Raw genomic sequence first — 55869 nt, 5'->3', positions numbered from 1 at the left:
ACGACGCGGACGCTGGTGGCGGGCATCGATGCCGTGGCGCGAGGCAAGCGGGCGATCAAGCGGGTGTTGGGGCGGGGATAGGTTTGGTTCTTCGCGGGGGCTGCGGTGTGGAGGCCTTGGGGGTTTGCGGGTAAATCCCCGAATCAAGTCCAGGCACGAAGACGAGGAGGAGTGGGGCAGGTGCGGCGGTAAGAGCCGAGAGTGGCGCGCATACCTTGCCCCGGGACGAGCCCGGGGTGACGCGGTGGGGGAGGAGGGCAATGAGGTGCCATGCACAAGCCCTGTCATTTCGGGATTTATTCCCGGTGCGATGAAGCTCGTGCTTTGTGCGCTGGAGTGTACTGGATCCCGGCTCAAGGCCGGGATGACGGTGGGGGTGGGGCAGGTGTGGCGGTAAGAGCGGAGGGCGGCGCGCATACCTTACCCCGGGACGAGCCCGGGGTGACACGGGAGAGAATGGGTGAGGCTGGGTTCCCCTGCCTTTACCTTCGATATTGTCGCGCTCGGCCCTGACAATCTGCAAGGCTGCGTATGGTGCGGGAGAGGCCGGGAAACACGCTTCTGCTGGGGGTGTGGGAACCTTGCGGGTCTCCGGGTCAATCCCCGGATCAAGTCCAGGCACGAAGACGAGGAGGAGTGGGGCAGGTGCTGCGGCAAGAGCGCAGGGCGGCGCGCATACCCGGCCCCGGGTCGAGCCGGGGTGACACGGTGGGGAAGGAGAGCAATGAGGTGCCATACACAAGCCCTGTCATTTCGGGATTTATTCCTGGTGCGATGAAGCTCGTACTTTGTGCGCTGAAGTGTACTGGATCCCGGCTCAAGGCCGGGATGACAGTGGGGGTGGGGCAGGTGCGGCGGTAAGAGCCGAGAGTGGCGCGCATACCTTACCCCGGGACGAGCCCGGGGTGACACGGGAGAGAATGGGTGAGGCTGGGTTCCCCTGCCTTTACCTTCGTTATTGTCGGGCTTGACCCGACTATCCGCAGCGCTGCCGTGGGTGCGGGAGGAGTGAGTGGGAAACACACTTCTGCTGAGGGCGTGGAGGTCTTGCGGGTCTCCGGGTCAAGCCCGAAGACGACGAGGGGAGGGGCGAGGCTGCTGGTGCCCCTAGGTGTTCTGCAAAGGCTGCCGCTGAATTCCGGGGACGAGCCCCGGAATGACAGGCTGGGGTAATGATGGGCGGCGGGGCTCGCTCAGCCCATGGTCAGCCCGGGTGGAGACCCGGAATCCAGTAAACGGCGGCGATGAGGCTCGTGCTTTGTGCACTGGAGTGTACTGGATCCCGGCTCAAGGCCGGGATGACGGTGGGGGGCAGGTGCGGCGGTAAGAGAGAGCGGCGCGCATACCTGGCGTCGGGCCGAGCCCGGGGTGACGCGGTGGGGAAGCGAAGGGCAGCCCAGGACATTGCAGGCTGAGGGTGGAGAGTTGGGCGGGAATAGTCCTGGCTAGATCTCCAGCAGCGTTTCCACGACGCGGTGGCCGTCGGGGGTGTCCCAGTGGGCGGGACCCTGGAGGACGGCGATTTCGCAGCCCTGGTCGTCGACAAGAACCGTGGCCGGGAGGCCAAGGGTCACCGCTTCGTTGCGCAGGCGCTCGAAAAGCTCGTAGCTGGGGTCGGCATAGAGCGCGAGGTTTTCGGCGCCGATTTCATCGAGGAATTGGGCGGCGGCGTCCGGGCCGTCCGAGCCGATATCGAGGCTGATGGCGACGACTTCGAAATCGTCCCCGCCATATCGGGCTTGAAGCGCATCGAGGAACGGCATTTCCTCGCGGCAGGGGGCGCACCAGGTGGCCCAGAAATTGATGAGCAGCTTCTTGCCGGCGAAATCGGCGAGGGTCACCGGATTGCCATCGGCATCCTGGAAGGCGATATCGGAATAGTCGCGCCATTGGGATGAGGGCAGGAGGGCGGCGAGTTCGCCGGTGGCGGCATCGTCGATGGCCTGGGCGGCATCGGCGCGGACCGGACAGGTGCTTGCGACAGCGCCGCCATTGCTAAGCCAGACCGCCCCCGCTATACCTAGCGCCGCTGCGAAAAGGCCCGTGCCCAGGATTACGGGGCGTGCCGATTTTCGCTTTTCGTCCTTGTCCATATCCACTCTCGCATAGTTTAGAGGCGCCGATGAGCAACCGCATGTGGGGAGGCCGTTTCGCGTCCGGCCCCGACGCCATCATGGAAGAGATCAACGCTTCGATCGGCTTCGACAAACGCCTCTACAAACAAGACATCGCCGGGTCCATAGCCCATGCGACGATGCTCGAGGTAGCCGGCATTCTGACGCGCGACGATAGGGACGCGATCATTGCCGGTCTAGAGACCGTGCGCGGCGAAATCGAGAGCGGTGACTTCACCTTCTCGCGAGCGCTCGAAGACATCCACATGAATGTGGAAAGCCGGCTCAGGGAACTGATCGGGGAACCGGCCGGGCGGCTGCACACGGCGCGCTCGCGCAACGACCAGGTGGCCACCGATTTCCGGCTCTATGTGCGCGACGCGCTCGACATGCTGGCGGCCCAGATCGAGACGCTGCAGCGGGTGATGGCGGAAAAGGCCGAGGCCGAGGCCGCGACCGTGATGCCGGGCTTCACCCATCTGCAAAGCGCCCAGCCGGTGACCTTCGGACACCATCTGCTCGCCTATGTGGAAATGCTCGACCGCGACAAGGGGCGGCTGCTCGATGCCCGCAAGCGCTTGAACGAAAGCCCGCTGGGGGCGGCGGCGCTGGCGGGCACCTCGTTTCCCATCGATCGGGAGATGACGGCAAAGGCGCTGGGGTTCGACCGGCCGATGGGCAATTCGCTCGATGCGGTGTCGGATCGCGATTTCATTTTGGAGACGCTTTCGGCGTGTTCGATTTCGGCCATGCACCTGTCGCGGCTTTCCGAGGAACTGGTGATCTGGTCGTCGGCGCAGTTCGCGTTTGTGCGGCTTTCCGACAAGTTCTCGACCGGCTCCTCGATCATGCCGCAAAAGCGCAATCCGGATGCGGCGGAACTGATCCGGGCCAAGGTGGGGCGGATCTTCGCGGCGTTCTCGTCGCTCCTGATGGTGATGAAGGGGCTGCCGCTGGCCTATTCGAAGGACATGCAGGAAGACAAGGAAATCGCTTTCGATGCGCTGGACAATTTCTCGCTCTCGCTGGCGGCGATGACCGGGATGATGAGCGATCTTTCCGTCAATCGCGAGACGATGGCGCAGGCGGCGGGGGCCGGGTTCTCGACCGCGACGGACCTCGCCGACTGGCTGGTGCGCGCAGCCAATGTGCCGTTCCGCGATGCACACCACATCACCGGACGCGCGGTGGCGGCGGCGGAAGCCAAGGGGTGCGGGCTCGAGGGGCTGACCATCGAGGACTTCAAGGAGATCGACGAGCGGATCACTTCCCAGGTGTTCAAGGTGCTGGGGGTGGACAATTCCGTCAAGTCGCGCACGAGTTTTGGCGGGACGGCGCCGGCGAATGTGAAGGCGCAGGCGGTGGGCTGGCGCGAGAGGCTGGGGGCGTGATGGAAATCGTTAGCGGCGGTGCACCTAGCAGGCTCAGCGCCCCCCTCATCCGTCTCGCTTCGCGAGCCTGCCATTCGAGCGTAGCTTTCATGGCCTTCTCGCCTCCAATCGTGCCACAGGCACGATTGGCCAAAGGACGGCTCGAAGTCTCCCACCAGGGGAGAAGGGTAGCGTGTGGCAGCGATGCTGCTGAACCTCAGTCCTTGCCAAAAGAGCCCTTTTCTCTCCTGGAGGGAAAGGCTGGGGGCGTGATGGGCACTCCGGCTGTGATGATCCTGGCTAGCTCAGCGCCCCCCTCACCCCCATCCCCTCTCCCACCAGGGGAGAGGGGGGCTCTCTTTGCGTGCCTTGGAATCTGCACTCAAGCGTTTGCGGTAACCCGCCCTTCTCCCCTTGGGGGAGAAGGTGCCCCGAAGGGGCGGATGATGGGGGCGCTGAGGCTGCACACCTACAGTGGTGGACGTGGGGGCGCTGAGCACCCCTCTTCCGACCGCTTCGCGGCCACCTTCTCCCTCAAGGGGAGAAGGGCAGCCCGTGGCGGCATTTCGGCAGGATCTTTGGGGTTGCAAAACAGGCTCGCCTCTCCCGCGAGGGGGGCGCTGAGGTTGCGGTCCACTTCAGTGTTGGCAAATCGAGGCGCGTTCTGATGGTTCATCATTTTCAATATCGCGACGGCGAGATGTTTGCCGAGGATGTGGCGCTGGCTGCGATTGCCGATGAGATCGGGACGCCGTTCTATTGCTATTCCGGGGCGACGTTCCGGCGGCATATCAGGGTGATGGGCGAGGCGTTTGCGGGGCTCGATACGCTGGTCGCCTATGCCATGAAGGCCAATTCCAACCAGGCGATGCTGGCGATCGCCGCGAGCGAAGGGATCGGGGTCGACGTGGTGTCGGGCGGGGAGCTCGAGCGGGCGCTGCGGGCTGGAATTTCGGCGGACAAGATCATCTTTTCGGGCGTTGCCAAGACGCGGGCCGAGATGCGGGCGGGGCTGGACGCGGGGATATTGTGCTTCAATCTCGAATCCGAGCCCGAGCTCGAGCGGCTTAATGCGGTGGCCGGGGAGATGGGGGTGGTGGCGCCGGTGTCGGTGCGGGTCAATCCCGATGTCGATGCCAGGACCCACGCCAAGATTTCGACGGGCAAGAGCGAGAACAAGTTCGGGGTGCCCTATGCGCGGGCCGAGGCGGTTTATGCCCGGATCGCCGAATGCGCCAATCTCAAGGCCGTGGGCGTCGATATGCATATCGGCAGCCAGATCGTCGATCTCGAACCCTTCGATAACGCCTTTGCGCTGATGGCCGAACTGGTGGGGCGGCTGCGGGCGGCGGGGCACGATATCCATCACGTCGATGTCGGCGGGGGGTTGGGCATTCCCTATCGCCACGACGCGCCGGCGCCGCCCGATCCGCTGGCCTATGCGGAAATCGTCAAGGCACGGGTTTCCGAACTGGGCTGCAAGCTGATCATCGAGCCGGGGCGGCTGATCGCGGGCAATGCCGGGGTGCTGGTGACGGGCGTCGAATATGTGAAGCAGACGGAAAAGAAGAGCTTCGTCATCGTCGATGCGGCGATGAACGATCTCATTCGCCCCACGCTTTACGAGGCCCATCACGACGTGCTGCCGCTCCAAGAGGCGGGCGCGGACGCCAAGACCATCCGGGCCGATATCGTGGGGCCGGTGTGCGAGAGCGGGGACTATCTGGCGCTCGATCGGCAGATCGCCAATGTCGCCGAGGGCGACCGGCTGGTGATCATGACGGCGGGGGCGTACGGGGCCGTGATGAGCGGAACCTACAACACGCGGCCGCTGATCGCCGAGGTTCTGGTGGAAGGCGGGCGCTGGCACGCTGTGCGGCCGCGCCAGAGCGTGGACGCGCTGATCGGGATGGATAGCGTGCCGGAGTGGCTGGGGGAAGAAGGTTAGGCCTGGCAGCGATCCGGCACTCGTGCTGCGCGCGGGCAGCGTTGCGGCGTATGCTCAAGCGCTGAGTGTACTGGATCCCGGCTCAAGGCCGGGATGACGGCGTTGGTGGGGTGGTGGTGGTGTAATTCCAATAGGTCGGAGTTGAAGCCAGGCTTCCCGCAGCCGGACAGCGAACGCCAGCTTGCTCCGCTCTATATCAAGACTGGTTCTGGTCGCCCCCCTCGGAGCTGCCTCTCCCATAGGACAAAAAGATCACGATCCAGACGCCGATGATCACCAGGGGGATGTCGAGGAAGGTGGTGTAGATGAGCCAGAACTGTTGGCTGGCCAGCAGCACGACGACGACGTTGAGCACGGCCAGGATGATGGAAACAACGGCCATGCCCGTGGCGAGGCGTTTCAGGTCGATGCCGGAAAAAGGGATGTAGCGGGCCATGCCACGGCCCAGCCAATTGCCGCGATTAAAGAGCGCGTCGGCGCCAAAGAGCAGCCCGGTGAAACTGCCGATGATGCTGGTGCGCAACTGCACCAGGATGCCATCGTCGAAGATGAGCGCGAAGATTGCCGAGATGGCCAGCATCACCGTGCCGAACAGGGCAAGCCCGCCCACGATATTGGCTTTGACGAAGCGCTGGACGACCAGGAGGCCGATGCCCAGGATGGCGCCGACCACGGCGGCGGTGGTGAGGTTGGCGAGGGAGCCGACGATAAAAAAGATCAGGCCGAAACCGATATCGATGAGGACCGGGAGGCGGTTGGCGCGTTGGGCGTCTTCATCGACCTGCATGGTGGCCATGCGCGCCGCCGAGGCGGGGAAGGCGATCGTTTTGCCAGGGTGGCTTTCGTGGACCGTTTCGCCATCGATGCGGGCGAGGATGCCGGCGCTGGTCCAGCCCACATAACCGGCTTCGACCTCGAGCGTACGGCCATCGGCGAGGGCGGCCTTGAGGGTGTGATTGCGGATGGCCGCCTGGCCCGAGGAGGGCGTCTCGTCGCTATCGACCTCGACGCCATCGACGAGAAGGCGGCTGACCATGCGGCGCGAGGTGATGCGGATTGTCGCTTCGGCCTGCTGGCTGCCGATCGTGAAGCGGTGGCGGTAGCTGCCGAAGGGGATTTCCATGCGGCGGTGTCCTCGATTGAACGGACCCTAGGGCATTCTCGATCGGCGCTGTTGCTGGATTCCGGGAAGACGTCCCGGAATGACAAGCTTCGACGTTGTACAAAGACTATCTACACGGCTGCGTTTGGTACGTCCAAAGCAATGGCGACACTGCCCACCGAACCGCAAAACCGTTCCATCCGCGGCCAAGCCGGGGACATGTCTCTAGAGCGCCGAGCGGGCCAGGGGGATGATTTCGGCGGGTTTGCCGGCCAGGGCGTCGGAGACTTTTTCGGTCAGTTGCGCCAGGGAAAAGGGCTTGCCCAGGACGTCGTAGATCAGGGCATCGAGCCCATGGGCGCGCTCGCGCTGGTCGGCAAAGCCGGTCATCAGAAGGATGGTGAGATCGGGAAACTGCGCGCGCACCGCCAAAGCCAGGGCGATCCCGTCCATCACCGGCATCTTGATGTCGGAGACCAGAAGATCGAAACGGCCATCCTCATCGGTCGCGATTTCCAGCGCCAGCCCGCCATCGGAGGCTTCGAGGACCTCGTGACCGGACATCTGCAGAGCGCGGACGACGAATGCGCGGACATTATCGTCATCTTCGGCCACCAATATGCGTGCCATGGCTGTTTCGCCTTCTATCGTCTCGTGCCCGTATCGGCGCCGTTGCGGCCCTCAACAAAGCTCAGTCTAATATCGGTTACGCCCTGGGGCGGCGCAGTCAATTGCGTGTCGATCGCCAGGACATCGCCGGGCAGGATGTTGCGGGCCGCCGGCGTCACCGTCCATTCGTAGATCACCCTGCCGGCCTCGTCCAAAAGGCTCACGAGGACCGACGGCACGTAAGCTAATTGATTCGTTATGTTGGAAATCTTAGCGTTGACGATGATGACGCTGGTTCCGTCGCGGGTGGTTCGCAAAGTGTTAATGTCGGTAAAGTCGAGCCCGACCACATTTGTTCCAAGTCCCACAAGACGATAGAGGCCATCGAGCTGGGGGAAGGCGGCGACGATTTCGGTGCGCGCCAGGACCGCCAGGGCGAGGATGGCAACGAGCGTTACGGCGACCGCGACGCGGAAGGCGCGGCGGAAGCGGGCGATGGGGAGCTTGGCCAACATGCCGTTGCGGCGCCGGGCCAGCGCTTCGATGCGGGCGCGGTTGCCGGCGCGATCGACAGAGGCGGGTTCGGGATGGGCGGGGGCCAAGGCTGTCGGGTTGGCGCTCAGGAGCGCCTCATCGAGCAGATCTTCCTCGTCGGAGAACCCATCCCCATCGGCGCGGAACGCCAGCTCGTCGCGCGAGGGTTCGAGATCGGGCGCCGAGGGCGTTGGAAAGCTCGCTGTGGCATACCAGAGTTCGGCGCAGGCGGCGCACTGCACCTGCCGGCCGGCCGCCGAGAGCGCGTCGGACGCCACCTTGTAGCGCGTATGGCAATTGGGGCAGGTGATGATCACGTGCTGGCCGGGCCCGCATATTGGTCTGGTCGCGCAGACCGTATGGCGGGGTGGGTTAAAACTCCTCAAACATCGATCCCGATCCCGCCATGACGCGATGGTGGCCGATCATCACCGGCAGTCATCGCCCCGTTCACACAAACGCCTCAATGATCGGGGCCCTTGCTGTCGCGTTGGGGGGCGCAAAAGTGGTATCCACTTTTGCTGGAAACGCTTTGTTGATTCGCGGAGACGAGCGGTTTGATCGCTTTCGAAAATGTGGGGCTCAGATATGGCCACGGTCCGGAAATTTTGAAGGACCTGACCTTTTCGATCTCGCCGGGCTCCTTTCACTTTCTGACCGGGCCCTCGGGATCGGGCAAGACCTCGCTTTTGCGGCTGTTGCTGCTCTCGCTCAAGCCCACGCGCGGATCGGTTTCGATGTTCGGCGAGGACGTCACCGCGCTCGACCGGGACCGGCTTTTGCAGATGCGGCGCCATATCGGCATCGTGTTCCAGGAGTTCAGGTTGCTCGATCACCTGACGACCTTCGAGAATGTGGCGCTGCCCCTGCGCGTGCGCGGGCAGACCGAGGCGAGCTATCGCGGAAATGTCGAGGAACTGCTCGACTGGGTGGGGTTGGGCGACCGGATGGATGCCCACCCGGCGGTGCTCTCGGGCGGGGAAAAACAACGCGCGGCGATCGCGCGGGCGGTGATCGGCAATCCCGACATCCTTCTGGCGGACGAGCCGACGGGCAATGTGGATCCCGAGCTTTCCGAGCGGCTGCTGCATCTGTTCGAGCAGCTCAACAAGATGGGGACGACGATCATCCTCGCCACCCACGAGGTGAACCTGCTCGACAAGTTCGACTATCCGCGCATGCTCTTGAACGACGGGGAGCTGACCATCCATGAGTGAGGGGCTCAAGCTCCGCTTTCCGCGGCCCAACCCCATCGTGCCGGCGCAATCGGTGGCCGGGCGCACGCTGATGCTTCTGATCGGCATCATGACGTTTCTATCCTGCGTCACCTTCGGGGGCGTGCTGCTGGTGCAGAAATCGGCAATGGGCTGGTCGGCCGAGGTGGGGCGCGAGCTGACCATCCAGATCCGCCCGCTCGACGGGGAAGTGATCGAATCCAACCTGCGGCTGGCCGTATCGCTGTCAGAAGCGGTGCCGGGGGTGGCGAGCGCGCGGGTGCTTTCGATCGAGGAAAGCGAAGCGCTGCTCGAACCCTGGCTGGGGCCGGGGCTGGACCTTTCCGACCTTTCGGTGCCCCGGCTGGTGATCGTGCAGCTTTCCGACCCCAATGCCGCCGATATCGCGCGGCTCGAAAGCGAGATCTCCGCAATCCCCGGCGCGACGCTGGAAACCCACGCCGCCTGGCGGGTGCAGCTCAACACCATGGCGGGAACCATCGTGGTTTCGGGCATTCTGGTGCTGGCGCTCATCCTTGTGGCGACCGCGCTCGCCATCGTGTTCGCGACGCGCGGGACGATGTCGACCAACCGGGAAATCGTCGACGTGCTCCATTTCATCGGCGCCTCGAACCGGTTCATCGCCGGAGAATTCCAGGGGCGGTTCCTGCTGTTGGGGCTCAAGGGCGGGATCGCCGGCGGGCTGGCGGCGATCGTCTTCTTCATCATCGCCGGCATGGCGATGAGCACCGTCGTGCCCGAGCAATCGAGCGCGCAACTGGGAATCCTCTTCGGCCAGTTCGCGCTCGGGATCTCGGGAATACTGGGGATCGTGGGCGTAGTTCTGGTGATCGCCGGGCTCACCGCCATCACCTCGCGGTTGACGGTGAGGCGCTTCCTCTCGCAAATATCCTAGCGCATTGATTTTCAGGTGATGGCGGGCTGCAAATGGCGATCCGCCGCGCTTCCGGTGCTCACGTACTTTTTTGTACGCTCCGCTCCGGTTCCAGCGGATCACCATTTTCGCCGCGCCCTGACCTGAAACTCAAAACGCTAGAAGATGAACCAATGATCCTCCAGGCCATCCGCTCGCTGGTGTTCTATCTGGTGTTCTTCGTCCACACGATCCCGCTGGCGATCGTTGTGGGGCTGATGGCGAAATTGACGCCCAACCTCAAGCATGCCGGCTGGGGAATCGCGCAATATTGGAACAGCGCGAACCTTTTCTTCCTGCGCTGGATCGTCGGCATCCGCACCGAAGTGTCGGGAGCGGAAAACATTCCCGAAGGCGGGGCGATCATCGGTTCGAAGCACCAGTCGGACTGGGATATCTTTGCCATCCTGCCCTATGTGGGCCATCCCGCCTTCATCGCGAAAAAGGAATTGCTCGACATTCCGCTCTTTGGCTGGGCGGCCAAGTGGATCGACACGATCCCTGTGGACCGCAAGCGGGGCAAGGACGCGCTGCCGGCCATGATGGAGCATGCGCGCGGCGCGCTGGAGCGCGGCTGCCGGGTGATCATCTTCCCCGAAGGCACGCGGCGCGCGCCGCTCGATGAGCCGGCCTATCGCAGCGGAATCGTGCGGATGTATCTGGCGCTCGGCGTGCCGGTGGTGCCCGTGGCGCTCACCTCGGGACTCTATTGGGGGCGCAACAGCCTGATCCTCTGGCCCGGCACGGCGCGGGCGAAATTTCTCGAGCCCATCATGCCGGGGCTTTCGGGGGACGAATTCCTCAAGACGCTGATCGCGCGCATCGAAACCGAGACCGACCGCATGGTGCTCCAAGACGCGCGCAAGGGGCTGGCGCGGCCGATTTCGCCCCGGCTGCGCGAGCGGCTCGACGCGCTGGAAGCCGAGATCGGCGGCGGCCTCTGATCTGCCCGGATTGGTGCGGCAGATACGATAGATAGTGCCGCGACCACCCTTGTGGCACAATATATTGACAAGCGCTGCCGGTGGTGAGACAAATATCGCATGCAGCCGGTTGACAATGGCTGCATTTTTGTTCTAATTTTGTTCTTATCCGAACCGCGGGCCGGACGGAGGATTGAACAAGCCGGGCACGGTGGGACGGGCCCTGCTTGGGACAAAGACAATTGCGGGCCGTTTTGCGAGGGTGGCCATGATTTCGATTGCGAATACTGCGGATAGGGAAAAAGCCGAGCCGGCCGTTCTGTTGTGGACGGGCCGTTCGGGGCGCCGCTACCCCATGACGCTGGTGGGCGAGGCGGGCGCGCCGATGGCGGCCGAACGGCTTTATGCGCTCGAGGATAATGGCGTGATCGGCTGGGCCGGAACCGCCGAGGACCTGATCGTCGACCATCATTCGCGCGAGAAGTTTCGCAAGCTGAGCGGGTTGGGCGCGCGGCTGTTCTCGCTCGCAGCGCCGCGCGATCCCCTGGCGATGATGACGCTGGTGTGGGACCTCGAAGGCAGCAGGCGGTTCGCCGACGCGGCGTGAGAGAGGCGGGCCTGAGGGGTCGGCGGGCGGTGAGGTTGAGGGACCGGTCCGACGGTGCTGTTTGAAAGGAGGTAGAGGCGGCTCGGCGGGTTTCGAGCACGGAAGGGATTGCGACAGGCGCTTGGGCGGCGGTTGCAGGTTCTTGTCTTTGCGGGGGAGGATGCGGTTGCCGATGGCGGTGGTTTGGGGTGCTGTGACGGCGGGGCCGAAACGGAATGCTGCGGATCGAGCTGTCATATATCCGTCTTTAAAACCCACCAGTGTTGCGGTTCCGAGGTCCGGCGGGGCCTTGAGAAAATCCGGGGAGGCGAAGACCATGATGCGATTGTTCACCTGTTCCATCCTCGCGCTCCTGGCGGGCGCCGCTCCGCTGGCTGCTCAGGAGGCGCCCGAGCAAGGATCGATCCGGATCGCAACGTTCAATGCTTCCCTCAATCGCGGCGCCGAAGGGCAGCTGGTCGCCGACCTGGGTGATCCCGAGGCGACGCAGCCGGCGCGGGTGGCCGAGATCATCCAGCGGGTCAATCCCGACGTTATCCTCATCAACGAGTTCGACTATGTCGAGGATGGGGAGGCGGTGTCGCTGTTCGTCGAAAATTTTCTGAGCCAGGGACAGAACGGGGCGGAGGCCTGGGTGCCGGTCGCGACCTTTGCGGCGCCGGTCAATACCGGTGTCGCCTCCGGGCTCGATCTCAACGCCGACGGGGAAGTCGGCGGGGCCGACGATGCCTTCGGGTTCGGCATGTTTCCCGGCCAATACGGCATGGTGATCCTTTCGAAATTCCCCATCATTGAGGACGAGGCGCGCACCTTCCAGAATTTCCTCTGGCGCGACATGCCCGAGGCGCGGCTGCCGGTCGATCCTGAGACCGGCGAGTCTTTTTATAGCGACGAGATTCTCGAGGTCTTCCGGCTCTCGTCCAAGAGCCATTGGGACGTGCCCGTGGATATCGAGGAGCAGACCATCCACCTGCTGGCAAGTCATCCCACGCCGCCCGTTTTCGACGGGCCCGAGGACCGTAACGGCACGCGCAATGCCGACGAGGTGCGGTTCTGGATCGATTATGTGAATGGCGAAGGCTACATGACCGACGATGCCGGGGCCGAGGGCGGCCTGGCCGCAGATGCGTCCTTCGTGATCGTGGGCGATCTCAACCTCGACCAAAACGATGGCGACGGCATTCGCGAGGTGGGAGCCCAACTTCTGGCAACAGAACGCGTGCAGGATCCTGAGCCTAGAAGCGAAGGCGGGCCCGAGGATTCGGAGGCCGATGGCGGCGCCAATCTCGACCATACCGGTGATCCGGCGCTCGACACCGCGGACTTTTTCGACGGCGAGGGCGGATCGGGCAATATGCGCGCCGACTATGTGCTGCCCTCGAGCGACCTGACGGTGACTGGCGCAGGCATCTTCTGGCCCACCACCGATGACGACCTGGCGGCGCTGCTGGGAGAGGGCGATGCGCAAACCTCCGACCACCGGCTGGTCTGGGTCGATATCGCGCTGCAGTAGCGATACCGGCTCCCAGCCAGACCGGCGAGGGAAATCGTAAGCACCCACTCTTTGAGGCGAGCGCGTGCTGTTTTCTTTTACGCTCCGATTTGCTAAGCGGATTGCGCGTGGTCCCGTAGCTCAGCAGGATAGAGCATCAGATTCCTAATCTGAGGGTCACAGGTTCGAATCCTGTCGGGATCACCAGTCATATCGGACATTCAAGTCGGTTTTGGACCTGCTCGCTCGCGGGGTGCGCTACCGGTGTATCCTTCAACGCGGCGAACGGATGTCGATGCTTCTCGCCGTGCTGTCATTGAAACCCGGATGTGGTAGGTCCGATCAGACCCGGTTTGAGGATGAAGCTGGCCCATCGCACCATGAATGATCTTATCGAAGCCTTTCGCTCCATAGTTGGACCCGCCCATGTCCATGTCGGCGAGCGTGCCACGCGGCGGTTCCGCAAGGGGTACCGCTATGGCGATGGGGAGGTTCTAGCGGCGGTACGGCCGGGAACGTTGCTCGAACAATGGCGGGTTCTCAAGGCGTGCGTGGCGGCCGACGTGATCGTCATCTTTCAGGCGGCCAATACGGGACTGACGGGAGGCTCGACGCCATTCGGTGAGGGGTACGACCGTCCCATCGTCATCATCAACACCATGCGGATCGACCGGATCGACCTGATCGATGGCGGGCGGCAGGTCATCGCCCTGCCGGGCGCAACCCTGGACAAGTTGGAAAAGGCATTGCGGCCGATCGGACGCGAACCCCATTCCGTGATCGGGTCGAGTTGTATCGGCGCATCGGTGACCGGCGGGGTGTGCAACAATTCGGGCGGCTCGCTGATCCGGCGCGGACCGGCCTATACCCAGTTCGCCATCTTCGCACAGATCGACGCCCGAGGAGACCTGCACCTGGTCAATCATCTCGGGATCGAGCTGGGTGGTGATCCAGAGACGATCCTGGCGCGGCTCGACGGCAGGGATTATTCGGAGGCCGATATCTCGTACGCCACCAATCAATGGGCGTCGGATCGGGAATATTGCGAACATGTGCGGGACATATCCGCGCCCACGCCAGCCCGGTTCAACGCCGATCCCAGGCGGCATTACGAGGCGTCGGGCTCGGCGGGACGGATCGGGGTGTTTGCGGTAAGGCTCGACACGTTCGAAGCCGACAAGGACGTGACGGTCTTTTATATCGGCGCCAACGATCCCGACGATCTGGCACAGATTCGCTGCGATATTCTCTCGGGTTTCGAAAACCTTCCGATCGCGGGCGAATATATTCACCGCGACGCCTATGAGACGGCACAGGTCTATGGAAAGGACCTCTACCTTTTCATCAAGGCGTTCGGAACCGACAATGTGTTCAGGGCCTTCGCGGCCAAAAGCTGGTTCGACGGCATCACCGAAAAGCTGGGCCTGGGGTCGGCGGTTTCCGACCATCTGCTGACCTTTCTGGCCCGCCTTCTGCCCGAACACCTACCCAGGCGGATGAACGAATACCGCGACCGGTTTACCCACCATCTCCTGCTCAAGATGGGGGGCGAGGGCGTCGCAGAAGCGCGCAACTATCTCCAAAACCGAACGCCGAAGGGGGAGTTCGGGTTTTTCGAATGTACCAAGGAGGAAGGGGAGGCGGCTTTCCTGCAGCGCTTTGCGGTGGGCGGATCGGTGGTCCGCTACCGCGCCACGCATAAACGAACCGTCGAGGACATCCTGGCGCTCGATGTGGCGCTGCCGCGCAACATGACCGCTTGGTTCGAAACGTTGCCCTTATCGATCGCCGGCCAAATCGAGCGCACCATTTATTGCGGGCACTTCTTCTGCCACGTGCTGCATCAGGAATACCTGGTCAAAAAGGGTGTGGACTGCCATGCGCTCGAACAGGAGATGTTGGCGGTTCTCGACCGGCGCGGGGCACAATACCCGGCCGAGCACAATGTGGGGCACCTCTATCGTGCGCAGCCCCAGCTCGAGGCCTTCTATCGCGAGCTCGATCCCACCAACAGCTTCAATCCCGGGATCGGCAAGACTTCCCGCAAGAAGATGTGGGCGTAGCTAGACCGTTACCGTGAGCCCGCCGTCGACATAGAGAGTGTGGCCGTTGACGAAGCTGGCGGCGTCGGAGGCCAGGAAGACGGCGGCGCCTTTGAGCTCGTCGAGATCGCCCCAGCGGCCGGCGGGGGTGCGGGTTTCAAGCCAGGCGGAGAAGGTTTTGTCCTCGATCAGGGCCTTGTTGAGCGGCGTCTTGAAATAGCCCGGCGCGATGGCGTTGACCTGCAGGCCCTTCTTCGCCCAGTCGGCGGCCATGCCGCGCGTCAGGTTGCGGATGGCACCCTTTGTCGCGGTGTAGGGAGTGACGCCGGGGCGAGCGAGTTCGGACATGGCCGAAGCGATGTTGATGATGCGTCCGCGGCCGCGCCCGATCATGAAGCGGGCGACCGGCTGGGTCACATAAAAGACCGAGGAGATGTTGGTCCTAAGAAGATCGTCCCATTTGTCTTGCGGAAAATCCTCCAGCGGGCCGCGATGCTGCATGCCGGCGTTGTTGATCAGAATATCGATGGGACCGATCCCGCTTTCGATTGCACTTATCGCGGCCTCGGCTGCGGACGGATCGGTGACGTCGAACGGCAGGGCGTGGGCGGTGTGCCCCGCCGGGCGCAGGCGGTCGGCGGCTGCCTCGACCTTGTCCCGGTCGCGGCCATTGAGAACCACGCTCGCGCCGTGTTCGGCCAGCCCCTGGGCGAGAGCAAAGCCGATGCCCCGCGACGAGCCGGTGACGAGAGCGAGTTTGCCGGTGAGATCGAAAAGGGTGGGCATGTTCAATGCTTTCGCGTCTGGAAGGCCTTACCCCTCGCTTCGGTCCGGACCTTCACGCCAGGGGAAGTGAGGAAGGGCGGCGTGGATTGCCGTTTCGGCCCCTCACCCCGACCCTCCCCCGCAGGGAGAGGGAGAAAAGGGGGCGGAGTGGGGACCTTAGTGATTATCGCGCGGCACGCCTTTGGACTGGGCGATGCGCTGGTAGTTGACGGCGGGTTTGAGGACGGCGCCATTGCCGAGTTGATCGACCATGGAGCGCTGGATTTCCTGCCAGGGGGTCTGATGGTCGGGATAGGGGTAGCCGCCCCTGGCTTCAAGCTCGACGCGGCGGCGGGCGAGTTCGTCCTCATCGATGAGCATGTTGGCCGTGCCGGCCCTGAGGTCGATGCGGACGCGGTCGCCGGTGCGCAGCAGGGCCAATCCCCCGCCGGCGGCGGCTTCGGGAGAGGCGTTGAGGATCGAGGGCGAGCCCGAGGTGCCCGACTGCCTTCCGTCGCCGATGCAGGGCAGGGAATGGATGCCCTCTTTCATGAGATAGGCGGGCGGGCGCATGTTGACCACTTCGGCGGCGCCCGGATAGCCGATGGGACCGGCGCCGCGCATGAAAAGCAGGGTGTGTTCATCGATCCCGAGCGCGGGGTCGTCGATGCGCTCGTGATAATCCTCGGGGCCATCGAAGACCACCGCCCGGCCCTCGAAGGCTTCGGGATCGTCGGGGTTCGAGAGATAGCGCTCCCGGAATTCGGGGGAGATCACCGAGGTCTTCATGATGGCGTTATCGAAAAGGTTGCCCTTGAGCACGATAAAGCCTGCGTCCGGCGTGAGCGGGGCGTCGAAGGGGCGGATGACGTCGGGGTCGAGGATCGGGGTGGCGCGGCAGTTCTCGCCGATGGTCTTTCCGTTGACCGTGGGGGCGTTCTCCAGGATCAGGCCGTTTTTCATCAATTCGTTGACGACCGCGGGCACGCCGCCGGCGCGGTGGAAATCCTCGCCCAGATAGGTGCCGGCGGGCTGGAGGTTGACAAGCAGGGGGATATGGTGGCCGTGGGTCTGCCAATCTTCGATGCCGAGTTCGACGCCTATATGGCGCGCGATGGCGTTGATGTGGACCGGCGCGTTGGTCGAGCCGCCGATGGCCGAGTTGACGGCGATGGCGTTCAAAAAGTTGTCTCGGGTGAGGATGTCGGAGGGCTTGAGATCCTCGTGAACCATCTCGACGATGCGCTTGCCGGTGCGCCAGGCGATTGCGGCGCGGTCCCTGTGCGGGGCGGGGATGGCCGCCGAGCCGGGGAGCTGCATGCCCAGGGCTTCGGCCAGCGAGTTCATGGTGGTGGCGGTGCCCATGGTGTTGCAATAGCCCACCGATGGGGCCGACGAGGCGACGAGCTCGATGAATTCCTCATAGCCGATCTCGCCGGCGGCCATCATCTCGCGGGCTTTCCAGACGATGGTGCCCGAGCCGGTCCGCTGGCCGTTGTGCCAGCCATTGAGCATGGGTCCCACCGAAAGGGCGATGGCGGGGATATTGACCGTCGCCGCGCCCATGAGCATGGCGGGGGTGGTCTTGTCGCAGCCGATGGTGAGGACGACGCCATCGAGCGGATAGCCATAGAGGACTTCGACCAGGCCGAGATAGGCGAGGTTCCGGTCGAGCCCGGCTGTGGGACGCTTGCCGGTTTCCTGAATGGGGTGGACGGGGAATTCAAACGCGATGCCGCCCGCCTCGCGAATGCCTTCGCGCACGCGCTGAGCCAGAACCATATGGTGGCGGTTGCAGGGGGAGAGGTCCGAGCCGGTCTGGGCGATGCCGATGATCGGCTTGCCGGATTGGAGCTCTTCGCGGGTGATGCCGTAATTCATGTAACGCTCGAGATAGAGCGCTGTCATGTCGGGGTTGTCGGGGTTGTCGAACCAGGCGCGGGAGCGCAGTTTTTTCATGAAATTTCCCCAGATCCGCTAGTGGACAGGGCTGCGGCGCGCCGTGCCCTGGTCTCGCGGAGATAGATGATGAAGCTCGAGGTGATGATGATCGCCGCGCCAATGAGGGTCAGCGGGCGCGGCAGGTCGCCGAAGAAGAGATAGCCAAGGATGATTGCCCAGGGCAGCAGCGTATATTGCAGCGGCGCCACGGCGGCGGCGTCGGCCAGCTTGACGGCCCGGTTGACGCAGATATGGGCCAGCATCGCGACCACGCCGAGCGTGCCCAGGAGCACGAAATCGGGCACGGTGGGGGTGACCCAGCTCTGGGGGGCGAGGACGATGCCGGCGACCAGCGCGCCGGCGATCTGGAAGAAGACCAGCACCGTATCGGGCGTGCCTCGCAGGGTGCGGCCGGTGACGACCATGAGCGCAAAGGCCAGCGTGCCGATGATGGAGACGAGGATGGCGAGCGGGTTGACCTCGCCCGAGGGGGTGAGGGCGACGAGGACACCCACGAACCCCAGCCCGATGGCGGCCCAGCGGATGGGGCCGACCTTTTCCTTGAGCAGGAACGGGGACATGGCGGCCACATAGATCGGGGCGGCGAGCCAATAGGTCATGACATCGGCCAGGGGCAGGAAATAGACCGCCCAGTAAAAGCAGAAGACTTCGGCGGTCGAAAACACCACGCGGGCCAGTTGCAGGCCGGGGCGTTCGACGTTGCGCAGGGCGGAAAGGCCTGCCTTCCACATGAAGGGCAGGAGGATGACAAGCGCCACGACCGAACGCAGCAGGAGAACCTGCCCGACCGAATAGGTGGCGACGAGCCATTTGCCCATGGCATCGTTGAGCGAGAACAGGAACATGGCCAGCAGCATGACCAGGACGCCCATCCGGGCCGGAGACATGGCCGCCATGGAGGGTTTGGCAGCGGTCATGTCGTCTCCCCATCTGCCGTCGAGCGGCGATGGATCGCGTCGGGGCGGTCAAAGACTTCAGGCAGAAGTTCGAGCCCGAGCCCCGGCGCGTCGGAGAGCGAAATCTCGCCGTTCTCGACGGTGGGCAGGGCGGTCACCAGCTCGGTGTACCAGCCGGTATAGAAGGCCCTCACCGATTCCTGGATCATGGCGTTGCGGGCGTGGAGCGAGAACTGGCAGGAGGCCATGAAAACGACCGGGCCGGTGCAGTCGTGCGGGGCGACGGGAATCTGGTGAGCTTCGGCGAGGGCGGCGATCTTGCGCGCTTCGGAAAGCCCACCGCACCAGGAGAGATCGAGCATGGCAACGCCCGCAACGCCGGTCGCGAGATAATCGCGGAAGGCGTGGGGGTAGGCCAGGGTTTCCGAAGCGCAGATCATGGCCTTGGAGTGCGGGGCGTAGGCCTTGAGGGTTTCAAGGCTGTCCATGCGCACCGGATCTTCGTGCCAGAAGGTGTCATAGGGCTCGAGCGCGCGGGCGATGCGCTGGGCGGCGGGCAGGCGCCAAAGCGAATGGAACTCGACCATGATGTCCATTTTGTCGCCCACCGCTTTGCGGATGCGTTCGAAGGGGGCCAGCGCGGTCTTGAGTTCGGCGGCGGAAATATCCAGCCCGTGCGTGCGCTCGGCGGCGATGTCGAAGGGCCAGATCTTCATGCCGGTGATGCCCTGTTTAAGCAGGGAATGAGCGAGGTCGTCGGCGCGGTTGAGGAAGGCGTCGAGGTCCTCGTAAGGGCCGGGCGTGCTTTCCCCGAGCCCCCAATTGGCCACGGCCTGGGCGCGCGCGTCGCGGACGTAGCGATAACCGGCGCAGGTGTTGTAAGTGCGGATCGAATCGCGGGATTTGCCGCCCAGGGCCACCGAAATGGGGACGCCCAGGGTCTTGCCGAAGATATCCCAAAGCGCGATGTCGACGGCGGAGTTGCCACGGGTTTCAACCCCGGCTCCGCGCCAGCCCAGATAGCCGATGAGGTCGCGGTTGATGGCTTCGATCTGCAACGGATCGCGCCCGACGAGTTTGGGGGCGACGGTTTCGTGAATATAGGCTTCGACAGCGGCGGCGCCCATGAAGGTCTCGCCGAGCCCGGTGATGCCCTCGTCGGTTTTGATCAGCACCCAGACGATGTTGGCGAACTCGGCCAACCTTAGCGTTTCGACTGCGGTGATCTTCATGGCGGGGACGTCCGGGGGAAAGAGGGCGGGGCCGGAAACCGGCTCCGCCCATGGGAAGAGATTATTGGGCGCGAACTTCTTCCAGGGCGGCCATCATGCGGTCGATGACCTCCTGGCCGATGGTCTCGGCGTTGCGCTCGTAGACGCCCTGCACGGCCTCGCGGATCTCGGCCATTTCCTCTTCGGGAATGTCGTTGACCTGCATCCCGGCTTCCTGGATGCGAGCCAGCGACTCATCGGAGAGGGCCCTGCTGGCCTCGCGCTGCACGTCGCGGCCGATTTCGGCGCATTCGACGAGGATCTGCTGTTCTTCGGCCGAATAGCTGTCCCAGATCGGCTTGGAGAACAGCACCATGAACGGGGTATAGGCGTGCCGGGTGTTGGAGAGATAGTCCTGCACCTCATAAAATTGCGAGGTGTCGATGGTCACATAGGGGTTTTCCTGGGCGTCGATGGCGCCGGTTTCAAGCGCCGTGAACACTTCGCCGAAGGCCATGGGGGTAGCGTTGGTGCCCAGCGTCTGGAAGGTGTCGAGGAAGATGTTGTTCTGCATGACGCGGACGCGCATGCCCTCGAAATCTTCAAGGCTCTCAACCGGCCGCACCGAATTGGTGAGGTTGCGGAAGCCGTTTTCCCAGAACGCGAGATTGATGAGGTTGGCCTCGGGCATCATGTCGGAGATGTATTGGCCGAACTCGCCGTCGAGAACGGCGTCGGCTTCCTGCTCGTTGGCAAACAGGAACGGCAGGTCGAAGACGCCGAGCGCGGGGACGATGCCGACGATGGGAGAGGTCGAGGTGACGACCATTTCCTGAGTGCCCGAGCGCAGCGCCTGGGTGGCCTGGAGGTCGTCGCCCAGCGCCGAACTCCAGAACGCGTTCAGCGTCCAGGCGCCGCCGGTCCTTTCGTCAAAGCACTGCTGCATGGCGGCTACGCCGTCTCCGACCGGGTGGTCTTCGGCGACGCCGTTGGAGACGCGGATGGTGCGCTCCGATATCTGGGCCTGGGCAGGCATGGCCATGCCGGCGATCATGGTAGCGGCGAGAGCCGCCGCGATAGTGGATTTAAGGGTCATGATGTGTCCTCCTCCTCGGGACGGTTGATTGGACATTGCCCGCCTAGCGCAGCCATTCGAGCGGAACGGTGACCAGTTCGGGAAACATGACGAGCAGAAACAAAACGGCCACCTGGGCGAGCAGGAAGGGAAGAACCCCTCCGATCACCCGGCCCATGGGAACGCGCGCGACCCCGCTCACCACATTGAGCACGACGCCGACAGGGGGGGTAATGAGCCCGATGCAGGTCGTCATGACGAAGACGACCCCGAAATAGACGGGATCGATTCCGGCCATGCGGATGATAGGCATGAGCACGGGAGACAGAATGAGAATGGTGGGCGCCAGATCGAGCACCGTGCCCACCACCAGAACGAGCGCGATGATCACCACCATCAGCAGCCTGGGATTGTCGATCAAAGGTTCGATCAACCCGCTCACCTGGGCGGGAATGTTGGCCGAGGTGATCAGCCAGGAGGTGACCAGGGCAGCGGCCACCAGGAACAGGACCACGGCGGTCATCTTGGCGGCATTGAGCAGCACGCCGTAAAGATCTTTGATCTTGAGTTCGCGATAGACGAACAGACCCACAAACAGCGCATAAACGGCAGCAACCACCGCAGCCTCGGTGGGCGTGAAGACGCCGAAGCGGATGCCCCCCAGGATAATGACGGGCATGAGCAGGGCCCAGCCGGCGTTGAGCGTTGCCTTCAGGCGCTGCTGGCCGGATTGCTTGGGCAGGGTATCGACCTTTTCGCGCCTGGCGACCACGAGCCAGGTGAGGACGAGCGAGAGGGCCATGAGCAGGCCCGGCGCAATGCCGCCGATGAACAGACCGGTGATCGAAACGTTGGCGGCCACCCCGAAGATGATGAAGGCGATGGAGGGCGGGATCACCGGGGCAATAACGCCGCCGGCGGCCATCAGCCCCGCCGCCCGTGGAACGTTATAGCCCGCCTTGGCCATCATCGGGATGAGGATGGCGGCCAGCGCAGCGGAATCGGCGGCGGCGGAACCCGACAGCGACGCCATGATCACCGCCGCGATGATGGCAACGATGCCAAGGCCGCCGCGAATATGGCCGACACAGGCGATCGCGAAGTCGACGATGCGTTTGGAAAGCCCGCCCGCGTTCATCAACTCACCGGCCAGAAGGAAGAAGGGGATGGCCAGGAGGGTGAAGGTGTTGGCTCCCGTGATCATCTGCTGGGCGACGATCTGGGTGTTGAAAATCCCCATGTAGCCCATAAGGATGATGCCCGTGAACATCAGCGCAAATGCGACGGGGACCCCGAGCGCCAGGGTACCAAAGAGCGAGGCGAGAAAGACGCCGATGACCATCAGCCGCGCTCCTGTGCCTTTTCGAGGGGTTCATACTCTCCGGCGAAGCGGGCGATTTCCTCGTCGGTCACGCGGCCGCTCAGGATGCGGAAAATGCGGGCGATGGCGATGATGGCGATGCCGCCGGCCGAAATGTAGCCGATGCCATAGACCCAGATCAGGGAGATGCCGACCACGGCCGCAGTCATCGAGGCGTTGATCGGGTGCTGAACCCAGGTGCCGTGGAAGAACACCACCGCGCAGATGAGAATGATGATGTTGGTGAGCAGCATGCAGACGAGACGTCCGCCGCGGCCAAACCTGCGCACCAGCGTCTCGACCCCCACATGGGAATTCTCGCCGAAGGTCACGACAGCGCCGATAAAGGTCAGCCAGACGAAGAAATAGCGGCTCATCTCCTCGGAAAAGGTGATGCCGGAATTGAAGCCGTAGCGCAGCACGACGTTGACGAACACCATCAGCGCCATGCCCGCGAGAAGAAACACCAGGGCAAATTCGATGATCCGAAGAATTCCGGATTTGACTGCGTTCATGGCAACGCTCTTCCGGCGCTGCCCGGCCGAACCGTGCTTGACACGTAAATTCCTCCCCATTCGGTAGCCGGGCTGACGCCTCTACTCCGATGCGCCGGACTTTGCTCCCGTGGCCCGGCTGGACAAAGGCTTAAATGATAGCGTATGTCATTGTCAACGGCCCTGCATCAAATAGCTCCGCGGGCTGGGGGAGGGAATGAGTAAAAAACGCCATACATACAAGGCGGTAACGCTGAAAGATGTAGCCGCCGCTGCTGATGTTAGCGTTATCACCGTTTCGCGTGCGCTGCGCACGCCGGAGGTCGTTTCCGAGAAGGTCCGGGAGAGGGTGGCCGAGGCGGTGCAGGCCTTGGGCTATGCTCCGAACCAGGCCGCCAGAGCTCTGGCATCGGCGACGACCTCCACGATCGGGGTCATCATTCCCTCGGTTTCCAACCAGGTGTTCGCCGACGTGCTGCGCGGGGTCTACGAGGCCGTCGAAGGCACGCCTTATCAGGTGCAGTTGGGCAATTCCCGCTATACGGCGCGCATGGAGGAGATGCTGCTCAAGGTCTTTGCGGCGCAAAGGCCGGCAGGCCTCATCGTTGCCGGTATCGACCAATCGGAGGCGGCACGCGCGATTCTTTCAAGCCTGGGCTGTCCGGTGGTTCAGATCATGGACATCGGGCCCGATCCCATCGACATGATGGTCGGCTTTGACCATCGCGAGGGCGGGCGGGCGGCGGCGCGACATCTGATCGGCAAGGGTTACCGCCGTATCGGGTTCATCGGCGCGCGCATGGACCCGCGCGCCCAGCGACGCCTGGATGGGTATATCGAGGTGATGCAGGAGGCCGGGCTCTATGACGAGGCGCTGATTCATACCTCTCCGCAGCCCTCATCGGTGACGCGCGGCAGCGAAATGTTCGCCGATTTCCTGAGTCTCGTGCCCGATGCCGATGCGGTGTTTTGCAACAATGACGATATGGCGCTCGGCGCGCTGTTCGAGTGTCAGAAGCGCCGGATCCGTGTGCCGGCACAGCTGGGTATCATGGGCTATAACGACCTCGAATATTCGGCAGCGAGCGTGCCGAGCCTTTCGACGGTCCGCTCTCCACGATACGAAATGGGGCGCCGCGCCATCGAGATGATCGCCGCCGCCAACAGAGGCGAGCGCCCCGATCCCGCCGTCATCGACGTCGGTTATGAACTCAAGGTCCGTCAGAGCACGGACCGCAAATCCAGCGAAGGCTCGGGAGGCCCTGTCCAAGCATGAATATCCTGATCATTGGCGCCGCCGGCATGGTGGGGCGCAAGCTCGCGGACGCACTGATCAAGAACCCGATCCTGTCCGGCAAACCGATATCGCGGCTCGAACTCGTCGACGTTGTGGCCCCCGAGCCGGTCGTGGCCGATGGAATCGCGGTCGTAACCCGTGCGGTCGACATTTCCGATCCGGCGGTGGCCGAAACGCTGATCGCAAGCCGGCCGGACATCATCTTCCATCTGGCGGCAATCGTTTCGGGCGAGGCCGAGCTCGATTTCGAAAAGGGCTATGCGGTCAATCTCGACGGCACGCGCCACCTTTTCGAAGCGATCCGGCAGGCGGGAAGGGTCCAACCCTATTGTCCGCGTTTCGTCTTTACGTCATCGATCGCCGTTTTCGGCGCGCCTTTTCCCGAAAAGATCGGCGATGAATTCTTCCAGACACCCCGCACCAGCTACGGTACGCAGAAGGCGATCGGGGAGCTGCTGCTGTCGGATTATTCGCGGCGGGGCTTTCTCGACGGTATCGGCATCCGTCTTCCCACCATCTGCATCAGGCCTGGCAAGCCCAACAAGGCAGCGTCGGGCTTTTTCTCCTCCATCCTGCGCGAGCCCCTTATGGGGCAAGAGGCGGTGCTGCCGGTCGATGAAAGCGCGCGACACTGGCACGCCAGTCCGCGTGCGGCCGTAGGGTTCCTGCTCCATGCGGCGCAGATCGACACCGAAACGCTGGGCACACGGCGCAATCTCAACATGCCCGGGCTTTCGGCCACGGTCGGCGAGCAGATCGAGGCCCTGCGCCGGATCGCTGGCGACAAGGCGGTCGCCCTGATCCGGCGCGAGCCCGATCCGATGATCATCGAGATGGTCGATGGCTGGGCCAAGGATTTCGATGCATCGCGGGCCAGGTCGCTGGGCTTTGCCGCCGAATCCTCGTTCGACGAGATCATCAGAATCCATATCGAGGACGAATTGGGCGGGGAGTTGCCGAAATGAAAGTGGCGATCGTGACCGGAGGCGGATCGGGGATCGGCAAGGCGATTGCCAGGCGCCTGGGCGAGGACGGTTTCCTGGTTGCCTTGTTCGGGCGGCGCAAGGAGGTGCTGGAGGCCGCGGCGGCGGAGATCGACCGGGCAGGGGACGGTATATTGCCGGTGCCGGTCGATATCGGGGACAGATCCGCAGTGCAGGCGGCGTTCGAGCGGGTCGTCCAACGATGGGGGCGCCTCGATCTGCTGGTCAATAACGCGGGCATGAACGCGCCCTCGATACCGCTGGAAGAGGTTTCGCAGGATCAGTGGGGTCAGGTGGTCGCGGCCAACCTTTCCGGCGCGTTCTTCTGCACGCAACAGGCTTTCAAACATTTCAAGAGCCAGACACCGCAGGGGGGGCGCATCATCAACAACGGCTCGATCTCGGCAACCACGCCGCGACCGCAATCGGCGCCCTATGCGGCGACCAAGCACGCTATTACCGGGCTGACCAAGGCCGCGGCCCTCGACGGACGGCCCTTCAACATTGCGGTGGGCCAGATCGATATCGGCAACGCTGGAACCGACATGACCGCGCGCATGGCGACCGGTGTCCTGCAGGCAGACGGCTCGATCGGGATCGAGCCGACGATCGATGTCAGCCACATCGCCAATGCGGTGAGCTACATGGCGAGCTTGCCGCTCGAAGCCAATACGCTCACCATGACGGTGATGGCTACGCAAATGCCGTTTGTCGGAAGAGGCTAGGGCCGAGGCACGGGGAACGGAGCGGGGATGCTCGTGTTTTGCCGATCTGCGTGCTAAGCACGCGCAAACCAAACCTGGAGTTCCGCTCATGTCCGCCCCATCGCTCGCCAAGCTCACCCGCGCCATAGAGGAGCTCGAGCGCACCGTGGCGGTCAATCGCTATTCGGACGCCGATCGGCTGGCGCTCAAATCCGAGCTGGAGGCGCAGATTCAGCGGATCGATGAGCTGCGGCAGAGGCTGTAGGACTTTGACGGGTGCTGCCGCCGAACTCCGGGAACACGTCCCGGAGTGATAGGATAGGGTGGCGGGATGCTTCAGCTCCGACGAAGGAGCGGCGGATCTCAGAAATTGTCCTTGGCTTTCCTCAGGGCGCCAAAGACCTGCCAGGCGGGGGCGCCGGAAAGATTCATGGCCTGGGCCAGTTCGGGGGTGTCGGCGCGCAGGAAGGGATTTGCGGCAAGTTCATCGGAGAGGGTTGCGGGGATGGTGGGTTCGCCCGCATCGCGCTGGCGCTGGACCTCGTTGGCGCGGGTTTTGAGGGCGGCGTTTTCGGGATCGACCGAAAGGGCGAATTTGGCGTTCGAGAGCGTGTATTCGTGGCCGCAATAGATCCTCGTTTCGCCCGGCAGCGTCTTGAGGCGCTCGAGCCCTTTCCACATCCCTTCGGCATCGCCCTCGAACATGCGGCCCACGCCCAGCGAGAACAGCGCATCGGCGGAAAACAGCACCTTGTCGGCCGGCGAGAAGAAGGCGATGTGGCCCAGCGTGTGTCCGGGAACGTCGATCACCTCGAACACGGTTTCGCCAAGCGTCACCGTATCGCCGCCGCCCACCAGGGTATCGAGGCCGGAAATCCTGCCCGATTCTTCGCGCGGGCCGATCACATGGGCGTCGAAGCGGCGCTTGAGCGGGGCGATGGCGTCGGTGTGGTCGGCGTGGTGGTGGGTGATGAGGATATCGGTCAGCGTCCAGCCGCGCTTTTCCAGTTCGGCCACGATGGGCGCTTCGTCGGGCGCGTCGATGGCGGCGACACGGCCCGAGGCGGTATCGTGGACGAGATAGCCGAAATTGTCGCTGAGGGCGGGAAAGAGAGCGATTTCGAGCGGCATGGGAAGAGCCTCCAGATGTTTTGCCCGCGAGGGTAGGGCGCGGGGCGGCGGCGCGCAAGGTTTGACGTGGGCGCTTGATGCGGCCAAATAAGGGGCGATGGCAAGGAGATCCGATGACGCCCGACGTCGATGGCCTTATCCGATTCTATAAATCCCCGCTGGGGCGGCTGACGCGGGGCTTGATCCGCCAGGAGGTGAGCGCGCTGGCCGGGGACGTCACCGGATTGCGGCTGTTGGGTCTGGGATTCGCCACGCCCTATCTGCGCGGGGCGCTCAAGGGCGCCGAGCGGGTTCTGGCCTTCATGCCGGCGCGGCAGGGGGCCTCGAGCTGGCCGCGCGAAGGGCCGTCCCATACGGTGCTCTGCGATCCGCTGGAGATGCCGCTGACCGATGCGGCGATGGATATGGTGATCATCGTCCATGGGTTCGAGCATGTGGTCGATCCCGAAGAGATGATGCGCGAGCTTTGGCGCGTCTGCGCGCCCAATGCCAAACTGGTGATTGTGGTGCCGCGCCGGCGCGGGCCGTGGGCGGGGCTCGATAACAACCCCTTCGGCTATGGCCAGCCCTATTCGCGCGGACAGCTCGACAAGCTGTTGCGCGATCATTCGTTCACGCCCGAAGCCTGGCGCGATTGCCTCTATCTGCCACCGATCCATTCGGGTGCGATTTTGCGCTGGGCGCGGGTGTTCGAGAAGAGCGGGCGGCTTTTCGGGCCTACTTTTGCCGGGGTGACCTGCGTCAAGGCAAAAAAGGAGCAGTTTCCGGCGGTGGCGCGGCGCAAGCGGGCCGAAAAGGCGCTGGCGAGCCCGGAACTGGCGCCGCAGACGGCGCGCGGTAGCCTTTAAGCGCGCGATTGCCTTGTGGTTTTGGTTTCACTATGGTCCGCGCGGCTCCCTGGGGGGCTTTTTTGTTGATTTTGCCAAGCGATGCGACCGATGACCGACAGACCTGTTCCGCAGCCGGGGATTTTGACCATTGCCCCTTATGTGCCGGGGCGGTCGAGCGCGCCGGGGAAAAAGGCGGGCGAGGACATCAAGCTTTCGGCCAATGAATCCCCGCTCGGGGCCAGCCCCAAGGCAGTCGAGGCGGTGAAGGCGGCGGCCGAAAAGCTCGAAATCTATCCCGAAGGGTCGTCGCGCATGCTGCGCGAGACGCTGGGCGAGGTGCATGGTATCGATCCCGATCGGATCGTGGTGGGCGCCGGCTCGGACGAAGTGCTGCACCTTCTGGCCCAGACCTATATCGGGGATGGGGACGAGGCGGTGATGAGCCAATATGGCTTCATGGTCTATCCGATCGTGACCCAAGCGGCGGGTGGAACCCCGGTGGTGGCGCCCGAAACCGATTTTACCGCCGATGTGGATGCGCTTCTGGCGGCGGTGACCGCCAAGACGAAAATCGTCTTCCTCGCCAATCCCAACAATCCCACCGGTACCTATCTCAGCGCCGAGGAGCTCGACAGGCTGCATGCGGGCCTGCCGGCCAATGTGCTGCTGGTGATCGATTCCGCCTACGCTGAATATGTGACGGCGGAGGATTACGGGGTGGGGATTTCGCTGGTGGAGCGATCCGAGAACGTCGTTATGGTGAGGACCTTCTCCAAGATGGGATTGGCGGCGGCGCGGGTGGGGTGGCTCTACGGGCCGGCCCATGTGGTCGATGCGATCAACCGCATTCGCGGCCCGTTCAACGTTTCGGTGCTGGGACAGGTGGCTGCGACGGCTGCTGCACGCGATCTGACGTTCACCAGGGCGCTGCGCGAGCACAACGAGAAGTGGCGGGACTGGCTGACGGCCAGGATCGCGTCGAACCGGCTGCGGGTGTTGCCCAGCCAGGGCAATTTCATCCTTGTGCTGTTTCCCGACACTCCCGGCCATACGGCGGCCGATGCTAACAAGGCGCTGCTCGAGCGCGGGCTGGTGGTGCGCGAGATGGGCGGATACGGGATTTCCAACGGGCTGCGGATTTCGATCGGCAGCGCCGAAGCGATGGAAGCAGTGGCCGACTGCCTCAAAGACTTCATGGAACGGCAATGATCGAAAAACTTGCCCTTATCGGCATCGGGCTCATCGGCTCATCGATTGCGCGCGCGGCGCGGCGGGCGGGGCTGGTTCAGACCATCGCGATTGCCACGCGGCGGCAGACGACCCTCGACGAGGCCAAGGCTTTGGGGCTGGGCGACATCTATACGCTCGATGCGGGAGAAGCGGTCGAGGGGGCGGATCTGGTGATCCTCTGTTCGCCCGTGGGGTCGTACGAGGCGGTGGCGCGGCAGATCGCGCCGCATCTCAAGCCCGGCGCGATCGTTTCGGACGTGGGGTCGGTCAAGGGCCATGTGTTGACGGCGGTGGGGCCGCATCTGCCAGAGGGGGTGGATTTCGTTCCCGCGCACCCGATGGCGGGTACAGAATATTCGGGGCCGGCGGCGGGGTTTGCCAGCCTTTTTGAAAACCGCTGGTGCATCCTCACCCCGCCCGAGGGGACGTCGGAAGCGGCGATCGACAAGGTCACCGCGTTCTGGAAGGGGCTGGGCTCGGATGTTGAGGTCATGGATGCCGAACACCATGATCTGGTCGTCGCCATCGTAAGCCATGTGCCGCACCTTATCGCCTACAATATCGTTGGGACGGCGGACGATCTCGAAACGGTGACCAAATCGGAAGTCATCAAGTTCTCGGCCGGTGGTTTCCGCGATTTCACCCGTATCGCGGCGTCCGATCCGGTGATGTGGCGCGATGTGTTCCTGACCAATCGCGATGCCGTGCTCGAAATGCTGGGACGGTTTCTGGAGGACCTTTCGGTGCTTCAGCGGGCGGTGCGTGTAGGGGACGGGGAAGCGCTCGAAACGCTCTTTACCCGCACGCGAGACATCCGGCGCTCGATCATCGAAGCGGGGCAGGAAACCGCAGCGCCCGACTTCGGGCGCCCGCATGGGGATGGGAAATAGCTGAGGCTTCCCCAGAGGCAGGTGCGATGTTGCATGTAATGCTTGATGTGGACGGCGTGGTCGTCAAGGGGCGGCCGGCGGATGGAATGCCTTGGGCGACAGACCTCGAACGCGATCTCGGTGTAGTGCCCCAAAGGCTCCAGTCCGAATTTTTCGCCCCGTATTGGGGCGAGATCATAGTAGGTAGGCGAGGTCTGCACGAGGCGCTGACGGCTTGCCTGCCGAAGCTTTCGCCCACCCTCTCCGTTGATGCCTTCATCGACTACTGGTTTTCGATGGACGCGCGGATCGATGAGGACGTGCTCGCCCAATGCGAGGAACTCAGAAGCAAGGGGATCGCAGTCTCTCTGGCCACCAATCAAGAACATCTGCGTGCGAAATATCTGATGGAGGACCTGGGCCTAGGAGAGCATGTCGACGGCATCTTCTATTCCTCGCAAGTTGGAGCAAGAAAGCCGGATCATGCGTTCTTCGAAGCAGCGGCGCTGGGCTGCGGGATGGCGCCTGAAGCGTTGATCCTAGTGGACGATACCGAGGCGAACGTCGCAGCCGCCATAGAGGCAGGATGGAAAGCCGTGCACTGGACTGAAGGTTTGCGGCTGACCGACTGTCTCTCGGAATTCTCGACCTAGAACAGCGGCGGTAGCGCGGCGACGGGGAGGATGCCGACGGTGACGGTGCCGTTGGTGACCGAGAGGTTCTGGCGCGAGGCGCCGCCTTGGTCGGGGCTGCCCAGGATGATTTCGGCCAGCGACGGGTCGCCGACGAGATTTTCGATGCGCTCGGCCACCCCTTGGGAGACCACGTCGAGATTGGCGTTGACGAGGCCCGCGTCCGAGAGGCTTGCCTGGCCCTCGGCGGTGAGCGAAAGGCCATCGGCGGTGGCCTCCAGCGCGCGCAGGGTGAGCTGCCCGCCCAGCGCCTGCCAGAAGGCGAGGGCTTGCGGGTCGGACCAAAGCGCCGGATCGGGCAGGCCGGTCAACTGCGCGTCCACGCTCATGCGGCCGTTGGCGATTTCGTAGGGCTGGCTGTCGACATCCTCGAACACCGCATAGGCGTCATAGACGCGGCCCGAGCCGGCGGGGGCGTCGGGTGAGGTGGCGTCGATCAGGTGGAGTTCGGCATGGCCGGAGGTGCCGATGAGGTTTTCCCCCATCAGCATATCGGCATAGACGAGATCGTCGGCGACGGCGGAAAGCCGTTCGATCGAGCCGTCATCGAGACGCAGGCTGGCGTGGAGGTTGGTCCAGCGCAATTCCTGGGTTGCGCCGGTGAAGGCGTCGGTCATCCGCGCCGGGCCGGTGGCCAAGATCTGGATGTGGAAGGGATTGTAGAACAGCGCCGTGCCGCGGATGTCGGCAAGATCGATCGTGATATCGCCCGAGGTGATCTGGGAGCCCTCGCAATGGGGCGAAAAGGAGAACGGGGCGCCGCCGACATCGAGACTTTCGCAGGTCAGCCGGGGCTGGACGATGCCGTCGGCCTGGGCCAGGGCGGCGATCTCGGCGCGAACCTGCCCGGCGATATAGAACCAGCCGGCCATCCAGAGGACGGAAACGGCCACGACGGCAACGATCAGAATGACAAAGCGCTTCATGGGTTTCCTCTTATCGGGTTCGTCCGTGTCCGTCATGGGGCAAAGTGCAAATCTGGCATGCGGGGCCATCCCTTGCACGGCGGGCCGGCGCGTGTCATCTCATGGCCATGGCGCAAGATTCCTCCCCCGTTCCCTGGGTTTTCGGCTATGGCTCGCTGATCTGGCGACCGGGCTTTGCTTTCGAGCGGGCCGAGCGGGCGCTGCTGCGCGGTGTGCACAGAAGGCTGTGCATCTATTCTCATCGTCACCGGGGCACGGCCGAGCGGCCGGGACTGGTGTTCGGGCTCGAGCGCGGCGGGGCGTGCGTGGGGATGGCGTTCAAGGTGGCCGAGGAGAACTGGATCGAGGTGCGCGAGTATCTGCGCGAGCGCGAGCAGGTGACGGGGGTGTATCTGGAAACCCATCGCCCGGCGCGGCTGGCGAGCGGGGAACTGGTCGAGGCGCTGACCTTTGTCGCCGATCCGCACCATGTCCAATATGCGGGGCGGCTGTCGCTGGAAGAACAGCTTGCATTGGTGGATGGCGCCGTGGGCGAGGCGGGGCCTAATGTCGATTATGTGCTCAACACCGCGCAGCATCTAAAGGAAATGGGCATCGCCGACCGGCAGGTGCAAGCGCTGGCGGGGATGATTGAGAAGAACAGGGCGGTGGCGTAGCGCACCGGCGACGCAAAGCCGCGCAAATGCAACACCTAAGCGGCCAAAGCTCGGCATCGCGGACAATATTGATGATTTTTGCCGCAATTAAGTGCACAGTGGCCGCATAATCGATTCCGAAGCATTGCGGGGGTGTGCGGCGGTTCGTCGAGAGGATGCCGGGCGGCTCCGGTACTTGGTTAGAGGCCAAAACTTGCTCAGACGGTTGCTCGTGACGACACTTCTCATGGCTGTGCCGGGTGCGGCGCCTGCGCTTTCCCAAACATGCGATAGCCTTACTCCAGGCCCCACCGGGCGCGTGGTAGCGATTTCCGATGGGGATACCATCGATCTCGATAGCGGGCTGACCGTGCGGCTGGTGGGCATTCAGGCGCCCAAGCTGCCGCTGGGACGCGAGGGGTTCGAGACCTGGCCGCTGGCTGACGAAGCCAGGGACAGGATCGAAAGCCTCGTCATGGGCAAGACCGTGACGCTCCACTATGGCGGGGAAACGCGCGACCGGCATGGGCGCGCGCTGGCCCATGTGGTTGTCGAGCAAGACGGGGAAGACCTTTGGGTGCAGGCGGAAATGCTGCGCTCGGGACTGGCGCGCGTCTATTCGTTTCCCGACAACCGCTCGTGCCTCGATCTCCTCTACGTCGCCGAGGGGCAGGGGCGGGCCGAGGGCGCCGGAATCTGGCGCGATCCCTATTACGCGATCCGCGACGCCGCTCACCCCGAGACGCTGCTCGAGCGCGAGGGCGGATATGAACTGGTCGACGGCCGGGTGCTCAATGCCGAGGCGGCGGGCAGCCGGGTCTTTCTCAATTTCGGACGCGTCTGGCGCGAGGATTTCACCGTCGTGATCGAGCGGGCGGGGTTGAGGGTTTTCGAGGCTGCGGGCATCGATCCACTGTCACTGGACAATGCGGTGATCCGGGTGCGAGGCTGGATCGAAGTGGATGACGGTCCGCGCATCGAAGTGACGCATCCCGAGCAGATCGAGGTCCTGGCAAGGCCATGAGTGAAAGACAACTGACACGCCGGGCCTTTCTTTCCGGTTCGAGCCTGGTGCTCGTTGCCGCCGTTGCGGGCTGTTCGGGGCTGATCGGGGGCTCGAACATCGCCACGCGCCAGACCAGCGGTTCGGCGCCCGCCGTGCCGGCGGGAACCGATCCCGAAGACACGGTGATCGGGCTGCGCGAGCACCCGCGTATCATCGCTTCCTATGGCGGGGTCTATGAGCATCGCTCGACCGAGGTGATGCTGGCGCGCATGGTCTCCAAGCTGCTCGCGGCGGCGGGCCAGCCTTCGACCCAGTTCACCATCACCATTCTCGATTCGAGCGAAGTGAACGCCTTCGCGCTGCCGGGCGGGTTTATCTATGTGACGCGCGGCATTCTGGCGCTGGCCAACGACATGAGCGAACTGGCGGCGGTGATCGCGCACGAAATCGCTCACGTGACCCTGCGGCACGCGCGGGCGCGGTCCAACCGGGTGCGGACATCGGAAATCGTCGACCGGGTGATCACCGGGGTTCTGGGCGGGGTGATCGATCCTAACGCCACGGCCGAACGCACGGCGCAGAACCTTGCGGCGTTTTCGCAGAACCAGGAACTCGAAGCGGACCGGGAAGGGATCAAGATCGCGGCGCGGGCCGGGTACGATCCGCATGCGGCGGCGCGGTTCCTGACCGCCATGGGGCGGTTCGCCCAGTTCGTTTCCGCTTCCAATGGCGGCGAGGATTTCCTTTCCTCGCATCCCTCGACCCCCGACCGCATCCAACGCGCCATCAACGAGGCGCGCAATTATGGCGAGCCGGGAACCGGGACAACCGACCGGCAGGGGTATCTAACGGCCATCGAAGGCATCACCTTCGGGGATTCCAGCCGCCAGGGTGCAATCGTCGGGCAACGCTATATCAGCCCGCAATACCGACTGACCTTCACCGTGCCTTCGAGCTACACGCTGCAGATGTCGAACCAGGCGGTGGTGGCGGTGGCCGGCGACGGGGCGGCGTTGCGCTTCGACAGCGCGCAGGTGGCCCCGGCGACGCCGCTGGCCGATTACCTGCGCTCGGGCTGGATCGCCGGGCTGCAGCCCGAAACGGTGACGACGCGCACTGTCAACGGCATTGAAACGGCGACGGGCCGGGCCCGGACCGAGGAATGGCATTTCGACGTGTCCGTGGCGCGGATTGACGGGAACGTCTTCCGCTTCATCTTTGCGGGGCGCGAGGATACGCAGGCCTTCCGGGCCGGCGCGCAGCAAACCATCGACAGCCTGCGGCGCACCCAGGCCTCGGACCTGGCCGCCGTCCGCACCATCAAGCTCGGGCTGGTCCGCGCCGGCGGCGGCGACGATGCCGATACGCTGTCCCAGCGCATGGGCCAGCTCAATCGCGGGCGGGAACTGTTCCTGGTGCTCAACAACCTTTTGCCGGGCGATCCGGCCGAGAACGGCATGCCCTATAAGGTGGTGCAGGTCGAATAGGTGTGGCCCCTCATGAGGGCTCGGCCCGAGCCGTTGGTATCCAATTGTGTGGAATCTGTGGCCGCGTCCGGCTTGCCGCGTAGCCAAATACCGGGGAAATGCTTGCCGCGTTAACGGCTTAGACTGTCATCAAACTAGAATTTGACACCTCCGACTTCGCGGCTAGCATCTTGATCACCGGCGCGTGATCTCAGGTTTTCGGCATCGTCACGCCGGGCTGATACTTGCTGCAAAAGAGTTCATGCAAAAGGAGGAGCTTATGCTCAACAAGCCGCTTGCCCTCACGCTTGCCCTTGCAACTTCGGCGCTGCTGTCGCTGACCTCGGCGGCCCTGGCCGGAGGCAACTACGACAGCCCCGAAGACCACTACAACAATTATGTCTATGAGAGTGCCGAAGAGCACTACGATCACTACAACTATGAGAGTGCTGAAGAGCACTACAATCATTCGACCTATAGCAGCCCCGAAGAACACTACGACAACTATGTGTGGTAGCGCTGGAGATACGACTCCCAAACTGCGTCCGCTTCACATGCCAGCCGCCTAGAGGGTGGTGCGGGGCGAATGGCCCCGACGGCGACCCCGCGCTTTGCGCGGGGTTTTTCGTGTCTTTTAACTTGATATTCTGACTCATCTTATTATCAAGGCGAGGGAGGACGCGAAAGGATAGCCATGCTCAAAATCGTTTTTGCCCTCTTTCTGGTCCTTCTGCCCACCGTGGCAATGGGTCAGGAGACCCGGACCTTTGTTGACGACCGGGGACGGGAAGTGGACATACCCGTCGACCCGCAGAGGATCGTTTCGCTCGACGATTTGCGGGTTACCGTGCCGCTGCTCGAACTCGGCGTGGTGCCGGTGGCCAGCCATGGGCGCGAGGGCGATGCCGGACCCTATATCCGGGCGGCAAAGCTGGCGACGGGCATCGACTTCGACAACAGCGACATCGAATTCGTGGGCAGCGACATCAGCGCCGAGGCGGTGCTCAACGTCGAGCCTGACCTGATCGTGGTCTATGGCGGCCGGGACGAATTGCTGGACCAACTCGAAATGATCGCCCCCACCATCGTGCTCGACCCGACCGCCGACGATTATATGGGCATCTATGAAAAGTTAGCCGAGATCACCAACACGCAGGATACGCTGGCGCGGCTCACGGCGCGTTACGAGACCCAGCTTACCCAGCTTCGGGCGCTGGTGGATACGAGCGAGATCACGGTTTCGGTGATCACGGCCTCGGAAGGGACAATGACCGTGCCCCATACCTTCGGTTCGCTTGGAATCGCGGTGCGCGATGCCGGCTTCCGGGTGCCGGCGCTCATGGACACCCTCGATGTGGGCACCGAGATCAGGCTCAGCGCCGAGCGGATCGAGGAGGTCGATGCGGATCTGATCATCGACAGCTATCGCTCCGATCGAGGCGAGGGGCCCGAGGCTGCCGACGAGCGGATGCGGGAAGTGTTCCCGCAATATTGCGATGCGCTCTGGGCCTGCCGGAACGGGCAATATGTGCGTGTGCCGCGCGAGGAATTCTACGCCATTTCCTATTACGGGCTGACGGCTTCGATCTATACGCTCACGGCGTTGATTTCGGCCCAGGAGTTTACGTTGCGCGAGGCCGAATAAAGCAAAAGGCCGGTCCTATGGACCGGCCTTCACATTTCGGTTGAGCGCCTTCGATCAGGCGGCAGCTTCTTCGGGATCGGCCGCGTCGGCCTTGCCGCGGCGCGGGCTCTTGGAGAGATTCTTGGTGATGAGCTTGACCGCTTCGGTGAGGGTCAGCTTGTTCACGGCGGCGATCTCGCGGCTCATGCGGTCCATGGCCTGCTCGAAGAGCTGGCGTTCGGAATAGGACTGCTCGGGCTGGTCCTCGGAACGGTAGAGATCGCGGACCACTTCGGAAATGGCGATCAGATCGCCCGAATTGATCTTGGCCTCGTATTCCTGGGCGCGGCGGCTCCACATGGTGCGCTTGACGCGGGCACGGCCGGTGACGGTATCGAGAGCCTTGCCCACTTCCTCGGGCTCGGCGAGCTTGCGCATGCCGACGGATTTGATCTTGGCGACAGGCACGCGAAGCGTCAGTTTGTCTTGCTCGAAGGCAATAACAAACAGTTCAAGGGTGAGGCCTGCGACCTCCTGCTCCTCGATGGACTGAATCAGGCCAACACCGTGCGAGGGATACACAATATACTCGCCGGTCTTGAAGCCCGCACGCTGCGTGGTCTTTTTGGTTGCCATATTGGCTACTCCTGTTGACGCCATGACGGACGCATTCATTTTGGGCAGACGCGTCTCGTCACCTTCTCGGATGGCCGCGAACGGCCATTTGTCAGTCATATTGCCCCACAGCCCGGCCCAATATTTCCGGTCAGTTTTGCTGGCTTGGAAGCTGTGTCACAAAAAAGTGCCCTTCGCGGGCACCGGGTTAGCGTGAGGCCGATACGACTGGTTGTGGAAACAATACCACAGTTTGATGACAAAATCAAAAGTTACGAATCAGCCGCTCCGGGGCCTATTGCGGCGCTCGCGGAGACGCAACGACGATATGGTTATAGGTTGGGCGTTTTTCAAGGTTGGGCTCTGTTGACCGCCCGAAACCTGTCACAGGTGATTTGATCACGGCCAGGGATAGGCGGCGGTTTCAATGCCCATGGCGTCGAGAACGGCAACGACTTCGCGGCGCTTGGCGACGACGTCGGGGATGTCGATGGCCCGGCGTTCGGTCACTTCGGCCTCGGTGAAGGGCTGCCAATCGGCGGGCAGGGACTCTCCGGCCCAGGTTTCGATGACGTAATTGCTGACGGCGGCGATTTCGGCGTCCGAAAGTCCCGATCCCACCACGCCAGGGACGTGCATGAGATAGGTGCGGCCCTCATCGAGACCCGCAAAGGCGCCGACCAGGCCGATGAAGTCGGGAATGCCGGCATCGGGCGCGCCCGCTCCGGTCATGCCGTGGCAGCCGGCGCAGCGCAGGATGTAATTGGCATGGGCGCTGCGCTCCTGGGCCGATCCCGGCGCCGCAAAGAGCAGCGCCGGGACCAGGATCGAAATGAGCCAAAGCCTCACTCGGCAAGCCCCACTACGACAGCGACGGTGCAGTGATAGCCCTTGGAGGCGTTGGCCATGCACCAATTGATGTCGTTATAGAGCCCCATGCGATAGCCGGGACGTTCGCCTTCGGATGTGAAGCAGAACGAGCCCTCACAGGACGCCTTGCCGCAGCAATCATTGTAGGAGACGAGATAGTCGCGGCCATCATTGGGGTTGGTGCAGGTGCCGACCCAGGCGACCGAGGAGGCTTCCGAGCCCGGCGGGCACTGGGTGATCGAGCCGCCGCAATCATTGCAGAGATTGCCGTCAAGCGCGCAGTAGCGCCAGTAATCGCACTGGGTCTGGTCGCCGTCGGGAGAGGCCCCTTCCTGGCCGAAGGCCATGCCGAAATTGCGGTCATAGGGCAGCATGGGCAGCATGGTGGCGCCCACGACGCCGCCGACGATGGACGCGCCGGCCCTGGTGAGGAAGTTGCGGCGGCCCGTGTGCTGGGCGACGGAGCGGGCCGAATTTTCGGCGCGCCGGTCCATCCAGGCCAGAAGAGAGTCGATCAAACCGTTCATTTTATTGTGCTCCCTTGCGATCAGTTGGCGGGGATGGGGGCGTCGAGATAGTTCTGGATCGAACCCACGCCCATTTCGGCGGCGTTGAACAGGCTCTCGAGCTGCTCGCGATTGTTGATGAGGCCTTTGGCCTTGATGGTGCCGTGCTCGTCATAAAGCACCGCGAAGGGCAGGCGCGAAACGCGGTAGGCAAGCCCCAGCTCGGTCGAAACCACATAGGGGAAGCCCGAGAGATTGGCGGTTTCGATAAAGCGCTTGTGTTTTTCGACCTCGCCATCGCTGGCCAGCACCACGTCGAGCCATTTGCTTTCATCGGATTTGACCGAGCGCAGGATGGGCAGGAGCTTCTTGCACACCGGGCAGGTGGGCGAGAGGAAAAAGACCAGGGTGGAGCGCGAAGGCTTGGGGCCGATCGAGACCACGCCGCCATTGAGGTTGGGCAGGGTATAGACCGGCGTTCTGTCACCGATCTTGGGGCCGGCGTCGTTGACCAGGGCGCCCATGGGCGAGACGCGCTCGAACAGGACGCCGATCTGGCGGGCCAGGGCGAAGATGACGACGATCAGGGCGAGAACCACCACCCAGAGCACGCCAACGGCAAATATCAATGCGTTCATTTCAATTCATCCAATGTGTCTTGGCCGTGCTCAGCGCTTGAGCGAGAAAAGCGCAGCGTTGGCCAGAAGCTGTTCGACGGCGACAAAGCCGAGCCAGAGCGTGAACCCGGCTCCGATGGCGGCGATGGCGCCCTCAAGATCGAGGGCGATCGGGGCGAGAAGCGCGGTGGCGGCAAAGAGGGCGAGCACCCCGTTGCGGGCGATCAGCGACCAGCTCAAGGGCTGGGCCGCGCCGCCGCAACCGCATTCGATCCTGTCGCGGCCGCGGTTGAGGTTGATCGCCATGCCGCCGGCATAGGCCAACAGCAATGCCGCCGCGACAAGGGCGCCGACCGGGGCGCCGCCGGGAACCAGAAAAGCGAGGACCACCAGGGTTTCAGCCGCAACGATAACCGCCGAAACCGGGCGGACCAGCCGTTCGGGCACCAGCTCGTAATCGGCGACAAAGCCGGTGAACTCGGTGAAGTCGGAAAGCTTGTGCCAGGCGGCGCGGGCAAAGAGCAGGGCGGTGAAGGCGCCCGCCGTGCCCGCAAGCAGTGAGGTGAGCTCGCTCATAGGGCCACCGCGATCACTGTCGCCCAGCCGCGCGAATCCACCGAGCCCTCGTGCTTGAGGACGAATTTGGCCTCCGGGTCGGTCGAGAACATCTCGATTGTGGCTTCGTGCTCGTTGACGGCATAGAGCATGGGGGCTTTGGCATCGGTTGCGGTTACCGAGATGACGCCTTCCACATGGGTGCGATAGAGCACTTCGTCCCTTTCGACATCATAGGCCCAGATCTCCTCGGACGCGTTCTTGTGGGAGCCGTCATAGGGTTCGGAGTGCATGGTGACGAACAGGACGCCAGCCGTGGGGCTGTAGGTGAAAAGATCGTATCCGCCCGGCGCCCAGGCCTCCTCGACACCGTCGGTGATCGAAACCGTGTCGAGCAGTTCGACGGCTTGGCCGCTGTCATCGAGGGTGATGAGGTCGCCATTGTAGGTGAGGAAGGCCAAGGCATCCTCGACCCGCTTGCCGGCGATGAAGATGGGGTTTTCATCGGGGTCGAAGATGTCCGCGGTCGCGGAGCGCTCCGCCTCGCTGCCGTCCTCGCCCAGATCAAAGGTCGCGATGCTGCCATCGCCGCAGACGGTGGAGAATTTATAGCCTTCAAGAGCCGGATAGATGCCGAAGCAGCCGGGGATGGGGATCTCCTGGACCACCTCGCCAGCCTCGACATCGACAACGGTGACCGAGGTGGCCGGAGTGGCGTTGAGCACATAGACCAGTGCGCCGTCGGCACTCATTTCCAGATAAGGCTCATAGGCTGCGACCATGGCGGCCTTGGCGGGCAGCGGGATTTCCTTTTCGATCGAGAGGGTTTCGACGTCATAGACCTCGAGCACCTGCTCGATTTCGCCATGGGTGTAGCGGGCCATGTAGGTGGACTGGCCGTAGGCCTTGGTGCCATCGGGCGAGATGAGCATCTGCGCCATGGCGCCGGCGGTCATATTGCCCTTGTAGGTGAGGTCTTCGGCAGACCAAACCTGAATGGAGCTGGCGCCGCCCCATTGCTGGGCGTTGGAAAAGATGTTGGGCCCGGGATCGATGGTCTCCTTGACGGTCAGCGTTTCGGACGCGACCGGCTCCGTATCGGCCTGGTCCTGGGCCAAAGTCGGCAGGGCCAGGACAGTGCCCAGCGCCAGCGCCAAAGAAAGGGGTTGCCTCACCATAGGGGTCTCCATTGCAGTCAATGGAGGCAGCTTAGGCAGCGGCGCGAGAGCGGCGCTATCCAGTTTGAGGGAGAGGCATGCCTAATATTTGCGCATAAAGGTGGGTTGACTAATTTGTAAGCCGAGCGCTAGCCTTGGTTCGGATCGAGTTTGTGGCCCACTGCCGATGATCACCTTTCACCACGCAGAATATGCCGATGCCTTCGAGCAGGAAGGGGGGCTTGTCGGCTGGGAGCAGCGCTATGCTCAGCTCGCCCCGGGGCGCTATTGCGGGGAGATTGACGCGCTGTCGATGGCGGGGATCACCATTTATCGCGAGCGCATCGGCCTGCCGGTGCTCCAGGAGGTGGTGGCGCCAAAAGACCAGGTGGTGTTCGGGGCAACGCTCAACCCTTCGGCGGACTGGCGTTATAATGCCGATCCCATGGCCGGGGGTAAGATGGTGGTGACGGGCGGCGGGCGGGAAGCCCTGGCCTGCGGGACCGGTCCATCGGACCTGCTGCTGATCTGCGTGGAGCGAGACCTGATCGAAACCCAGCTCGGCCGGCGAGTAGGGCATGATGCGGCGACGGTACCTGCTTGCCAGCAGGTGGCCGATACGACCCAATGGATGGTCAGCCTTCTTGCCGCCGGAGCACGCGATTCGACTGGAGCACTCGAAGAGGCGGTGCTGTCGGGATTGATGCTCGACAGGCTGGCCGGCCTGGCTGGCGCGGCCATTGGAACCGAACCGGCGGTGCCGCGGTCGGCTTTTTCCGTTTATCGGCGAATTCGCGACTTCGTGGACGATCAGGCGGGTGAACCGCTTTCGGTGCGCCAGATTGCCGACGCGGTCGGCATTGCCCAGTGCGATCTGCGCTCTGCCTTTTTGCAGGCGGTGGGGATCAGTCCGGGCGAATGGATCAGAAAGCGGCGGCTCAACGGGGTGCGGCGCGAACTGGCAGAAGGGGATCGGCGGACGGTTTCAGAGATCGCCATGAACTGGGGGTTCTGGCACCTGGGGCGGTTTTCGCAGTATTACGCCGCCCAGTTCGGGGAAGCGCCGTCGGAAACCGCGCAGCGCTGCCGGATGGCGTAATCAGAACGGCAAAAGCGGCCCCATTTTTGCTCGAAAGGCTCAGTCGCCTTCGCCGGGCTCTTCGGAGAAATATTTCTCGAACTTGCCTTCGACGCCATCCATTTCCTTGGCTTCGGGCAGCTCGTCGCGCTTTTCGGTGAGATTGGGCCAGACCGAAGCGTATTTCGCATTGATCTCGAGCCATTTGTCGAGACCGGACTCGGTGTCGGGCTTGATGGCTTCGGCCGGGCATTCGGGCTCGCACACCCCGCAGTCGATGCACTCATCGGGGTGAATGACCAGCATGTTCTCGCCTTCATAGAAACAGTCGACCGGGCAGACTTCGACGCAGTCGGTGTACTTGCACTTGATGCAATTGTCGGTGACGACATAGGTCATGAGGCAGTCCTGTAAGCTGGCGAGTGTGAGGAATTAGGCCAAGCGAAAGCTTGCTAAACGCTTTTGGGGCGGCTTTCAAGGCGTTCGGATGCCAAGTTTTGCCGCAGCTTGCGATCAGGATTCCGGTTTTTCGAGGGTCGGCGAAATATCCTCGTAAAGCGTCGCGGCGACGGTGGCCGAACCGCGCCTGTCGGCGATGCCGGTGATCTTGAGAACCCGCAACCGGCTATGGATTTGGATGGTGAGACCGTCGCCCGGACCGACCCGCTGGTCGGTCTCGACAATCCGCTGGCCGTTGACGCGCACCGCGCCGGACTCGATGAGCTTTTGGGCCAGGGTGCGGGTTTTGGTGACACGGGCGTGCCATAGCCATTTGTCGAGGCGCTGGCGGGTGGGGAGGTCAGCGGGCATTGCTCGCTCCACTGCCTGATGAGCCCCGGTTACCCTTCTCCCCTGGTGGGAGAGTTCGAGCCGTCCTTTGGCCATTCGTGCCAGTGGCACGAACGGAGGCGAAAAGGCGATGAGACGGCGCCTGCCCCCGCGAAGGCGGGGGCTCGAATGGCAGGCCGCGAAGCGGACGGATGAGGGGCGCGCGGAGATTACGATACCCTTCCGCCGCTGGTGCTTGTCGAAAGGCTGCGCCCCCCTCCCCCCCGCTCCCTCTCCCACCAGGGGAGAGGGGGGCTCTTGGAGCAAGCGTTGCGCCAAAAGCGGCCTTAAGGGTGGCGGAGCGCTGCATCACTTCCGTGTCTTGAGCGCGGCGAGGGCGGCGAAAGGCGAATCGGGGTCGATCGGCTTTTCGCGGCGTTCGGGGCGCGGACGGTCGTTGCGGTTGTGATCCTCGCGCGGTCCGCCCTTGCCATTGTGATGGCCGGGCTTGCCACCCTTGCCCTTGAAGCGCTGTTGGCCTTCGGGGCGCGGGCCGCGATTGGCGTCGGGCTTGTTGCGCTGCGGCCGGTTGTTGCGCTCGGGGCGACGGCCGGCGGGGAACCAGACCTCGTCATATTCCGGCTCGGCGGGCGTTGCAGCTTCCGGGTCGGCGGGTGCAGGCTCCATGGAGGCGGGTACGGGCTCGGCATCGGCCACAACCGCCGCGGCCTCGGCGAGGGCGGCGTCGGCAATGGGCTCGCTTGACGCGACCGGCTCGACAGCGGCGGCCTCGGCTACTGCCTCTGCCGGAGCCCCTTCGAGAACGGCTTCGGCTGCTGCCGTATCGGCCAAAGGCTCGGCCGGAGCGGTTTTGGCGGCCGCTGCCTTGGGCGTGCGGCGGACGCGGTAACCCAGCGACTTCAAGATCGAGGCGAAATCCTCGCCGGCACAGCCAAGCAGCGACGTCATCTCGACGGTAACGCGGAAGCCATTGGCCTCTGCGGCGCCCTCGGGCGGAGGGGTATCGACCGGACGGTTGGCGTCAAAGGCAATCAGCGGGCGGATGATGTCGGCCAGGCGCTCGAGAATATCGACGCGGACGATGCGCTCGCCGGCCACCTTGAAGCCCGCGACCTCGTAGAGGCGCTTGTCGAAGCTCTTGTCGATGGGGAACGAGGTGCGGCCCGAGAGGATGATGTGGGGCAATTCGGCAATACCGGGCTGGCGCACACCGCCATGCTTTAAACCCCAAAGGATCAACGCCAGCTCGCGCGGGGCGGGCTTGAGCGTGAGGGGCAGGTAGATGTGATGGGCGCCGAATTTGACGCCGAGCTTGCGCAATTTGCCGCGCGTGTCCTGATCGAGGCTCTTGACTTCTTCGGCGATTTCGGCGCGCGGAATGATGCCGAGATTTTCGGCCAGCCGGAAGGCGATGCCGCGCGCGGTGCCTTCGAGCTCGGCGGGCTCCAAAAGCGCGACGATCTGTTCGAGCTGGGTGTTGATGTGGTGGCGCAGCCAGAGCGAGAGGCGATCCTCGACCTTTTCGAGATCGGGGCCCGTGAGGCTCTCATCGGCCAGGATGATGATGCGGGGGGCAAAAAGCGTCGGGCCTTCGGCCAGTTCGGCAACCACCTCGCCGCGCCAGCGGATGACGCCGTCGGTGGTCAGAACGAATTCCTCATTGGGCGCGCCCGCGAGCCGGTCGGCGCGCTTGGCGATTTCCGGGGCAACGACGGAAGAGGCGGCAGAGCGCAGATTTTTTGAATCGGCTTCGCCCTCGATGCGCGAAAGGGTGAACCGGAACCCTTCGATCGTGCCAATGACATGGCCTTCGATCGTGAGTTCGCCATTTTCGGTGATTTGGGGTGATACCATCTGCTTGTCTCTTAGATGACGCATCAGCACACTGGTTCGCCTGTCGACGAAACGGGCGATCAGCTTTTCATGGAGGGCGTCGGACAGGGCGTCCTCGATCGCCCGGGTCGTCTCCTGCCAGTGTGCGGGGTCTTCCAGCCAGTCCCTACGGTTAGAAATGAATGTCCAGGTCCGGATCTGGCGGATCCGGTTGGATAGCGTATCGATGTCGCCGGTCGTATTGTCGCAGAACCTGACCTGCTCGGCAATCCAGTCGGCATCTATCCTTCCGGCTAGGGCGAGGCCGGAAAAAATGCGGGCGACGATCTCGCCATGGGCGGCGGGGGAAATGTCGCGGTAATCGGGGATTTGGCAGCAGGCCCAGGCCAGTTCCACGCGCGAGGGGGAGGTGGCGAGCGCGCCTTCTTCGCGGCGCAACAGGAATTCGAGCGCCCGCTGGTCGGTGGCGACGGGAACGCGGGTGAGGCTTTGGTGCCCGGGAATCACCTCAAGACTCGAGTGCAGCCGTTGCAGCGAGGAAAAATCGAGATTGCGGCTGCGCCATTGGAGCTGCTTGACCGGCTCGAAATCATGGGATTCGAGGCGCTCGATGGTTTCCTCGTCGAATTCGTCGGTGCCACCGGTGACCCCAAACGTGCCGTCGCGCATGTGGCGGCCGGCACGGCCGGCGATCTGGCCGATCTCGGCGGGGGTCAGGGGGCGGAACTGGCGGCCGTCATATTTGGAATCGGAGGCAAAGGCGACGTGGGTGACGTCGAGGTTCAGCCCCATGCCGATGGCGTCGGTGGCAACGAGAAAATCGACATCGCCGTTCTGGAACAACTCGACCTGGGCGTTGCGCGTGCGCGGGGAAAGTCCGCCCATCACCACCGCCGCCCCACCACGTTCGCGGCGCAGCAGTTCGGCAATGGCGTAGACCTCAGAGGCCGAAAAGGCGACGACCGCCGAGCGGCGGGGCAGGCGCGAGAGCTTTTTGCTGCCCGCCCAGGTCAGCTTGGAAAACCGTGGGCGAAACTGGATATCGGCATGGGGCAGGAGCCGCCGGATCACCGGCTCCATGGTCTGGGCGCCCAGCAGCAGGGTTTCGGCACGGCCGCGGGCATGCAGGATGCGATCGGTAAAGACATGGCCGCGATCGAAATCGGTGGCGGTCTGGATCTCGTCGACCGCGAGGAAATCGGCGGCCATGTCGGTGGGCATGGCCTCGACGGTGGCGATCCAATAGCGGGCCGCCTTGGGGACGATGCGCTCCTCGCCGGTGACCAATGCGACCGACTCCACGCCGGCGCGCTCAACGACGCGATTATAGACCTCGCGGGCGAGCAGGCGTAGCGGCAGGCCTATGATGCCGGAACGATAGGCCAGCAGGCGCTCGATGGCATAATGGGTCTTGCCGGTATTGGTCGGGCCGAGAACGGCCTTTACGGCCTGTGAGGTCAAGGAGGTCATCGGCGCTTTTGGGGACAAGGGCAGGGTTATGGTTTGCTTCGCAAGGTGGTGTATCGAAACGGGAAAGGCAATGGCCGGAGCGGCCCCGTCTTTAACGTTTCGAACGAAAAAAGAACAAACGCGAACCGAATCGCGTTCCGAATCGGAATCACGATCTGTTCCCTACAGCATCTAGTGGGGGGATTTTGTGATTCGCCACAAGGAGATAGCGGGAGCGACGCCGGAGGCAGAAATGGTGGCCGAATCCGTTCACTTTAGTTGCATTTTCGTTAAAGGCGATCCAATCGCGTCAAATGCTAACCAAGTGTGAAGGCGATTTTTTCATACGGTAGTGGCGCCATAAAGGTGAAATGCCCGGAATTGCCGAGGCGAAAACCGTTCGCGTTGGCAAAAAAGATTTTGACCGTATCGGAATGGGACAGGGCAAAAAGGCATGACAAATCGGCTGGTGGTGATTTCCGGCTGCTCGGGCGGGGGAAAATCGACACTGCTGCGCGCGTTGGCGCTACGGGGCTATGCCACCGTGGAGGAGCCGGGTCGGCGGATCGTTATCGAGGAACAGAGAGGCGAGGGTCGGGCCTTGCCCTGGGTCGATATGCGGGCCTTTGCCGAGCGGGCTGTCGCCATGGCGCGCGAGGACATGGGGCGCATGGCGGGGCAGGAGGGAACGATCTTTTTCGACCGCGGCCTGATCGACGCCGCCTCGGCGCTCGCCAGTGTGGGCGGCGGCACGCTGGACGAGATTATCGGGACCGATCGCTACCATCCCCAGGTGTTTCTCACTCCGCCCTGGCCGGAAATCTATGTCGGGGACAGCGAGCGCCAGCACGGTCTCGAGGCGGGAATCGCCGAATATGAACGGCTGCTTATGGATTACCGGCAGCTTGGCTACGACATCCACATCGTTCCCAAGGGGCCGGTGGAGGAGCGGGCGGATTATGTGATCGAGATGCTGGGGCCGTAGCCGAGGAAATCGGGTACGGCCTTTGCGTCAGACGTCGCAGGTCATCACCGCAGCGCGCAGGGCTTCGGCGGCGGTATCAGGATCATCGGAGCTGGGGATGAATTCCTGGGCCACATAGCCGGTAAAGCCGGTGTCGAGGATGGCGCGGCAGATGGCGGGGTAGAAGAGCTCCTGGGTTTCGTCGAGCTCGTTGCGGCCGGGGTTTCCGGCGGTGTGGAAGTGGCCGAAATAATCGATGTTGTCGGTCAATGTGCGGATCACGTCACCCTCCATGATCTGCATGTGATAGATGTCGTAGAGCAGCTTGAAATTGGGTGAGCCAATGCGGCGGCAGAGTTCGATCCCCCAGGCGCTGTTGTCGCAGAGATAGTCGGGGTGATCGACCTTGGAGTTGAGCAGCTCCATGTGCAGGACGACGCCGCGCTCCTCGGCTGCGCCCATGATCTGCTTGAGGCCTTCGGCGGAGGCGTTAAGCCCATCTTCGGGGTCCATGCCGCGGGCATTGCCGGAAAAACAGATCAGATTGGTGTAGCCGGCCTCGGCCACCAGATCGATGTGGCGCAGATAGCGTTCGATCAGCTCGGCGTGGTTATCGGGCTCGGCCCAGCCGTCCTCGAGGCTGATTTCGGCGCCGTTGCACATGGAGGAATCCACTCCATGGCGCTGCAGCGTCGGCCAATCGTCGGGTCCCACGAGGTCGATGGCGGCAAAGCCGATCTCCTTGACCAATGTGCACAGCTCATCGACCGAGAGATCGCCGAAGGTCCAGCGGGCGACCGAATGGTTGATGTTGCCCTTGAGGGTGGTCGGCGCTTGCTGGGCGATGGCGGTGCTCATTGCGCTGTTGCCCGCCACGGCGGCCAGCGCTCCGGCGGCGCCGGCGCCGCGCAACAGCGTGCGGCGGGAGAGGGTGATCGAGCTCATAAAGGGGCTCCTCCTTGTCGAATCGAGGTAAGCGCTTTTGGTTAGCGCTGCACTGGCTTCCTGGACCGGCGTTAGAGCGGGCGTACCCAGATGTTGCGGAAGCTCACATCGGCGTCGTGGTCCTGCAGGCTGATCGGCGCGCAGTCATGGGCCTCATATTGCGGATAGCCGATCCACTCGGTTGGGCCTTGCACCTGAACGTGGTTCTGCACCACGACGCCGTTGTGCAGCACGGTGATATAGGCGGGGCTGCGGAGCGAGCCGTCCTCGGCAAAGATCGGGGCCTTGAAGATGATATCGTAGCTCTGCCATTCGCCCGGTTCGCGCGAGGCGTTCACCAGCGGAATGTGTTGCTTGTAGACCGAGGCTGCCTGACCGTTGACGTAGGTGGGGTTCTCGAAGCTGTCGAGGACCTGGACTTCATAGCGTTCCTGGAGGAACACGCCGCTATTGCCGCGATCCTGGCTGTCATAGCCCTCGGTTTCGGCAGGCGAGCGCCACTCGATATGTAATTGCACGTCGCAGAAGCTTTCGGTGGTGCGGATATCGCCCGTACCCCGGGCGACTGTGAAGGCGCCGTCCTCCACGGTCCATTCGGCGGGACCGCCATCGACCGATTCCCAGGCGTCGAGATTGGTGCCGTCAAAAAGCACAATGGCGTCCGAAGGCGGCTCGCCTTCCGGGGTTTCGACGGTTTCGGGGACCGGCTCCCAGATTTCGGTCACTTCCGATTTCTGGCCGTCGGTGGGTTCGGCCTCCTGGGCGAGGGCCATGGCGGTCGTGCTCAAAAGGGCGGTGCCCGACAAAATGATGTGTTTGATCATGGAATATCTCCTCATTATCCAGTGGACCGGTCAGGTCTGCAGGCTGTGGAAACCTCGTTGCCAGTAAAGCAGCGGGCGGCGCTCGCTGCCGGATACAATGGCGATGACGCGGGCCAGCACGATGGCGTGGGTGTGGCGTTCGATCACGTCCTCGACGATGCAGTCGATATTGGCGATTGCGTCTTCGAGCGCGGGAGCGCCCGAACTCATCATGTGCCAGCGGCCGGCCGAAAAACGGTCACCGGCGGCGTCTGCCCGCCCGGCGAATATCGCGGCGATCTCGTCCTGCTGGTCGCCGAGAATGTTAACGCAGAGCGGGCTGCCGGCGCGCATGGCCCGGCCGGTGCGGGTGGCCATGTTGATGTTGACGGCAATGCAGGGTGGCTGGGCCGAAAACGAGGTGACCGAACTCGCCGTCATGCCCAACCGAGTCGAGCCCGAAAGTGTCGTCACCACGCTGACGGCTCCGGCAAGATTTGCCATCGCCGATTTGAAGCCGGCTTCGGCGACCGGCATGAAATGCATGTTCATAGGCACCTCCTCCATCCAATGGGTGCCGCATCCGTCGGGAGCAACCGGATGCGACACCTCGGTCCGCCGCGGGACCTCGCCAGCGGGGAAGGCCCCGCCGACACCTTTGCCCGTACCGGGGCGATCGAAAATCAGCCGGTGGCCCAGGCCGGCTGGCCCTCTTCGTAGACGGCACAGCCGTCGTAACCGCCGGGCACCGCCTCATAGCGCAGGGCCTGGGTGGCGCCGACCTCGGATGTGAAGAACCCCAGTAGGGTCAGTTGCTTGACCATGGTGAAATAGTGCGGGTCATCGGATGAGGCGGCCGCGCGGGCTTCCTCGTCGAGTTCGGAAACCAGCGTGAGCCGTTCGTCTTCGGTGAGGTCGAGGAAGTCCTTGCCGAACTGATCCTGGCTGCGGGCCGAGATTTCCGGCATGGCGGTGAGGAATGTCTCCCGCTCATCAGCCGAATACACATCGGCAACATAGGTCGACATGAAGGTTGCCACATCGGCCTCCTTGGCACCGGGCGTGTCGGTCCGGGGCAGGATCACCTCGGCAACTTCGTTGAGGAAGGCGATCTCCTCGTCACTAAGGGCGCTGCCGGCCTCGCCAAAGGCACGTCCCGTGTCGCTTTGCGGGCCGAACAATTCCTGAGCGGTGACAATGGATCCGCCGATCAGGGACATGCCCGTTGCGGCGGTGATGAGCTTTAAGAGGTCGCGTCGGTTCATCATCACAGGTTTCCTTTCCTGAGTTCTTCGACCGCGAAATCGGCGGCGCGCGCCGTCAGGGCCATGTAGGTCAGAGAGGGATTGACGCAGGACGCCGAGGTCATGCACGCCCCGTCGGTCACGAACACATTGGGGGCGTCCCAAACCTGGTTGTGGGCGTTGAGCACGGACGTTCTGGGATCGCGGCCCATACGGGCGGTGCCCATTTCATGGATGCCCATGCCGGGCGCGTATTCGGCGTCGTAGGTCGTAACGTTCTTGACGCCGGCCGCCTCGAAGAGCTCGGCGGCATCGTCGGCCATGTCCTTGCGCATCTTGAGCTCGTTGTCCTTGATCTCGACATTCATCGAGAGGACGGGCAAGCCCCATTTGTCGGTGGTGTTGTGGTCCAGCGTGACCCGGTTGTCGTGATAGGGCAGCATTTCACCAAAGGCGGTCATGCCGATGGTCCACTTGCCGGGCTGGAGCAGTTCGTCCTTGAAATCGCGGCCGATATTGAGTTCGGCGATCTCGCGCTGCCAGCCCTGGCGGCTGGCCGAGCCCTGATAGCCGAAGCCGCGGATATAGTCGCGGGTATCGTCGCCCACATTGCGGAAGCGGGGGACATAGAAGCCGGCCGGACGGCGTCCCTGATAGTAGACGTCCTCATAGCCTTCGATGTCGCCATTGGCGCCGACGCGGAAATGGTGGTCCATGACGTTGTGGCCCAATTCGCCACTGCTCGAGCCCAGGCCGCCCTCCCACACATCGGTGGCCGAATTCATCAGGATCCAGGTGGTGTTGAGGGTGGAGGCGTTGAGGAAGATGATGTCGGCGGTGTATTCGTAGGTCTGGTTGTTTTCCGCATCGATGATCTCGATGCCGGTGGCGCGCTTGGCGTCGCGGTCGTAGAGCACCTGCTTGACGATCGAAAACGGGCGCAGGGTGAGATTGCCCGTCGCCATGGCGGCGGGGAGCGTCGAGGACTGGGTGGAGAAATAGGCGCCGAACGGGCAGCCGACCCGACATTTGTTACGGTATTGGCAACGGGTGCGGTTCTGGCCTTCGAGCTCCTGGGTGATGTTGGCGCAGCGCGAGTGGATCAGGTGCCGCGTGCCGTTGAACGCAGTCTGGATACGGGCGGCCACGTCCTCTTCGACGCAGTTGAGCGGGATGGGGGGCAGGAACTCGCCATCGGGGAGGATGTCGAGCCCGTTGCGGGTGCCCGCAATGCCGGCGAAGCGCTCGACATAATCGTACCAGGGGGCAACGTCCTCATAGCGGATCGGCCAGTCGACGGCGATGCCGTCCTTGGCATTGGCTTCGAAATCGATGGGAGCCCAGCGATAGGATTGGCGACCCCACATCAGGGAGCGGCCGCCCACATGATAGCCGCGATACCAGTCGAAGCGCTTTTCCTCTACATAGGGATTTTCCTGTTCGTCCGCCCACATGCCCAGGGTCGCCTCATCGAGCAGGTAGTCGCGCGAGAGAACGGGGAATTTCTCCTTCATCTCCTGGGTGGCGCGGTTGCGGTGCGGGAAATCCCAGGCTTCCTTGTTGGCGCTTGTGTAGTCGGTGACGTGCTCGACATTCTTGCCGCGCTCGAGCAGCAGGACTTTCAAGCCCTTTTCCGTCAACTCCTTGGCGGCCCAGCCGCCGCTGATGCCGGATCCAACGACGATGGCATCGTAATGATTGTTGGCATTGGCCATGTGAGGTTCTCCATGGATTTTAAAGGCCGTGAGGGCAGGCCAATCCGCTGCGCTTGGGTGCAAAGCTCCTCCTGCCGCGAATGGGGTGCCATTCGCGGGTGGTAAGGGATGGAGCTGGATTGGCCTGGACGTTAATCCGCCGGGCTGTTGAGCGGCCCGGCCGTCAGGCTGTTATTCGCCCAGAATGCCGGGCAGTTCCTGTTCGAGGAAGCGTGCGCTGCTATCCACGATAGCCGACGCGTCTGCCGGGTTGTCGTGCTCAATGATGTACCATTGGGCACCCGCATCGTTGGCGGCGGTCAGAACCGCCTGCCAATCGATGGTGCCCGAGCCGACAGCGGCCCAGCCGTCCTCTTCCTCGGCCTCACCTTCGGGCGCATTGTCCTTGGCATGGATGGCGAACAGGTGACCATCGAAATTGGCTATATATTCGGCCGCATCGAGGCCGGCGCGGTCGATCCAGGCCACGTCGAGCTGGGCGAGGACGCTGGGCGCGGCGTCGAACATCACTTCGAGCGCCGTCTGGCCATCGAACTCTTCCATTTCGAAATCGTGGTTATGGTAGGCGAGCTGGAGGCCTTCGGCTTGAAGCTGGCCGGCGAACCCTTCGAGCTCTTCGCCAAGGGCGGTCCAGCCTTCGGCATCGGTCGGGCGGGCCTCTTCGGCCAGATAGGGTACGGTGATCACCTCATTGCCCACGGCCTTGTTGAATTCGATGACATCCTCGATGCCGCTGCGCAGCGCATCGAGCTGGACATGGGCCGAAATCGCATCGATCCCGTGGGCGTCGAGCAGCCCGTTGAGGTCCTCGGCGCTCATATCATGGGTGCCGACGAGTTCGACGGCCGAAACGCCGGCCTCTTCGACGATGGCCAATTGTTCATCAACGGAACCGAAATTGCGCAGCGTGTACATCTGCACGGCGATCGGCAGCGCTGCATCTTCTTGCGGGGCGGCGTCCTGCGCCGACACCGAGGCCGCACCGGCGGCAACCACAAAACCGGCAATGGCCGTGCTCAGCAAAAGACCCTGCTTTTTCACTTCAATCTCCTCACCTGATGATGGCCGCCGAACAGCATCGAGGCGGCCGCAACTGTGGGCAGGGAGATCGGTCACATTGTCTCTGAATATCTCTCCTGCCCAAGTTTGATTAAGCCATAGGCGGGCTATTCTTGCAACCGGTTTCAGTTGCGAAGGCGTGAAAAAACTTCAATGATTTCATGTGGTTATCAGAAGAAATGGAAAGCCCGCTCCCTTGAGGCGCACCTCCCCCAAGGGCGCTTCAAGGGCCTTTTCGGCTTTCGTTCTGGACGCCCTTGGGTGGGGCGCCGGCAAGGGATCTGAGCCCCTTGCCCGTGTCGGTTGCGGCCTGTCGCGGCTGCCGGCTACAACAAGCGTGCCGCTAGCGACTCAGCGGGGTCCAGCGGCTGTCGTTGCGGCTCGATTCGACGGCGGCCATGATGAACTCCATGCCTTCGACGCCATCATCGAGGGTGGGCAGCAGGCCTTCGAACTCATCCCCTTCGCCACGGATGATGGCGGCGAATTGCGAATAGAGCGTGGCAAAGGCCTCAAGATATCCTTCGGGATGGCCCGACGGGACGCGAACGCCCATGGCGCTGGCCGGCGCACCGTTGATGGCGCCGCCGCGGGTCAGAAGCTGACGCGGTTTGCCGAACTCGGTGAACCACATGTAATTGGGGTTATCCTGCCGCCATTCGAGGCCGGCCTTTTCGCCATAGACCCGAAGCTGGAGCCCGTTCTCGCAGCCGACGGCCACCTGGCTGGCCCAGAGCATGCCTTTGGCCCCGCCTTCGAAGCGCAGCATGATATTGACATTATCGTCGAGCTGGCGACCTTCGACGAAATGGTCGAGATCGGCGGAAACCGCCGCCGTCTTGAGGCCGGTCACATAGCGCAGTAGGTTGTAGGCATGGGTGCCGATATCGCCGATGGCGCCGCCGGCGCCGGAGCGGGCCGGATCGGTGCGCCATTCGGCCCCTGGCGCATTGCCCGATTTTTCCACCGGCTCGGCCAGCCAATCCTGGGGGTATTCGGCCTGGACGACGCGGATCTTGCCCAAGGCGCCTGAGCGGACGAGCTCGCGCGCCTGCCGGATCAGCGGGTAGCCGGTGTAGTTGTGGGTGAGAAGGAATTTGGCGCCGTTTTTCGCCTCGATTTTTTGCAGCGCATAGGCGTCATCGATCGAAGAGGTCAAAGGCTTGTCGCAGATCACATGGATGCCCGCTTCGAGGAACGCCTTGGCGGGGGCGAAATGCATGTGATTGGGCGTGACGATCGCCACCGCTTCGATGCCGTCCTCGCGGGCGGCTTCGGCGCGGGCCATTGCGGCGAAATCGGTGTAAATGCGGTCTTCGGCAAGGCCGAGATCCTTGCCCGATTGCCTTGCGACTTCGGCGCGGGAAGAGAGGGCGCCGGCGACGAGCTGGTAGTCACCATCGAGCCGGGACGCGATGCGGTGGACGTAACCGATGAAGGCGCCCTTGCCGCCGCCGACCATGCCTAAGCGAATGGGGCGTTTTCCGTTCTCTGCCATTGTCCTCTCTCCCTTTAGTCGATGCCGAGCATCTTGCGGTTGGCCGCCGTGTCGGTTCCGGTGCCGGCGAAATCGTCGAAGGCCTTTTCGGTGACGCGGATGATGTGGTTCTTGATGAACTCGGCGCCTTCACGCGCTCCGTCCTCGGGGTGCTTGAGCGCACACTCCCATTCGAGCACGGCCCAGCCGGCGAAATCATAGGCAGCGAGCTTGGAAAAGATCGCGGCGAAATCGACCTGCCCGTCGCCCAAAGAACGGAAGCGCCCGGCACGTTCGACCCAGCCCTGATACCCGCCATAAACGCCTTGACGCCCGGTCGGGTTGAACTCGGCGTCCTTGACGTGGAACATCCTGATCCGCTCGTGATAGATGTCGATATAGTCGAGATAATCGAGCTGCTGCAGGACGAAGTGGCTCGGATCGTAGAGCAGGTTGGCGCGGGCGTGGTTGTTCACGCGCTCAAGGAACATTTCGTAGCTGACCCCGTCATGGAGGTCCTCGCCCGGGTGGATCTCGTAGCACAGATCGACGCCGGCCTCTTCGAACGCATCGAGGATCGGGGTCCAGCGGCGCGCCAGTTCGTCGAAGGCTTCCTCGACCAGTCCGGCCGGGCGCTGCGGCCAGGGATAGACATAGGGCCAGGCCAAAGCGCCCGAGAACGTCGCGTGTTCGGTGAGCCCCAGATTGTGCGAGGCCTTGGCAGAGAGCATCAACTGATTGACCGCCCATTCCTGCCGCGCCTTGGGATTGCCGCGCACTTCGGGGACCGCGAAGCCGTCGAACAGGGTGTCGTACGCGGGATGGACGGCGACGAGCTGGCCCTGAAGGTGGGTCGAAAGCTCGGTGATCTCGACGCCATTGGCGGCGGCGATGCCCTTGATCTCGTCGCAATAATCCTTGGATGACGCCGCCTTTTCGAGATCGATGAAATTGCCCAGAGTGGGCACCTGCACGCCCTTGTAGCCCAGGCCGGCAGCCCATTTGGTGATGTTGTCGAGCGTATCGAACGGGGCTTGCTCACCGGCGAATTGTGCAAGAAAGATCGCCGGTCCTTTGAGTGTTTTCATCGAAATTAACCTCCTTTTAGGCGCCCAGCCGCCGCTCGATGATCGCTCCGCGGGGGGCGGCGACCGAAGCACGCACGACAAGGCGCGTTTTGAATTCGTGTACGGACGGCAGGTCCTGGTGTTCCAGTCGTCCGATCATCAATTGCATCGCCTTGCGGCCCATCTCCAGCCGGGGCTGACGTACTGTGGTCAGTGGCGGCTCGAACGCTTCGGCGAGGATGATGTCGTCGAAGCCGATGACGGAAATGTCGGCGGGCACCGAAAAGCCCTGCTGGCGCAGCGCGCCGATTGCGCCGATGGCCATCTGGTCGCTCGAAGCAAAAATGGCGGTAAAACGCGCGCCGCGGTCGAGCAGCCGGCTTGCCGCCTCGCGGCCGGCAGTGATGGAAAAATCGCCCGAAACGACAAGCTCGGGATCGATCGCGATGCCGGCGTCGGCCAGCGCGAGTTCATAGCCCTTGCGCCGCTCCTGGCCCAGATAGTCGGCGGGCAGCCCGCCGATATGGGCGATGGAGCGGTGGCCCTGGGCGATCAGATACTGCACCGCCTCGCGGGCCGCCGCGACGTTGTCGATGCGCACGGTGGGCAGATCGACATCGGGGAGGGCTTCGGACGCAACGACGATGGGAGTGGAGCGGTCGATATGGGCGGCGACGTCGAAGGGCAGGCTGCCGAGCATGACGATGACGCCATCGGCCTGCCGCTGGCGCACGAGGTCGATATAGGATTTGACCCGCGCTTCGTCGTTGCGCGCATCGGCCATCAGCACCTTGTAGCCGGCGTCGGAAGCCGCTTCCTCCACCCCCTTGAAGATCTCGAGATAGAACGGGTTGGAGATATCGCGCACCAGGAGCACGACGGTTCTCGTCGTCTGCTGGCGGAACGAGCGCGCCTGGGCATTGGACACGAAATTGGTTTGCTCGACGATCTTGAGCACGCGCTCGAGGGTTTCTTTTTTGACCATCGAGGGATTGTGCAGGGCGCGCGACACCGTCGCGGCGGATACCCCCGCGATGCTGGCGATTTCGTGAATGCTCTTTTTGGCCTGCATAGGGTTAGA

Annotated in this window: 56 protein-coding genes and 1 tRNA gene (2 of these 57 only partly in view); 25 read left to right on the top strand and 32 right to left on the bottom strand. The window is 63.4% G+C overall.

Annotated features, from left to right (window positions below; genetic code table 11):
• On the top strand, positions 1 to 81 hold the end of the coding sequence (locus tag NO932_RS17530) for a GNAT family N-acetyltransferase (protein ID WP_309208681.1). The gene continues 1113 nt to the left of window position 1, outside the view; only the last 81 of its 1194 coding nucleotides appear in the window; its start codon lies off the left edge, out of view; its stop codon occupies positions 79 to 81.
• Positions 82 to 1445: 1364 nt separating this feature from the next.
• Here the strand turns inward: NO932_RS17530 and NO932_RS17525 are convergent.
• Positions 1446 to 2093, bottom strand: a complete 648-nt coding sequence (locus NO932_RS17525) for a TlpA disulfide reductase family protein (RefSeq protein ID WP_309208680.1) — start codon at positions 2091 to 2093, stop codon at positions 1446 to 1448.
• 29 nt (positions 2094 to 2122) lie between these two features.
• On the opposite strand from NO932_RS17525, the gene argH reads away from it, so the two are divergent.
• Positions 2123 to 3505, top strand: a complete 1383-nt coding sequence (gene argH, locus NO932_RS17520; protein WP_309208679.1) for an argininosuccinate lyase — start codon at positions 2123 to 2125, stop codon at positions 3503 to 3505.
• A gap of 646 nt (positions 3506 to 4151) precedes the next feature.
• Entirely contained in the window at positions 4152 to 5432 is a 1281-nt protein-coding gene (gene lysA, locus NO932_RS17515; protein ID WP_309208678.1) for a diaminopimelate decarboxylase, read from the top strand.
• A 196-nt stretch (positions 5433 to 5628) separates the two neighbouring features.
• On the opposite strand, the gene NO932_RS17510 is transcribed toward lysA, so the two are convergent.
• The 3 genes from NO932_RS17510 to NO932_RS17500 form a co-directional block, all read right to left on the bottom strand.
• Positions 5629 to 6555, bottom strand: a complete 927-nt coding sequence (locus NO932_RS17510; protein ID WP_309208677.1) for a septation protein IspZ — start codon at positions 6553 to 6555, stop codon at positions 5629 to 5631.
• Positions 6556 to 6759: 204 nt separating this feature from the next.
• Entirely contained in the window at positions 6760 to 7164 is a 405-nt protein-coding gene (locus tag NO932_RS17505) for a response regulator (protein WP_309208676.1), read from the bottom strand.
• Positions 7165 to 7178: 14 nt separating this feature from the next.
• Positions 7179 to 7994 (bottom strand): MJ0042-type zinc finger domain-containing protein, encoded by an 816-nt coding sequence (locus NO932_RS17500; protein ID WP_309208675.1) that lies wholly within the window; start codon positions 7992 to 7994, stop codon positions 7179 to 7181.
• A 240-nt stretch (positions 7995 to 8234) separates the two neighbouring features.
• Between NO932_RS17500 and ftsE the strand changes: the two genes are divergently transcribed.
• From ftsE to dld, 7 genes are all read left to right on the top strand, one after another.
• Positions 8235 to 8894: a cell division ATP-binding protein FtsE gene (gene ftsE, locus NO932_RS17495; RefSeq protein ID WP_309159838.1), complete on the top strand. Its 660-nt coding sequence runs from the start codon at positions 8235 to 8237 to the stop codon at positions 8892 to 8894.
• Complete coding sequence (locus NO932_RS17490) at positions 8887 to 9807, top strand: ABC transporter permease (RefSeq protein ID WP_309208674.1); 921 nt, start codon at positions 8887 to 8889, stop codon at positions 9805 to 9807. The genes ftsE and NO932_RS17490 overlap by 8 nt, the downstream gene beginning before the upstream one ends.
• Positions 9808 to 9959: 152 nt before the next feature.
• On the top strand, positions 9960 to 10769 hold the full coding sequence (locus tag NO932_RS17485; RefSeq protein ID WP_309208673.1) for a lysophospholipid acyltransferase family protein: 810 nt from the start codon (positions 9960 to 9962) through the stop codon (positions 10767 to 10769).
• 247 nt (positions 10770 to 11016) lie between these two features.
• Positions 11017 to 11355, top strand: coding sequence for a hypothetical protein (locus tag NO932_RS17480; RefSeq protein ID WP_309208672.1), 339 nt, complete (start codon positions 11017 to 11019; stop codon positions 11353 to 11355).
• A 316-nt stretch (positions 11356 to 11671) separates the two neighbouring features.
• Positions 11672 to 12868 carry an endonuclease/exonuclease/phosphatase family protein gene (locus NO932_RS17475; protein ID WP_309208671.1) on the top strand — a complete coding sequence of 399 codons (1197 nt, stop codon included), beginning with the start codon at positions 11672 to 11674 and terminating at the stop codon, positions 12866 to 12868.
• A 109-nt stretch (positions 12869 to 12977) separates the two neighbouring features.
• Positions 12978 to 13054, top strand: a tRNA-Arg gene (locus NO932_RS17470).
• A 173-nt stretch (positions 13055 to 13227) separates the two neighbouring features.
• Complete coding sequence (gene dld / locus NO932_RS17465) at positions 13228 to 14910, top strand: D-lactate dehydrogenase (RefSeq protein WP_309208670.1); 1683 nt, start codon at positions 13228 to 13230, stop codon at positions 14908 to 14910.
• On the opposite strand, the gene NO932_RS17460 is transcribed toward dld, so the two are convergent.
• From NO932_RS17460 to NO932_RS17430, 7 genes are all read right to left on the bottom strand, one after another.
• Positions 14911 to 15681 (bottom strand): SDR family oxidoreductase, encoded by a 771-nt coding sequence (locus NO932_RS17460; protein ID WP_309208668.1) that lies wholly within the window; start codon positions 15679 to 15681, stop codon positions 14911 to 14913. It abuts the gene before it with no gap.
• A 150-nt stretch (positions 15682 to 15831) separates the two neighbouring features.
• The gene (locus tag NO932_RS17455; RefSeq protein ID WP_309208667.1) at positions 15832 to 17613 is read right to left on the bottom strand and encodes an IlvD/Edd family dehydratase; all 1782 of its coding nucleotides are present in this window, start codon (positions 17611 to 17613) and stop codon (positions 15832 to 15834) included.
• A complete protein-coding gene (locus NO932_RS17450; protein WP_309208666.1) occupies positions 17610 to 18533 on the bottom strand; it encodes a DMT family transporter in 924 nt (307 codons plus the stop codon). The genes NO932_RS17455 and NO932_RS17450 overlap by 4 nt, the downstream gene beginning before the upstream one ends.
• The gene (locus tag NO932_RS17445; RefSeq protein WP_309208665.1) at positions 18530 to 19744 is read right to left on the bottom strand and encodes a mandelate racemase/muconate lactonizing enzyme family protein; all 1215 of its coding nucleotides are present in this window, start codon (positions 19742 to 19744) and stop codon (positions 18530 to 18532) included. Before NO932_RS17445 ends, NO932_RS17450 begins: the two co-directional genes overlap by 4 nt.
• Before the next feature lie 61 nt (positions 19745 to 19805).
• Positions 19806 to 20819, bottom strand: a complete 1014-nt coding sequence (locus NO932_RS17440; protein WP_309208664.1) for a TRAP transporter substrate-binding protein — start codon at positions 20817 to 20819, stop codon at positions 19806 to 19808.
• A gap of 43 nt (positions 20820 to 20862) precedes the next feature.
• Positions 20863 to 22140 (bottom strand): TRAP transporter large permease subunit, encoded by a 1278-nt coding sequence (locus tag NO932_RS17435; protein ID WP_309208663.1) that lies wholly within the window; start codon positions 22138 to 22140, stop codon positions 20863 to 20865.
• Positions 22140 to 22673: a TRAP transporter small permease gene (locus tag NO932_RS17430; protein WP_309208661.1), complete on the bottom strand. Its 534-nt coding sequence runs from the start codon at positions 22671 to 22673 to the stop codon at positions 22140 to 22142. The genes NO932_RS17435 and NO932_RS17430 overlap by 1 nt, the downstream gene beginning before the upstream one ends.
• A 196-nt stretch (positions 22674 to 22869) precedes the next feature.
• On the opposite strand from NO932_RS17430, the gene NO932_RS17425 reads away from it, so the two are divergent.
• The 4 genes from NO932_RS17425 to NO932_RS17410 all read left to right on the top strand — a co-directional run bounded on the left by NO932_RS17425 (position 22870) and on the right by NO932_RS17410 (position 25901).
• The gene (locus NO932_RS17425) at positions 22870 to 23928 is read left to right on the top strand and encodes a LacI family DNA-binding transcriptional regulator (protein WP_309208659.1); all 1059 of its coding nucleotides are present in this window, start codon (positions 22870 to 22872) and stop codon (positions 23926 to 23928) included.
• The gene (gene denD / locus NO932_RS17420; protein WP_309208658.1) at positions 23925 to 24914 is read left to right on the top strand and encodes a D-erythronate dehydrogenase; all 990 of its coding nucleotides are present in this window, start codon (positions 23925 to 23927) and stop codon (positions 24912 to 24914) included. Before NO932_RS17425 ends, denD begins: the two co-directional genes overlap by 4 nt.
• Positions 24911 to 25657, top strand: coding sequence for an SDR family oxidoreductase (locus NO932_RS17415; RefSeq protein ID WP_309208657.1), 747 nt, complete (start codon positions 24911 to 24913; stop codon positions 25655 to 25657). Before denD ends, NO932_RS17415 begins: the two co-directional genes overlap by 4 nt.
• Positions 25658 to 25745: 88 nt before the next feature.
• A complete protein-coding gene (locus NO932_RS17410) occupies positions 25746 to 25901 on the top strand; it encodes a hypothetical protein (RefSeq protein ID WP_309159856.1) in 156 nt (51 codons plus the stop codon).
• Between the two features lie 98 nt (positions 25902 to 25999).
• On the opposite strand, the gene gloB is transcribed toward NO932_RS17410, so the two are convergent.
• Complete coding sequence (gene gloB / locus NO932_RS17405) at positions 26000 to 26767, bottom strand: hydroxyacylglutathione hydrolase (RefSeq protein WP_309208656.1); 768 nt, start codon at positions 26765 to 26767, stop codon at positions 26000 to 26002.
• Positions 26768 to 26880: 113 nt separating this feature from the next.
• On the opposite strand from gloB, the gene NO932_RS17400 reads away from it, so the two are divergent.
• The 4 genes from NO932_RS17400 (at position 26881) to NO932_RS17385 (ending at position 30349) form a co-directional block, all read left to right on the top strand.
• Positions 26881 to 27615, top strand: coding sequence for a methyltransferase domain-containing protein (locus NO932_RS17400; protein WP_309208654.1), 735 nt, complete (start codon positions 26881 to 26883; stop codon positions 27613 to 27615).
• 90 nt (positions 27616 to 27705) lie between these two features.
• Positions 27706 to 28806: a histidinol-phosphate transaminase gene (gene hisC, locus NO932_RS17395; protein WP_309208652.1), complete on the top strand. Its 1101-nt coding sequence runs from the start codon at positions 27706 to 27708 to the stop codon at positions 28804 to 28806.
• Complete coding sequence (locus tag NO932_RS17390) at positions 28803 to 29717, top strand: prephenate/arogenate dehydrogenase family protein (protein ID WP_309208651.1); 915 nt, start codon at positions 28803 to 28805, stop codon at positions 29715 to 29717. The genes hisC and NO932_RS17390 overlap by 4 nt, the downstream gene beginning before the upstream one ends.
• Before the next feature lie 38 nt (positions 29718 to 29755).
• The gene (locus tag NO932_RS17385; protein WP_309208650.1) at positions 29756 to 30349 is read left to right on the top strand and encodes an HAD-IA family hydrolase; all 594 of its coding nucleotides are present in this window, start codon (positions 29756 to 29758) and stop codon (positions 30347 to 30349) included.
• Here the strand turns inward: NO932_RS17385 and NO932_RS17380 are convergent.
• Complete coding sequence (locus NO932_RS17380; RefSeq protein ID WP_309208649.1) at positions 30346 to 31314, bottom strand: DUF2125 domain-containing protein; 969 nt, start codon at positions 31312 to 31314, stop codon at positions 30346 to 30348. The two genes, NO932_RS17385 and NO932_RS17380, sit on opposite strands and share 4 nt — an antisense overlap.
• A 101-nt stretch (positions 31315 to 31415) precedes the next feature.
• Between NO932_RS17380 and NO932_RS17375 the strand changes: the two genes are divergently transcribed.
• The 5 genes from NO932_RS17375 (at position 31416) to NO932_RS17355 (ending at position 36066) form a co-directional block, all read left to right on the top strand.
• Entirely contained in the window at positions 31416 to 31970 is a 555-nt protein-coding gene (locus NO932_RS17375) for a gamma-glutamylcyclotransferase (protein WP_309208648.1), read from the top strand.
• 211 nt (positions 31971 to 32181) lie between these two features.
• Positions 32182 to 32973, top strand: a complete 792-nt coding sequence (locus tag NO932_RS17370; protein WP_309208647.1) for a thermonuclease family protein — start codon at positions 32182 to 32184, stop codon at positions 32971 to 32973.
• Positions 32970 to 34442, top strand: a complete 1473-nt coding sequence (locus NO932_RS17365; protein WP_309208646.1) for a M48 family metalloprotease — start codon at positions 32970 to 32972, stop codon at positions 34440 to 34442. Before NO932_RS17370 ends, NO932_RS17365 begins: the two co-directional genes overlap by 4 nt.
• 259 nt (positions 34443 to 34701) lie before the next feature.
• The gene (locus NO932_RS17360) at positions 34702 to 34938 is read left to right on the top strand and encodes a hypothetical protein (RefSeq protein ID WP_309159865.1); all 237 of its coding nucleotides are present in this window, start codon (positions 34702 to 34704) and stop codon (positions 34936 to 34938) included.
• 177 nt (positions 34939 to 35115) lie between these two features.
• Complete coding sequence (locus tag NO932_RS17355; RefSeq protein ID WP_309208645.1) at positions 35116 to 36066, top strand: ABC transporter substrate-binding protein; 951 nt, start codon at positions 35116 to 35118, stop codon at positions 36064 to 36066.
• Between the two features lie 54 nt (positions 36067 to 36120).
• On the opposite strand, the gene NO932_RS17350 is transcribed toward NO932_RS17355, so the two are convergent.
• The 6 genes from NO932_RS17350 to NO932_RS17325 all read right to left on the bottom strand — a co-directional run bounded on the left by NO932_RS17350 (position 36121) and on the right by NO932_RS17325 (position 40386).
• Positions 36121 to 36681 (bottom strand): CarD family transcriptional regulator, encoded by a 561-nt coding sequence (locus NO932_RS17350; RefSeq protein ID WP_309159867.1) that lies wholly within the window; start codon positions 36679 to 36681, stop codon positions 36121 to 36123.
• 378 nt (positions 36682 to 37059) lie between these two features.
• Positions 37060 to 37509: a cytochrome c gene (locus NO932_RS17345; RefSeq protein WP_309208644.1), complete on the bottom strand. Its 450-nt coding sequence runs from the start codon at positions 37507 to 37509 to the stop codon at positions 37060 to 37062.
• Positions 37506 to 38057: a methylamine dehydrogenase light chain gene (locus tag NO932_RS17340; protein ID WP_309159869.1), complete on the bottom strand. Its 552-nt coding sequence runs from the start codon at positions 38055 to 38057 to the stop codon at positions 37506 to 37508. Before NO932_RS17340 ends, NO932_RS17345 begins: the two co-directional genes overlap by 4 nt.
• A gap of 20 nt (positions 38058 to 38077) precedes the next feature.
• Entirely contained in the window at positions 38078 to 38674 is a 597-nt protein-coding gene (mauD, locus tag NO932_RS17335; protein ID WP_309159870.1) for a methylamine dehydrogenase accessory protein MauD, read from the bottom strand.
• A 30-nt stretch (positions 38675 to 38704) separates the two neighbouring features.
• Positions 38705 to 39229: a MauE/DoxX family redox-associated membrane protein gene (locus NO932_RS17330; RefSeq protein ID WP_309208643.1), complete on the bottom strand. Its 525-nt coding sequence runs from the start codon at positions 39227 to 39229 to the stop codon at positions 38705 to 38707.
• Entirely contained in the window at positions 39226 to 40386 is a 1161-nt protein-coding gene (locus NO932_RS17325) for an amine dehydrogenase large subunit (protein WP_309208642.1), read from the bottom strand. Before NO932_RS17325 ends, NO932_RS17330 begins: the two co-directional genes overlap by 4 nt.
• A 166-nt stretch (positions 40387 to 40552) precedes the next feature.
• Between NO932_RS17325 and NO932_RS17320 the strand changes: the two genes are divergently transcribed.
• Positions 40553 to 41464 (top strand): helix-turn-helix domain-containing protein, encoded by a 912-nt coding sequence (locus tag NO932_RS17320; RefSeq protein ID WP_309208641.1) that lies wholly within the window; start codon positions 40553 to 40555, stop codon positions 41462 to 41464.
• A gap of 39 nt (positions 41465 to 41503) precedes the next feature.
• On the opposite strand, the gene fdxA is transcribed toward NO932_RS17320, so the two are convergent.
• The 3 genes from fdxA to NO932_RS17305 form a co-directional block, all read right to left on the bottom strand.
• Positions 41504 to 41842 (bottom strand): ferredoxin FdxA, encoded by a 339-nt coding sequence (gene fdxA, locus NO932_RS17315; RefSeq protein WP_309159874.1) that lies wholly within the window; start codon positions 41840 to 41842, stop codon positions 41504 to 41506.
• 114 nt (positions 41843 to 41956) lie between these two features.
• Entirely contained in the window at positions 41957 to 42253 is a 297-nt protein-coding gene (locus NO932_RS17310; RefSeq protein ID WP_309208640.1) for an RNA-binding S4 domain-containing protein, read from the bottom strand.
• 327 nt (positions 42254 to 42580) lie between these two features.
• Entirely contained in the window at positions 42581 to 45535 is a 2955-nt protein-coding gene (locus tag NO932_RS17305) for a helicase-related protein (protein ID WP_309208639.1), read from the bottom strand.
• A gap of 433 nt (positions 45536 to 45968) precedes the next feature.
• On the opposite strand from NO932_RS17305, the gene NO932_RS17300 reads away from it, so the two are divergent.
• Entirely contained in the window at positions 45969 to 46499 is a 531-nt protein-coding gene (locus NO932_RS17300; RefSeq protein ID WP_309208638.1) for an AAA family ATPase, read from the top strand.
• 27 nt (positions 46500 to 46526) lie between these two features.
• On the opposite strand, the gene NO932_RS17295 is transcribed toward NO932_RS17300, so the two are convergent.
• The 10 genes from NO932_RS17295 to NO932_RS17250 form a co-directional block, all read right to left on the bottom strand.
• A complete protein-coding gene (locus NO932_RS17295; RefSeq protein ID WP_309208637.1) occupies positions 46527 to 47423 on the bottom strand; it encodes a TIM barrel protein in 897 nt (298 codons plus the stop codon).
• A gap of 71 nt (positions 47424 to 47494) precedes the next feature.
• Positions 47495 to 48247 carry a DUF1080 domain-containing protein gene (locus NO932_RS17290; RefSeq protein WP_309208635.1) on the bottom strand — a complete coding sequence of 251 codons (753 nt, stop codon included), beginning with the start codon at positions 48245 to 48247 and terminating at the stop codon, positions 47495 to 47497.
• A 30-nt stretch (positions 48248 to 48277) separates the two neighbouring features.
• Entirely contained in the window at positions 48278 to 48778 is a 501-nt protein-coding gene (locus tag NO932_RS17285) for a flavin reductase family protein (RefSeq protein ID WP_309208634.1), read from the bottom strand.
• 131 nt (positions 48779 to 48909) lie between these two features.
• A complete protein-coding gene (locus tag NO932_RS17280) occupies positions 48910 to 49494 on the bottom strand; it encodes a gluconate 2-dehydrogenase subunit 3 family protein (protein WP_309208633.1) in 585 nt (194 codons plus the stop codon).
• Positions 49494 to 51185 (bottom strand): GMC family oxidoreductase, encoded by a 1692-nt coding sequence (locus NO932_RS17275; RefSeq protein ID WP_309208632.1) that lies wholly within the window; start codon positions 51183 to 51185, stop codon positions 49494 to 49496. Before NO932_RS17275 ends, NO932_RS17280 begins: the two co-directional genes overlap by 1 nt.
• Before the next feature lie 171 nt (positions 51186 to 51356).
• On the bottom strand, positions 51357 to 52226 hold the full coding sequence (locus NO932_RS17270; protein WP_309208631.1) for a sugar phosphate isomerase/epimerase: 870 nt from the start codon (positions 52224 to 52226) through the stop codon (positions 51357 to 51359).
• 361 nt (positions 52227 to 52587) lie between these two features.
• On the bottom strand, positions 52588 to 53742 hold the full coding sequence (locus tag NO932_RS17265) for a Gfo/Idh/MocA family oxidoreductase (RefSeq protein WP_309208630.1): 1155 nt from the start codon (positions 53740 to 53742) through the stop codon (positions 52588 to 52590).
• Positions 53743 to 53756: 14 nt separating this feature from the next.
• The gene (locus tag NO932_RS17260; protein WP_309208629.1) at positions 53757 to 54809 is read right to left on the bottom strand and encodes a sugar phosphate isomerase/epimerase; all 1053 of its coding nucleotides are present in this window, start codon (positions 54807 to 54809) and stop codon (positions 53757 to 53759) included.
• Between the two features lie 16 nt (positions 54810 to 54825).
• Positions 54826 to 55860, bottom strand: coding sequence for a LacI family DNA-binding transcriptional regulator (locus NO932_RS17255; RefSeq protein ID WP_309208628.1), 1035 nt, complete (start codon positions 55858 to 55860; stop codon positions 54826 to 54828).
• Positions 55861 to 55864: 4 nt separating this feature from the next.
• Positions 55865 to 55869, bottom strand: partial view of an ABC transporter permease gene (locus tag NO932_RS17250; protein ID WP_309208627.1) — the 3' portion only. 964 nt of this gene lie beyond the right edge of the window; 5 of the gene's 969 nt are visible here — the last part of the coding sequence; its start codon lies off the right edge, out of view; its stop codon occupies positions 55865 to 55867.

Origin of the sequence: Pelagibacterium sp. 26DY04, assembly GCF_031202305.1 — a bacterium.
GTDB lineage: Bacteria > Pseudomonadota > Alphaproteobacteria > Rhizobiales > Devosiaceae > Pelagibacterium.
Note: the sequence above shows the minus strand (reverse complement) of the source record. Positions and strands in the feature narration are given on the sequence as shown.

Bases quoted from the DNA above. Each gene is read 5' to 3' on its own strand.
- NO932_RS17305 (WP_309208639.1), bottom strand. From the start codon at position 45,535: ATGACCTCCTTGACCTCACAGGCCGTAAAGGCCGTTCTCGGCCCGACC.
- argH (WP_309208679.1), top strand. From the start codon at position 2,123: ATGAGCAACCGCATGTGGGGAGGCCGTTTCGCGTCCGGCCCCGACGCC.
- NO932_RS17295 (WP_309208637.1), bottom strand. From the start codon at position 47,423: ATGAGCTCGATCACCCTCTCCCGCCGCACGCTGTTGCGCGGCGCCGGC.
- lysA (WP_309208678.1), top strand. From the start codon at position 4,152: ATGGTTCATCATTTTCAATATCGCGACGGCGAGATGTTTGCCGAGGAT.
- NO932_RS17365 (WP_309208646.1), top strand. From the start codon at position 32,970: ATGAGTGAAAGACAACTGACACGCCGGGCCTTTCTTTCCGGTTCGAGC.
- dld (WP_309208670.1), top strand. From the start codon at position 13,228: ATGAATGATCTTATCGAAGCCTTTCGCTCCATAGTTGGACCCGCCCAT.
- NO932_RS17510 (WP_309208677.1), bottom strand. From the start codon at position 6,555: ATGGAAATCCCCTTCGGCAGCTACCGCCACCGCTTCACGATCGGCAGC.
- NO932_RS17390 (WP_309208651.1), top strand. From the start codon at position 28,803: ATGATCGAAAAACTTGCCCTTATCGGCATCGGGCTCATCGGCTCATCG.
- NO932_RS17425 (WP_309208659.1), top strand. From the start codon at position 22,870: ATGAGTAAAAAACGCCATACATACAAGGCGGTAACGCTGAAAGATGTA.
- NO932_RS17330 (WP_309208643.1), bottom strand. From the start codon at position 39,229: ATGAGCGAGCTCACCTCACTGCTTGCGGGCACGGCGGGCGCCTTCACC.
- denD (WP_309208658.1), top strand. From the start codon at position 23,925: ATGAATATCCTGATCATTGGCGCCGCCGGCATGGTGGGGCGCAAGCTC.
- NO932_RS17320 (WP_309208641.1), top strand. From the start codon at position 40,553: ATGATCACCTTTCACCACGCAGAATATGCCGATGCCTTCGAGCAGGAA.
- NO932_RS17445 (WP_309208665.1), bottom strand. From the start codon at position 19,744: ATGAAGATCACCGCAGTCGAAACGCTAAGGTTGGCCGAGTTCGCCAAC.
- NO932_RS17480 (WP_309208672.1), top strand. From the start codon at position 11,017: ATGATTTCGATTGCGAATACTGCGGATAGGGAAAAAGCCGAGCCGGCC.
- NO932_RS17455 (WP_309208667.1), bottom strand. From the start codon at position 17,613: ATGAAAAAACTGCGCTCCCGCGCCTGGTTCGACAACCCCGACAACCCC.
- NO932_RS17505 (WP_309208676.1), bottom strand. From the start codon at position 7,164: ATGGCACGCATATTGGTGGCCGAAGATGACGATAATGTCCGCGCATTC.
- NO932_RS17400 (WP_309208654.1), top strand. From the start codon at position 26,881: ATGACGCCCGACGTCGATGGCCTTATCCGATTCTATAAATCCCCGCTG.
- NO932_RS17380 (WP_309208649.1), bottom strand. From the start codon at position 31,314: ATGAAGCGCTTTGTCATTCTGATCGTTGCCGTCGTGGCCGTTTCCGTC.
- NO932_RS17410 (WP_309159856.1), top strand. From the start codon at position 25,746: ATGTCCGCCCCATCGCTCGCCAAGCTCACCCGCGCCATAGAGGAGCTC.
- NO932_RS17350 (WP_309159867.1), bottom strand. From the start codon at position 36,681: ATGGCAACCAAAAAGACCACGCAGCGTGCGGGCTTCAAGACCGGCGAG.
- mauD (WP_309159870.1), bottom strand. From the start codon at position 38,674: ATGAACGCATTGATATTTGCCGTTGGCGTGCTCTGGGTGGTGGTTCTC.
- NO932_RS17430 (WP_309208661.1), bottom strand. From the start codon at position 22,673: ATGAACGCAGTCAAATCCGGAATTCTTCGGATCATCGAATTTGCCCTG.
- gloB (WP_309208656.1), bottom strand. From the start codon at position 26,767: ATGCCGCTCGAAATCGCTCTCTTTCCCGCCCTCAGCGACAATTTCGGC.
- NO932_RS17290 (WP_309208635.1), bottom strand. From the start codon at position 48,247: ATGATCAAACACATCATTTTGTCGGGCACCGCCCTTTTGAGCACGACC.
- NO932_RS17435 (WP_309208663.1), bottom strand. From the start codon at position 22,140: ATGGTCATCGGCGTCTTTCTCGCCTCGCTCTTTGGTACCCTGGCGCTC.
- NO932_RS17490 (WP_309208674.1), top strand. From the start codon at position 8,887: ATGAGTGAGGGGCTCAAGCTCCGCTTTCCGCGGCCCAACCCCATCGTG.
- NO932_RS17525 (WP_309208680.1), bottom strand. From the start codon at position 2,093: ATGGACAAGGACGAAAAGCGAAAATCGGCACGCCCCGTAATCCTGGGC.
- NO932_RS17415 (WP_309208657.1), top strand. From the start codon at position 24,911: ATGAAAGTGGCGATCGTGACCGGAGGCGGATCGGGGATCGGCAAGGCG.
- NO932_RS17475 (WP_309208671.1), top strand. From the start codon at position 11,672: ATGATGCGATTGTTCACCTGTTCCATCCTCGCGCTCCTGGCGGGCGCC.
- NO932_RS17265 (WP_309208630.1), bottom strand. From the start codon at position 53,742: ATGGCAGAGAACGGAAAACGCCCCATTCGCTTAGGCATGGTCGGCGGC.
- NO932_RS17355 (WP_309208645.1), top strand. From the start codon at position 35,116: ATGCTCAAAATCGTTTTTGCCCTCTTTCTGGTCCTTCTGCCCACCGTG.
- hisC (WP_309208652.1), top strand. From the start codon at position 27,706: ATGACCGACAGACCTGTTCCGCAGCCGGGGATTTTGACCATTGCCCCT.
- NO932_RS17280 (WP_309208633.1), bottom strand. From the start codon at position 49,494: ATGATGAACCGACGCGACCTCTTAAAGCTCATCACCGCCGCAACGGGC.
- NO932_RS17275 (WP_309208632.1), bottom strand. From the start codon at position 51,185: ATGGCCAATGCCAACAATCATTACGATGCCATCGTCGTTGGATCCGGC.
- NO932_RS17340 (WP_309159869.1), bottom strand. From the start codon at position 38,057: ATGAACGGTTTGATCGACTCTCTTCTGGCCTGGATGGACCGGCGCGCC.
- NO932_RS17375 (WP_309208648.1), top strand. From the start codon at position 31,416: ATGGCCATGGCGCAAGATTCCTCCCCCGTTCCCTGGGTTTTCGGCTAT.
- NO932_RS17385 (WP_309208650.1), top strand. From the start codon at position 29,756: ATGCTTGATGTGGACGGCGTGGTCGTCAAGGGGCGGCCGGCGGATGGA.
- NO932_RS17485 (WP_309208673.1), top strand. From the start codon at position 9,960: ATGATCCTCCAGGCCATCCGCTCGCTGGTGTTCTATCTGGTGTTCTTC.
- NO932_RS17440 (WP_309208664.1), bottom strand. From the start codon at position 20,819: ATGACCCTTAAATCCACTATCGCGGCGGCTCTCGCCGCTACCATGATC.
- NO932_RS17300 (WP_309208638.1), top strand. From the start codon at position 45,969: ATGACAAATCGGCTGGTGGTGATTTCCGGCTGCTCGGGCGGGGGAAAA.
- NO932_RS17310 (WP_309208640.1), bottom strand. From the start codon at position 42,253: ATGCCCGCTGACCTCCCCACCCGCCAGCGCCTCGACAAATGGCTATGG.
- NO932_RS17360 (WP_309159865.1), top strand. From the start codon at position 34,702: ATGCTCAACAAGCCGCTTGCCCTCACGCTTGCCCTTGCAACTTCGGCG.
- NO932_RS17450 (WP_309208666.1), bottom strand. From the start codon at position 18,533: ATGACCGCTGCCAAACCCTCCATGGCGGCCATGTCTCCGGCCCGGATG.
- fdxA (WP_309159874.1), bottom strand. From the start codon at position 41,842: ATGACCTATGTCGTCACCGACAATTGCATCAAGTGCAAGTACACCGAC.
- NO932_RS17285 (WP_309208634.1), bottom strand. From the start codon at position 48,778: ATGAACATGCATTTCATGCCGGTCGCCGAAGCCGGCTTCAAATCGGCG.
- NO932_RS17255 (WP_309208628.1), bottom strand. From the start codon at position 55,860: ATGCAGGCCAAAAAGAGCATTCACGAAATCGCCAGCATCGCGGGGGTA.
- NO932_RS17325 (WP_309208642.1), bottom strand. From the start codon at position 40,386: ATGGTGAGGCAACCCCTTTCTTTGGCGCTGGCGCTGGGCACTGTCCTG.
- NO932_RS17260 (WP_309208629.1), bottom strand. From the start codon at position 54,809: ATGAAAACACTCAAAGGACCGGCGATCTTTCTTGCACAATTCGCCGGT.